This is a genomic window from Actinomyces sp. HMSC065F12, assembly GCF_001814535.1.
Taxonomy (GTDB): Bacteria; Actinomycetota; Actinomycetes; order Actinomycetales; family Actinomycetaceae; genus Pauljensenia; species Pauljensenia radingae_A.
In genome coordinates this window covers 1-57671 of record NZ_KV817042.1, presented here as the reverse complement: position 1 = coordinate 57671, position 57671 = coordinate 1, and the positions used below count along the sequence as shown (strand labels likewise).

The following is a 57671-nucleotide window of genomic DNA, read 5'->3' as shown; positions in this document are numbered from 1 at the left end:
CGAGCGTTCAGCATGTCGCGGGCAACTTCATCGATGACAGGCGCGGTAGATGAGGAGGCGTACTGCGGGTAGGCGGGAATGATGAGGACGCGCTGCACTCCCTGATCACGCAGCTGATCAAGCACGCTGCGGATCGATGGTTCGCCGTAGCGCATGGCCAGGTGCACGTCGGCAACATGGTCGAGGCGCGCAGCCAGTTCGTCGCGCTGACGCAGCGACCAGTACATCAGTGGTGAGGAGTTCGACTCGGTGTGCCAGATCGACTCGTAGAGTTTTGCAGACCGTGCAGGGCGCACCCGCAAGATGATGCCTTCGAGGATCGGTCGCCAGATTGCTGGAGGCATTTCAATGATGCGCCGGTCGGAGAGGAATTCACGCAAGAAGGGGCGCACAGCCCGGGCTGTGGGTGCCTGCGGCGTTCCGAGGTTGGCCAGGATCACTGCGGGTCGTTCGGCTCGAGCGTTTTCTGACACAGCTAAAGATTTCGTCACGATGTGTACTGTACGGGAAAAACTATGTTCAATGCGAACTCACGCGCCCCACAGTAGGCTGACGACCATGACCCCCACAGCCCCGGCTTTTCTCTCACGCTACCGTTCACCCATCGGCACCTGGACACTGGCTTTCATAGGTGGTGACCTCGTCGGACTGTGGTGTGAGGGGGCGAAGCATTTCGGCTCCACCATCGCCGGCATGACGCACACCGATGACATCAGTGAGCTGGAGCCACCCTCGTCAATCAAGACGCAGAACAACCTGACCTGCACAACGCGCTGGCTGGACACCTACTTTGCCGGCCACATTCCCGACGAGGTGCCTGCGCTGCGCCTGGTCGGCACTGATTTCCAGGTCAGTGTGTGGCGCGAGCTCCTCGCAATTCCCTACGGGCAGACGACCACGTACGGTGACCTGGCCGATGCTCTTGCTGATCAGCGAGCCAGCGGGCTGGCACGTCAGGCTGGTCAACTGACCTGTCAGGCTGGCCGGCCGGCACCTCAGGCTGTCGGGCAGGCTGTCGGGCGCAATCCCATCTCCCTCATCGTCCCGTGTCACCGTGTCGTGGCGGCAGATGGTTCGTTGACGGGATACGCTGCGGGAACTGACCGCAAGGCGTGGCTCCTTGAGCTGGAAGACGCTCAAATCGCTTCATGAGCGGCGAGCCAGCGTACGGCCGCATCGGCCAGTCGCTCAGCATGGTCGCGTGATTCCTGGGTCCGCAAGTTAATGATCGAACGCTCGATCTGGCGTGTGCGTGAAAGGTCATCACTGTGAGAATCAAGTTCGTATGTACGCGGGCTGCGCACACCGGGGAAGAGGAGAGGCCGATACCACCTGCCCGGATAGAAGCCCTGTGACTGCAGCGCACTGAACATGTCTTCTGGGTCGATAGGCTGACCGGACCCATCGCGCTGGAGGATCACAGGGAAGCGGATCAGCGGCATCGATGCGGTGACAGAAGCCGGAACCGTTGCGGCGGTGTGGATTGCTGACAATGCACGCAGGTAGTGGCCGGTTCGCTCGGCCAGTTCACGTTCAATGGCATCCACACCCGCGAGTGCTTCGCTCATGTGGTCGAGCACCCAGCGTGAGGGTGCGTACGGTCTTCCGTTGGATCCGCCCTGCCATTGCGTGTCAGCATGGCGGGTAGAAAAGGTGTGCGGCCTGAGCCGCACTCCGCAACCTGCCTGAGAGCGCTGATGGCAGGTGAGAGTAGGCGCGATCTTGCAGACGATAGGTCCGAATTGCCGTGTCGAGAGTGACCCGAGGCTGAGGCAGGTTCGTCAGCGCGCCGACGAGGAGCTGGCGCACAGGTGCATCAACCGTGTCGGGATTGAGCCACAGTGCGGCACCGAATTTCGTGGGCAGGACCTTTTCCGCCCCGAAAGAGTGAATTGAAATATCCGCGAGGGGGCGCCGCGTCTGCGGATCGGTGGCCATGCGTCCGACGCAATGGGCGCTGTCTTCAACAACGAGGGCGTTCGCAGCGTGCGTCTGACCTACGATCGCCTTGGATGCAGCATCGTCCACGATACCGAAGGTGTGCTGGAGGACGATCGCCCCCGTCGAGGGCAGGATCGTCACGGTCTGTGGGTCGATCGAGAGCGTGTCGGGCGAAATATCGGCGTACCGCGGGAGCATCCCCGCGGACACAATCGGGTTAATTGCCGTGACGCACGTGAACGCCTGCGTCACGACGTAGCGGGCGCGCCGCGCCTGCCGGATCGCATCAAAGGCCAGGTGCATGGCGTGGCGTGCGGGCGCACCCGCATGACGCTGGGCAGTACAGTCACGCCGTATGAAGTCAAGCACTGAAGGGGTCAGCAGATTCTCACCGAATTCTCCCCGTGTTTGCACCTGAGATGGGGCTCCGGCCGGCCTCCCTCGTCAATTAAGTGAGGCGCGAATGGCGGTCAGGCGTTTTCGACGTCCTCATCTACCCAATTGAAGGTGCGTGTGACGGCTTTCTTCCACAGGCGGTAGTTGCGGTCGTACTCGTCGCGATCATCGCCTGGTTCCCAGCGCTTTCCTTCCGACCAGTTGTCGATGACGTCCTGCTCGCCGCCCCAGTAGCCCACGGCGATGCCTGCTGCGTATGCGGCGCCTAGCGCTGTTGTCTCCAGGACTTTCGGGCGAACGATCGGCACACCCAGCTGATCGGCCTGGAACTGCATAAGCAAATTGTCATTCGTCATGCCACCGTCGACGCGCAGCTCCTTCAACGCAACACCCGAGTCCGCTTCCATCGCGTCAAAGACTTCGCGGGACTGGAAAGCGGTGGCTTCTTCGACTGCACGGGCCAGGTGTCCCTTGTTGTTGTATCGCGTCAGCCCCACGATCGCGCCACGTGCATCGTCCTTCCAGTACGGTGCGAACAGGCCGGAAAATGCGGGTACGAAGTACACGCCACCATTGTCATCAACTGTTTTCGCCAGGTCTTCAATGTCTCTGGAGTCCTTGATGATTCCCAGATTGTCGCGCATCCATTGAACCAGTGAGCCTGTTACGGCGATCGAGCCTTCCAGGGCGTAGACCGGCTTGTTGTCACCGATCTTGTAGCACACGGTGGTGAGCAGACCGTTTTCTGAAAAGACCGGCTCCTCACCGGTGTTCATGATGACGAAACAGCCCGTACCGTACGTGTTCTTTGCCATGCCTTTGTCGAAGCACGCTTGCCCAAAAGTGGCGGCCTGCTGGTCACCAAGGATTCCAGCGATCGGAGTGTCAATCAGCAGCCCGTTCTTGCGACCGTACCCGTAGATTTCAGAAGAGGAACAGATTTCAGGAAGCATCGACATAGGGATGCCGAAGTCCTCGCACACGTCTTCTCGCCACTGGAGTGTGCGAATATCCATCAGCATGGTGCGCGACGCGTTGGTGACGTCAGTCTTGTGAGCACCTCCGTTGACGCCGCCGGTCAGGTTCCACAGTGTCCAGGTGTCGGTGGTGCCGAACAGGAGGTCACCAGCTTCGGCGCGTTCGCGGACTCCCTCGACGTTGTCGAGGATCCATTTGATCTCAGGGCCTGCGTAGTAGGTCGACAGGTCGAGACCGCAGATGTCGCGGTACTTTGACTTCCCTTCGTCACCTGCAAGCTCACGAATGATTTGCGATGTGCGCGCGTCTTGCCACACGATCGCGTTGTAGACGGGTTCGCCGGTGTTCTTATCCCACACGACAACGGTTTCGCGCTGGTTCGTGATGCCGACGGCTGCGATCGCGTGCCTGTTGATTTCGGCTTTTTGCAGGACGTCCGCGACGCAGATGCGAATGTTGCTCCATATTTCGAGTGGATCGTGTTCAACCCATCCGGGCTTCGGGAAGATCTGCTCGTGTTCCTTCTGACTGACGGCCACGATCTGCCCATCGTGGTTGAAGATAATGGCTCGTGAGGACGTCGTGCCCTGATCGATGGCAAGTACGTAGTGTTCTTCCGCGGTCTTCTCAGTCATTGCGTCTCTTCCTGTCGTCCCTTTCCTATCAGTGACAGCCTCAGGCCTCACTGCCTGCACATACATGATAGAGCGCATCTCGCGTGCGATCAGCCCGTACTGCGACGAGGGAGGCCGCGTCCGGTCAGCTTTGCCGACGAGGGCGGCTGGCCAAAACCGTCTTGCCAACGAGGAACGGGCGCACGCTGAAGCACAGAGTCTTCCAGCGCGCGCCCGTCTGACACGGAGATTCAACAGCTCAGAACTGATGCACCTCCTGAGTTCAGTGGATTCCTCGGCGGCGGTACCAGAGCAAGCCAGCGCCCAGGGTGATCATCAAAATGCTTGCTCCTGCAGCGCCTCCAGCCGCCGCACCCGTGTTCACGATGGTCGGCGGTGACGGTGGTGTACCCGGCGGAGGCGGATTCTTCGAGTTCGTGATGGTGAATCCATCAGTCGCAGTTCCTGTGATGCGGGCACTGAAGCCGTCAACTGGTGTTTCCTTGACTGTATAGACGATGGGCGCGGAGCCGTCTGCATTGAACATTTCAAGGTCGGCAAATGTGCCTGACCAGGAGTTGTCTGCTGAGAGGGTGAGTTTCTGTCCAGTCGGCTCACCGTCAGCCACAAGTTCAACGTCAATGGACTGTGGGATATCGTCACTGAGCGCTGCGCCGTCGTGGTTCACCCATTTCTTCGTCACGGGAACAGCTGTGAGGGCTCTGTTAGTGATCGTGAAGCCGTCCACGGCGTTACCAGCCACTACCGACCGATACCCAGGAACCTCAACCTCACGCACCGAATACTCAACCAAGACGCCACGGTCAAACTTCGGCAAATCCTTAAACACGCCAGACCACGAATTATCCGCCGACAAAGTCAACGTCGTGCCAGTCGGCTCCCCACCAGTCAACAACTCAACCACAACACTGCCAGGACGTTTACCCAACGCATTCTCACCATCAAGCCACGACTTCGACACAGGAACAGACGTGAGCATCCGGTTCGTCAGCGCAACACTGTAGGTCTTCTGCTTGTCATCCGAAGTTTCTGAGACCTTCATGGTGTAACCGTCCGCGCCGCTTTCCTTGAACTCAAGCGGGATGCGTTTACCTGTTGCGGCATCGACTAAGGTCTGAGGATTGGGGAAGTTATCGATAGTTGTTTCCCAGTTATTCGCCTCCGACAGCTCGATACCTTTGACGACCTCTACATCATCAACGAGGACGTCCAGCGTAATTCTGTCTGGGTGCACACCCGGGTCATCGTTGCTCCAAGATTTCTTGATCTTGAGCTTCCAGGCATCTTCACCAAAGAACAATTGTCCGTTGTTGGCAATGCCTCCACCGCTAAATCCCTCGTCAGTGGCGAGGTTATTTTCGATTCTGACAGTGGCAAGACGTTCAGCCAGTCGCTTTGCCTGATCACTCGGAACCGACTTAAAGGCCTTATTCACTGTGTAGAGTTTGTTATTCTCCACTCGCGTGTTGTTGCCGCCTTGCACGTATCGCGGTTCTTGCTTCTCTTGCGGCCAGTTCAAGCGGTGACTGTAAATCGAGCCATCCTGGTACCACATTCTCTCTGCACCGCCAAGCATGCGCTCGCCTATTGTGACAGGTTGGCCTTTCTCCGGCTCAGCCGCGCCAAAAGTATGCACAGCGACGCTTGCAAAATCGTCTCCTGCACCTTTGTATTCCTTATTACGCCCAAAATCTGGGGCAGAATTATCGAAAATCGCGACGCCCTTGGTGATGTTCAAGGTGGTTGTGCCCGTTGCACAGTTCCACACGCCACCGCCCTGCGCACTCGGAGAATGGTTGCCCGCTCCGAGAAGGAAAGCATCTTTAATCGTGTTACCGCGTATGAGCGAATTATGGATTGTGAGAATCGAATCGGAATCGTTGTAGATACCGCCACCGCCCCAAAAGCCCTTCGCAACGTTGTCGTGTACGTAGCCGGCTTTCATCGTTACCTTAGCTTCACCGTAGAACGAGAGTCCGCCTCCAGCTTTCAGGGCCACGTTGTGCGCAAATTCTCCTCCGCTGATCGTGGCTTTGCCACCACCGAGAGCGATTCCTCCTCCGTGACCATTGGCAGTATTGCCTTCGACCGTGCCGCCGGAGATTTCCACATCTTTGACATCGCGGATGTACATGCCGCCGCCCTGACCGTTGTATTCACCGTTGGTGTTTTCCTGGACAGTTCCGCTCGTGAACTTGAAGGTATCTCCATTATCAATCGCGATTCCTCCGCCAATTTCGGTGGTATTTTTTGCGATTGTCGTTCCATCAAGCGTGACGTTGGCAAAACTCGCATACACGCCTCCACCGAATCCTTTATATTTGGGATGAACCGCATCATTGCCGGATATTTGTCCACCGGTCAAGGAAACGGGCACAGGAGCACCTTCAGCTCCCCAAATGCCTATCGCACCACCACGCTGGTAGCCGTGGTTCTCCTGAAGAGTTCCGCCGGCAATGCTGACACCGTCGCCGCCGTAAATCGTAATCGGTGCGTAGAGGCCCTCATTCACCCCTTCAGGCAGGGTGCCGGAAGTATCAGTGACATTGTTCCTCGAAAAGTCAGCGCTCCCAGTCATGTTGAATTCGCCGTCTTTGACGAAGATGACAGGTCCGGTGAGCGATGTGTCGTGGACAGATCCGGCAGTGAAATTCAACGTTCCGCCGTTCACAACGATTCGTGAGTTCGTGAAGGAGGGGCCGGCAAGCGTGAGGCTCCCGCCTTCGGCCACAGTCACTGTGTCGGCGCCCACTCCCGTGACAGTTCCACTGCCCGTTAGAGTCAGTCTCGCACCCTCCGGAACAACGAGCGGTTTGTCTGCTGTCGCACTGACATCACTGTCAATCGCGACTGTGGTCTCAGCACCTGGCGTCGCCTGGGCTGCCTGGGAAACGATTGAGTCCCATGAGGGGGGCTCCTCTGCCCTCGCAATCCCACTGGGTGTCAGTACAACAGCGAGGGAAACAGTAAGGAGACTGGTCACAAGCCTTAAAACACTACGCATGTCGTCATTCCGATCTCAGCGAAAATTCCTCAAACTATTCGATCATCTCACTTTTCAACCTTTCTCGTGTGTGAATTCCTGCATAGCGGTAAATTGCTTGCGTCTGACCCAGCCTGGCTTAACGTCAGAGCAAAAGGACTCCCTCGGGGTATCTACCGACTTCACAGCCCATCCACTCGCCACGGACCCTGGCCACATTTCGAAACAGGCGCACGACAGCCCTCGACATTCCAGCTCGCGACATGTTCGGATACAAGCCGGGCGATGATGTCCTGCTCCTTGCTGACCCCGAACGCGGCATTGCGATTCTGCCGGCCGATCAGATCAACAAGCTCCTTCCCCAGACACCACCACATGTTTCCTAAGCGAGAATCCATGCCCGCCATCGTGTGCACAGACGTTCGACGTACGTTCTTCCCGATTGATGCACTGGAGAAAGGTATCCACAAGTGGTTGAGCGCGTCCCCCTCGTACCACACGGCACAGCTTGTCCACGCGTCCTTTTTCGAGGGCTCATGACCAGTCGCCAGCGTTGCGGTGATCGGTCGCCTCACTGTGATCAGCCTGGGAATCGCGGCACTGGCAATGACACGGGTTTCACCGCGAAGGTCGTCGCGTTGACCCAGGTGCTCCTTACTTCATGGAGCCACCTGTGGGAATCGAACCCACGACCTATTCATTACGAGTGAATCGCTCTGCCGACTGAGCTAAGGTGGCCGCCTTCCCTATCAGCGCTACGCGGCTCCGCCACGCGCATCAATTGATAGGCAACGACGTTTACTGTAGCCGACTACCCACGCCTGCGACAAATGCTCGACAGGTGGAGCGCGTCACGCCCAAAGGTTAGCGCCTAATCCGTGCACTGAAGACCGTCTTGCGGGACGGTGCCATTGAGGAAGAAACCGTCAACCGCGTCGCGCACGCACCGCGACCCGTCGCGCGAATACGCCGTGTGATTCCATCCATCCCAGCTCACCAGTACACCTTTACTGAGCTGGTCGGCAAGCGCCTGCGACATCACATAAGGCGTGGCGGGGTCGTGCGTCGTTCCCACCACAACAATCTCCGGGGTGCCTTCAGCGTGGATCGGTCCGCGTTCGCGCGTAGATTCAATGGGCCAGCCTTCCAAAGCGGCAGAGGAATACCCGGCGAAACGACCCATGAACGGCAGCTCAGCTTTCATCTTCTCCGCTGCAGCAGCCCATTGCTCAATGTCTCCGACCGGAGAATAGTCCAGGGAGTTAATCACGCTGATTGCTTCCATCGAATTATTCTGGTACGTGCCATCAGCGTTGCGTTCCATCAGCAGATCTGCGAGTGCCAGCATCGTTGACCCATCGTCCTGCTTGATTGCCATATCCAGCCCCTGGGTCAACGCATCGTGCAACTGCGTGTCGTACAGCAGGCCGATCACGGCGCTGAAGGCCAGGGAAGACGTCAGCGGTCGGTTAGGATCCTGCGTCTCAAGCGGTTTTTCTTCCAGTTGATCGAAGAACGCGTTCAGAGTCTCCAGTCCTTCGTCAACACTTGACCCCACCGGGCAGTCCGACGATGCGGAGCACACTTTGATCCAGTTTTCGAGGGCGTCCTCGAACCCCTGCATCTGCAGTCGTTCAACGTCGTCAACACTGAGCGACGGGTCAAGTGCACCATCAAGCACCATACGTCCGACCTTGTCGGGGAACAGCTCAGCATACGTCGCTCCCAGGTAGGTACCGTATGAGTACCCCAGATAGGTCAGTTTGTCCTGTCCGAGGGCGGCTCGCGCCATATCAAAATCCTTGGCAGCTGAGATCGTGTCGACATGCTCGGCCAGGGAGCCGCTGTGTTCCTTGCATCCAGCTGCCAGCTTGGCGGATTCAGCCTTTAGATCCTCAACAATTTCCTGCGGCGTGGGCTCTTGAGTACTGTCGGATTGATCGGCCGGATCATCGGACATCGCGGCCGTTTCATCGCGTTCTTTGTCTGTCAGGCAGATGACCGGCGTGGACTGGCCGACTCCGCGCGGATCCAATGCCACGATGTCAAGGCGGTCCGCCAGATCCATCGACAGTCCCTGGCTCGCAATGTAGGGCAGGATCGAAGTTGCCGGACCACCGGGCCCACCGGGGTTATAGAACAATGCACCTTCGGATTGCGGTGCGCGGTGAATGGCCAATGCCAGTGCGATCACATCGCCGTCGAGCTGGTCCCAATCCAACGGTGCGTACAGTGCGCCGCATTCATATCCGTCTGATGACTGCTGCGATCCTTCCATCTGTTTGAGGTCGTCATCAGTGCAATCACGCCAGTTGACTTTCTGCTGGTAGAAGCCCTCAATGGTTGGTTCCGGCAGGCCACCCAAAGTGTCGCTGAACGTTGATCCCGAGGCGATGACCGTGCGACCATCTTCGCTGAGGGCTGACTGCTGGTGAGTGGCAGATCCACCGCTCTTGCGGTCGTGTCCAATGATCAGCACGGCACTGACAGTTGCCAGCGCAACGACGACCAGTATGGCGAGCAGAATTATCACGATGTTGCGTGAACGCGTTTTCATGGGTCAAGACTAACAATGATTCAGTTACCTACCCCCGTATGGAAGAGCGGGGCCTCCTGGTTCACGGGCAGTGTCGATGCGGTCGCGCACCCTCCGGCTGGACGCCACGCGCATCTAACGCAGCGCCACCACCATTGATTCCATTGCGAGCAGTGGATTCGCACCGTTGGTCAGTCTGGTGCGCGCCTGGTCAATCACGTCGATGCGTGCCAGGGTCTGCTCCGGACTGGAGGTGCGGGCGATACGCTCGATCACCTCCGCGACATCGTCATTCATCAGATCCTGATTCGCACCAAGCTGCAGCATGAGGACGTCGCGGTACACACTCATCACGTCCAGCAGGATCCGATCCAGCATGTCGGTCAGTGAGCGTTTCATGCGGCGGGTCTGGTTTTCACGCAGTTGACGCAGTTGTGAGCGCGCATGCGGCGTCATCTTGTCACCCTCGACCATGCCGAGCTGGTAGCGAAACTTGGCTTCTTCTTCCGTGTTGCGCTGCTCGGCAACCGTCTGCGTGTCACTCTTCGCCATCTCAACTAGGTCATGGGCGGCGACAGCGGCTTCACCGACTGAGGCAACGTGAATGGCGGCGCGGATGCGTTGACGGCGCTTGTCGCGTTCCTTGGGGTCACGCGCCAAGGCTTTTGCCCGCCCGATGTGGCACTGCGCTGCCCGCGCCGCCTCGCGCGCCACGTTCATATCCACGCCGAGCTGCCGGACCAGCAGACCAGCCACAGCGTCGACCGATGGGATGCGCAAGGACAATTGTCGGCAGCGTGACCTGACGGTGGTGATCATGTCTTCGGGGCTTGGTGCACACAGCACCCACACGGTGCGCTCGGGAGGCTCCTCGATAGCCTTGAGCAGGATATTCAACGAGAGTTCCTGAATGCGGTCCGCGTCTTCAATAACGATGACGCGCCAGCGGCCCTGCGAGGGCGCCACCTGGGCGCGCATGATGATGTCGCGCACCTGTTCTGCAGTAATAATGCTGGTTTCTGTGGCAACGCTGAGCACGTCAGCGTTGGTTCGAGCCATTGTTGTCACGCATCCTGGGCACGTGCCGCACCCGATTTCACTGCCTGTGCACTGCAGACACGCGGCAAATGCGAGCGCAGCGTTTGATCGCCCGGAGCCCGGCGGCCCTGTCACGAGCCATGCGTGGGTCATGGAGTGGGTGCTGCGATCACTGTTGCCCTCGACAATGCGGCGGGCGGCGCGGGCAGCTTCCTGCAACGTGGCGACGGCCTTTTCCTGACCGACAATGTCATCCCATACGCTCATCGCTCACCTGCCTCACAACGATACCGGCGCACAGGCCTCGTACAGGCGCTGATAGCCCCTGGTGGGCACACCGCTGCAACACGTCGGGCACATCACAGCAGTCCCTCGCTGTCACCTTCCCATAGCGTGCCCTGGGATTCTTTCAGCAAAGCCGCCACCATCGTGCCAGCCTGGTCCTCATCGCTTGTCTGCGATGCTGCATGCTCGGGCGCAGGCGAGTTCGGCTGGGGTGATTCGGTCGCAGACAGCTCGACCTGATCGTGCGCCTCATGATTGACGAGGAGACCCAGTGCGGGTCGAACGCGTTCCTCCAGCACGCCTCTGATTTCGCGGAACACTTCTTCAGGGGTGCCGACCGCGTCGATAACGACAATGCGGTCTGGGTAGCGATCTGCCAGGTGCAGGTATTCGTGGCGCACTCGCTCATGGAAGTCCATTGATTCACGCTCGATACGGTCAGCGGTGTGCGACGCCGTCCCTCGTCTGGCACCCACCTCGGGGGGCAAATCCAACAGCAATGTCAGATCCGGCGACAGGTCCTCCGTCGCCCATTTTGACAAGGCCAGTACCTCATCCACGCCCAGTTCGCGCGCAGCGCCCTGGTAGGCCACTGACGAGTCAATGAATCGGTCAGCCAGCACTACCTGACCGGCCGCAAGCGCGGGTCTGATCACGGTTGCTACATGGTAGGCGCGGTCAGCCGCATACAGCAGGGCTTCAGTACGCGGATCCACGTCTTCGGGTCCGTGCTGAATGAGCTGACGCAGCTGGTTACCCATGTCAGTTCCACCCGGTTCGCGGGTCACAAACGAGACGCATCCAGCCTGATCAAACCACTCTTTGACGTGTTCGATCTGGGTGGTTTTGCCTGCACCGTCACCGCCTTCGAAGGTGATGAACAGGCCGCGCCTGCGCCGCGAATCCCCGCTGGAAGTGCTCATGAGCCTATCTTTGCACGAGGCACCGGCATTTGCGTACATGCACGCTGTTCAGGCCGACGCACTACTGGTCGCCATCCGCAGATGAGGCGTTCTTCTTCGACGCTGAAGCCTTGGACGTGCCCGACGACTTCTTCGCACCAGTCCCGGCGCTCTTACGCGTCGTCTTCGCACTCTTCGTGGAGGCTTTCTTGCGGGTCGTCCTGGTGGTGCTCTTGCGTCCGCGTTTGGGAGCAGGCCCCTTGGCGCGTTTGTCAGCCAGCAGTTCAAAGGCGCGGGCTTCAGTCAGCGACTCGATCGATTCGGATCGCGGCACCGTCACATTGGTCTGACCGTCCGTGATGTACGGTCCGAACCTGCCGTCCTTGACCACCACTTTCTTCTCAGAGATCGGGTCAATACCGAATTCACGCAACGGCGGCCTGGCCGTGCGGCCACGGCGTGTCTTAGGCTGAGCGAACAGTGCCAGCGCCTCATCCAACGTGATCGTCAGCAACTGCTCTTCGCTTTCCAGTGAGCGCGAGTCACTCCCCTTCTTCAGGTACGGCCCATAGCGACCATTCTGAGCGGTGATCACTTCGCCATCTGCCGGATCAGCTCCCACTTCACGGGGCAACGACAACAGCATCAGTGCATCATCCAGTGTGATCGTCGCCAGATCCATCGACTTGAACAGGGAAGCCGTGCGCGGCTTCACCTTCTTCTTACGCGTCGATTTCGCAGCGTCGCCCTCGTCGGCGTCCTCAGGCAGAACTTCGGAAACGTAGGGGCCGAAGCGACCATTTTTCGCGATGAGCATATGCCCGCTGGCCGGGTCGATGCCGAGCTCACGGCCATCATCAGCTGCCTGAGTGAACAGTTCGGCAATCTTCGCCTCATCGAGCTCGTCAGGCGCAACGTCCGGCGGCACGTTGGCGCGCACATCGTCACTGTCGCGCTCCAGATACGGCCCGTAGCGCCCCACGCGCAGCGTCACGCCGTTGCCGTAGTCAATCGAGTTGATCGCCCGCGCATCGATATTGTCGCCCAGCGAGGCAACCTGGGTGCGTAGTCCTTCACGCTTCGACGAGGAAGACCCATCCGCCGCTGCGTCGGCCACTTCGTCACGCGGACCATCGACGCCACTGGCCGTCTCGGCCTCTGTCTGGCCTGCGCTGCTGCCGAGATAAAACTCCGTGAGGAACTGCGTCGAGTCCTCCTGCCCGCCCGCGATGCGGTCCAGGTCGGTTTCCATCGACGCCGTGAAATCGTAATCCACCAGGTCAGAGAGGTTTTCCTCCAGAAGGCGCGTGACGGAAAACGCCAGCCACGTAGGCACCAGGTACTGACCGCGGTGCGTGACGTAGCCGCGGTCTCCGATCGTCTGAATCGTTGCCGCATAGGTGGAGGGGCGGCCAATTCCCAGCTGCTCCATCATTTTCACCAGTGACGCTTCGGTGTAGCGCCCCGGTGGCTGGGTCTGATGGTCTTCGGCTTCAGCGTGGTGAACCGTGACAGTTTCGCCTTCCTCCACGGCAGGCAGCAGGGTTTCCGCTCCGCGCGCACCATCCTGCGAGCCAGACTGAGAACCGGACTGTGAAGCGGATGCTGCGTCAGCGGCGGGCTGTGACAGCGCCTGTTCATCGCGATCCTTGTCGCGGCCTTCCTGATAGGCCAGTCGATACCCGGGGAACGTGATCGTTGTACCAGACACGGACGAGGTCACTTCCCGCGCGCCCGTGCCATCTGGCAGCTCGAGCACATCGGTGAGCTGGCTGAGGACACGGATCGTGGAGGTATGCCCCGTCGCATCCGCCATCTGCGAGGAAATTGTGCGCTTCCAGATCAGGTCATACAGCGCCCACTGCTGGCGGCTCAACACCGAACGCACCTCATCGGGGGTGCGGAAATGGTCACCAGCAGGGCGGATCGCTTCGTGTGCTTCCTGCGCGCCTTTGGATTTCGTGCCGTAGATACGGGGCTTGTCCGGCACGACATCGCTGCCGTACAGTTCAGCTGCCTGGGCGCGCGCCGCACGGATTGCCTGGCTCGACAGCGCGGTCGAATCGGTACGCATATAGGTGATGTAACCGGACTCGTACAGGGACTGCGCCGTGCGCATCGTTGAGGACGCATTCCAGTGCAGCTTGCGGGAAGCTTCCTGCTGCAGGGTTGACGTCGTGAAAGGCGCAGCAGGGCGACGGCGGTACGGCTTCTTCGTGACGGATTCAATCGACGAGGGAGCCTCACGCAGACCGTCCGCCAGGCGGTCGGCTGCAGCCTCATCCAGCGCCACTGTCTGAGCTTTGCGAGCCTTGTCCGACAGCACACCCTCTTCGGAAAAATCAGTGCCAGTGGCTACAGGACGCCCATCGAGCGCGCTCACACGCGCCGTAAAGTCACCCTCGTCAGCCTGAATGAAGGCATCGATGGACCAGTAGTCCGCGCGGATAAACGCCATGCGGTCGCGTTCACGATCCACAATCAGGCGAGTTGCTACCGACTGGACGCGGCCGGCCGACAAAGATGGGCGGATTTTGCGCCACAACAACGGTGAGACTTCATAGCCGTAGAGGCGGTCAAGGATGCGTCGAGTCTCCTGCGCGTCAACCAGGTCGGTGTCAATATCGCGCGTGTTGTCCAGTGCGCGCTCAATAGCCTCGCGGGTGATTTCGTGGAACACCATGCGCTTGACGGGCACCTTCGGTTTGAGCACTTCCAGCAGGTGCCACGCGATGGCTTCACCCTCGCGGTCCTCATCAGTGGCCAGGTAGAGCTCGTCAGCATCCTTAAGGGCGCGCTTGAGTTCAGTGACACGCTTTTTCTTCTCAGGCGTCACCTGATAGTAAGGAGTAAAGCCGTCTTCAACGTTGACGGCGAAACGACCGTACGGGCCCTTCTTCATGGACACGGGCAGTTCGGACGGTTGAGGCAGGTCGCGGATATGACCGACCGAGGCTTCAACACGAAAGTCCGGCCCTAAATAAGATCCAATAGTGGCCGCCTTCGCCGGAGACTCGACGATGACTAACTTCGACGCGCCCATGTCCCTCCGTTCCTTCCTGCCTGTCCGTCATTTCGCCTTCCCGAGGGAAATTCACTTAGCCGCGAAATGTGGTTCGCTGATGACCATACAACGTTTAACCGGCATCTCGCTCACGGCGTGTCCTGTGAGCTGGTGCGCAATATGCCGAACTTGAGGAGGCGGATCACCTCCGGCGACAGGCGATTTCGCAGGTCGCAGGGGTCAAGTTCCATGAGCGCTGCGATCGCGGCAACGATCTGTCCCAGGGGCAGCTCGCCATCTGCAGCGCCCACCAGGCCGGCCAGTTCCGAACTCACCGAGGTTTTCAGTCCGACACCCCCGCCCTGCTGCAGCTCGATCACTTGCGGGTCGGCCTCACCGGGCGCAAAATAACGCACTTGGGTGACATCCGGGCTGCACACGGCGTGCAGGTCCCAGAGGAGGTCGGCGCTTCCGCCATCGGTGTTATCGCCCTCCACGCTGCCGCCATTGTCACCGCTGCCATAGATCTTGCCTCCGCCGGCGCGGGTGGCGACGAGCTGAATGATGTCGAGGCCTCGACGTATATCTCGCCCGGTTGGCACATGTCCGGTCGCCACCGCGTCACATTCCACGTATGCGGGCCGGCGCTGCGTCGCCCGATCCGGCTCATTCCCACTGGCACTGGATGGTGAGGCGGCCACGTCGTCCTCGTCAATCGAACTACCCCCGTCGGCGGAAGGACCCTTCTCAGCGAAATCCGGGCGGCGGCGAGCTGCAATGAGTCCCATGCCGATCGACTGGACGCCGGCCGCGGTGAAGTCAGCCAGCCAGTCGGCGTATCCGCGTTCGAACGTGTCGCGGGCGGTGAGCGTGCCGCCGGAATCTCGCAGCCACATTTCGACGTATTGGGCAGGTTCGAGGGAGTCTCGCTGAATCACCCACGCGTCCACGGGGAGGCCGTCGAACCAGCTTCTGGGGTGATCGGACCATGTGGCGGTGGAGTCAGAGTCGACCTCCCAATTTGCCAGCATCTGAATGGTGCCGCCCTCGGTCAGGTGGTCGGGTGCCTCGCGAATGATCTGCGCAATCAGGTGGTCTCGCTGCGCGCCGCCGTCGCGGTACTGCATCAATCCGGATGCGCGCACCGAATCGGGAGTGATGACGAATGGTGGGTTGGAGACGATCAGGTTGAAGCGCTCGCCGGCGACCGGCTCGAACAGGGATCCGCAGCGCACGTCAATGGCTACCTGATTCAGTGCGGCGTTGAAGCGGGTGATTTCACAGGCGCGTTCAGACAGGTCTGTCGCCACGACTCGGGTGCAGTGCGTGGCCAGGTAGAGTGCCTGAATGCCGCAGCCTGTGCCGACATCCAGTGCGCTGTCAACGGGTGTGCGGTCGGTCAGTGTCAGCAACGTTGTCGTTGCTCCGCCGATGCCGAGCACGTGGTCAGGAGCAAGCGGCCTGCCTGTTGTGGCCTCTCCCAGATCGGAGAGCACCCACCAGTGATGGTCGCCGTCCGGCAGCGTGGCGGCATGTGGGCGCAGGTCAAACAGCGCGCGCATCGGAGCGGCGGCTGACTCGACATCGCTGCTGGTATCACCGGCGTTCCCGGCGGGGTTGCCGGTCTCAGCGGCGTTCGCGTTCGTGTTCGCGTCGGCACCGCTGGTTTCGGCGGCATTCGCGCTCGCGCCGGCAGGTGCGATGAGGCCGAGCGCGCAGGCCCCAGCACTGCCCAGAGCCGGCAATGCCACATCGACGCGGTCATAGTCCACATCCATCCCCAGGATAAACAGCTGCGCCAACGTTGCGGCGGCTGCGGCGTTCCCGGCGGACTCACCATCAATCAGCCGCTGAAGCTCCACCATCGCCGGCACGCGCTGATCACGCATCAACGCATTCTGCGCCTGCTGGCTGAGCAGCGAGTCAACATAATCGACGGTGAAGTGAGCTGCTTCGAGGTCCCGGCGCAATGCCTCGATCAGATTGTCGTCGAGCGCAGGCGGTCGCGGCGACTTCGCAATGTCCGAGGGAGGGTGCGGCGGTTTCGTCGCGCCCGAGGGTGTCTGCGGCGGAATCTGCTGGCTGGCATCCGACACGTCATCTGTTCGCATGCACCTAGCCTACGCGGACGAGCCAACCTGAGGCCGTGAGGACGTCGCAGTTGCACATACCCCTAGATCTGAAGCCGTTTGATGCACATACCCCTAGTTTTAAGGCCGCTCAATGCACATACCCCTAGATAAACCTCGGATGTCATCGTCGGGGACTAGCCCGCGACCTCCTGACCTGCATGTTTAGAAATCGGGTGTTGTGGCGTGACGTTAGATCTAGGGGAATGTGCACACAGGGCCGACTTTCTAGGGGTATGTGCACGTATGGACGCCTCTTTTAGGGGTATGTGCACACGGGCACGAGTTCTTGGGGCATCGTGCACCTGCACTGGGGCGAACCTAAAGGGGAATCAGGGACGGGCAGCCCGTCTCACCATGCGCCTGGCAGGCAACAGTGCTGCCCTAATTAGCTAGGGAGCGATCACCGATCCAAGCCATGAACAGTGGTGTATCGGTCTGCGTGTCCGAAATGATCGCTACGCATGGACGATTGAAGGTGAGCATCGGGGGTGGAGGCGGTGCCGTGTCCCCTGTGGCGTGTTCGGTGACGACCGCGGCAACCGTACCTTCCTCCTTAATGATCAGATGGCCCTGTTGGACGAACTGCTGGAGATTCAACGCAGGTCCAGTATCGGCAGAGGAACCGAATCCGGAGTAATCCCCCTCTGCGAGGCCCTCAGGCGCGCCCATATCCGTCACGACATCCAGCAAGCTGACCGAGGAGGTGAAGTTCACTTTCGGCACTGACACTTCCACTTCGTCAGCGGCGGTTTGACTCAGTGCCTGCAACGCATCATGGACACTGGTGGGGCTGACCGTCGTCCCTTCGTGTGGCATCAGCAGATGCAAAGCCAGGTCCTCCTGAGCTGATGGTGACTGCAAGTCCAGGTCGGTGACATCCGTTTTCCACTGTGACGTGACGGCATCTTTCCACGTGGGGTTGGGCGTGAACTGATCATCAAACACCATGCGCATAGATCGGCCAACCAAGGGGGTATCAGCAACTTTCCCTCCCGCGACCTTCGACACGTCGCCTTTCCATCGATCCCACAGCCCCCACGATGCGGAAAACCGGTTGGCCGCCTCATCGGCACTCATGCCCATCAGTCTTTCGTACTCAGCGCGCGTGTCACCCTGCGCGCCCAGCGCAATCTGGGCCATCGCGGTGGCTGTGCCGACCGGAGATGTCAGCGCGGTTTCTCCAACTGCCGCACCATCTGACGTGGTATCTGCCGAGCTATTCGTCGCATCTGCGCTATTGGCACCGGCACCGCTTTCCGAGCCGTCCGTGCTGCCCGCCTTCATCGCACTGGCGAGGGTGGACAGCCTCATCGCGTACATTGAGGCGCGGGCCTGATCATCAAGCGCGTCAAAAGATCCGGCTGCCAGCGGGCCGACCTCGATGTCCACTGCTATCGGTTCGCCCTAATCCACAACGGTGCCGATGGGAGGCTGCCCATCGTCTGTGTCGACAGGATCTGCTCCGGACTGGCCGGTCCGGCCGGACTGGGTCCCGCCGCCCATCGTGCATCCAGCCACAAGCATCGCACTCCCGATACAACCGCACACAACGCGCCCCAATGGGGACACACCTCAAAACCTTTATCCATATTCCATAGATTATGAGGGGGTGACACATCCCACAACCCTCGTTACATAAATGAATACCCACCGTTGCCAAGACGTGACGTCTTTATCGTCTGCCACGATCATCCAGTACCAAGGCCCCAACGCCTCAGCGCACCTATACCCCATGAGCTGAGCGGTACCACGATACGGTCATCCGCACAGGCTTCGACCTCCCCTCGCAAATTCTCACTTCAGCGGCTATACGTGCCACACTAGGAGCTGACATTTTTCAGGCGGTGCGCTCGCCCTCCAGACAGCCTGCAGCATCGCAGCTTTGGCAGCAAGGAGGCTCATCGTGCGCGCACTTCGCAAAATGGCACAGGCACCAGGTTTGGAGCTGTGCGACATCCCCGAACCGGCAGTCGGCCCGAGTGAAGTCAAAATTAAAGTGCAGCGCGCAGGCCTGTGCGGCACGGATGTTCACCTGTTCAACTGGGATGGCGGAGCCCCCGGATCCCTCACCCCACCGCAGACGCTGGGGCACGAGTTTTTCGGGGAGATCGTCGAAATTGGCGAGGGTGTCGCTGCCGGATTCGGCTGCGACGAGCTACATCCCGGACAGCACGTATCAGTGGAGGGGCACATCGTGTGCGGCAGGTGCCGTAACTGCCGCGCGGGCCGCAAGCAGATGTGTCTGCGCACAGTCGGCATCGGCGTGAACCGCGACGGTGGTTTCGCTGACTACGTGGTGGTGCCGGCGTCAAACGTGTGGGTTCAGCCCGACCTCATCGACCCGGAGCTCGGCGCACTTTTTGATCCGTTTGGGAACGCTGTCCACACCTGTCAGCAGGTGGAAATGACTGGTCAGGATGTACTGATTACGGGTGCAGGCCCTATCGGGATCATGTGCGTGGCGATCGCCCGACACGCGGGTGCGCGCCACGTCGTCATCACCGACGTTCAGGAGGAACGCCTGGACATGGCGCGCTCGGTAGGGGCGGACGCCGTGGTCAACATTACGCGCCGCACGGTTCCAGATGTGATGGCTGAACTGGGCATTCGTGAGGGTTTCGACGTGGGAATCGAGATGTCGGGAGCTCCCGGCGGGCTGACCACGTTGATCGACTGCTGCACCCATGGTGCAACACTGGCACTGCTCGGCTTGCCGAAAGGCGCCTTCCCCGTGGACTGGGGCAAGGTCATCACCCGCATGTTCACCATTAAAGGGGTGTATGGACGCCAGATGTTCGACACGTGGTACCTGGCGACGTTCATGATGGAATCGTCCGAGAAGCTGCGCGAATCTGTTCGTTCCATCATCACGCACCGATTCGCCCCTGAGCAGTGGGAGGATGCGTTCGAAGCCGCAGCCAGCGGCACGGCAGGTAAAGTCATTATCGATTGGGAGAAATAAAGATCCGAAGGGGCATTTCACAATGGACACACTCAGCGAACGGCTGACAGCTCACCTCGATCAGATTCGCCAGCAGGGACTGTATAAGGAGGAGCGCGAAATCCTGGGTCGCCAGGGCTCCCACGTTGACACCAACTCCGGGCAGGCGCTCAACTTCTGTGCCAACAATTACCTGGGACTGGCAGGGGATCAGAGACTTGTCGATGCAGCGAAGGAAGCGCTTGACCGGTGGGGTTTCGGAATGTCATCGGTGCGTTTCATCTGCGGTACTCAGGATCAGCACAGTGCGCTGGAGCGCGAGATCGCTCAGTTTCTCCGCATGGATGACTCCATCCTGTTTTCGTCGTGTTTTGATGCCAACGGCGGAATTTTCGGCGCCCTTCTGGGTCCCGATGACGCCATCGTGTCTGACGAGCTCAACCATGCGTCACTGATTGACGGTATTCGCCTGTGCAAGGCCACCCGCTTCCGCTACCGCAATGCCGACATCGAGGATCTGCGTCGCCAGCTCCAGGCAGCTCGAGACAAGAAGTGCGATCAGGTCCTCATCGTCACTGACGGTGTCTTCTCGATGGACGGCTCGTACGCTCCCCTTGAACAGATCTGCGATCTGGCAGAGGAGTTTCACGCCCTCGTCATGGTGGATGATTCGCACGCGACAGGGTTCGTCGGTCAGCACGGTCGGGGAACTCCTGAGTACTGCGGTGTGGAGGGTCGGGTGGATATTCTGACCGGCACACTCGGCAAGGCGCTGGGTGGCGCTTCGGGTGGGTATGTCGCTGGCCCGCAGGCCATTGTGGACACCCTGCGTCAGCAGGCTCGACCGTACCTGTTCTCCAACACGTTGGCTCCCGTTGTTGTGGCCGGGTCGCGTAAGGCTTTGGAACTGGCCGCCCAGGCTGACGATGCGCGCGCTCACCTGAAGGAGATGTCGGCACTGTTCCGCTCTCTCATGGAGGACGCCGGATTTGATGTCCTGCCCGGTTCGCATCCGATTCATGCCGTGATGTTCCGTGGAGATGATGGAGCGGCGTTGGCCGTCAAAATTGCGGCCCGCATGTTGGAGCTGGGTGTGTATGTCACGGCGTTCAGTTTCCCTGTGGTTCCGCGGGGGCTGGCACGTATTCGCGTGCAGCTGTCGGCCGCGCACAGCGAGGACGATGTACGCGCGTGTGTCAAGGCATTCATTGATGCACGTGAGAGCGTTATTGGGTAGGCAGCTGATGTCGGACTGACAGAGTGGACGAGGGTGACCAGTAATTACCTCATATAAGTCATGCGAAAAGATTCGAAGGCCGATACCCTAAAGAAGAAGCATCTAGGGCTTAAGGCCCGGATGTGTGGCAAATCGCCTCGTCTAGAGCTAAGGAGCTGCCATGCCGACTTATACACTGCCTGATCTTCCGTACGACTACTCCGCGCTGGAACCGCACATTTCCGGCAAGATTATGGAGCTGCACCACGACAAGCATCACAACACATATGTGACCGGCGCTAACACCGCCCTCGAAAAGCTTGCCGAAGCGCAGGAGAAGGGCGACTTCCCCACGATCAACAAGCTGGAGAAGGATCTGGCGTTCAACCTCGGTGGCCACACCAACCACTCGATTTTCTGGAAGAACATGTCTCCGGACGGCGGCGGCGAGCCTGAAGGCGAGCTGGCTGAAGCCATCAAGGAATTCTTCACTTCTTTCGACGCATTCAAGGGACAGTTCACCGCAGCTGCGACCGGTCTGCAGGGTTCCGGCTGGGCAGTGCTCGCATGGGACACAATTGCGGAGCGCCTGGTGACGTTCCAGCTGTTTGATCAGCATCAGAATGTGCCCGTTGCGACGGTCCCGCTGCTCATGCTGGACATGTGGGAACATGCCTTCTACCTAGATTACCTGAACGTCAAGGCTGACTACGTCAAGGCGTGGTGGAATCTGGTGAACTGGCAGGATGTCAGCGAGCGCCTGGAGCGCGCTCGCGGTTTCAAGGGTCTGGTTGTAGCCTGACTTTCCGCTAACTGAATGCTCCGCGACAGCGCGGCGCACCACTGACCAAAGGTGCTCCGAAGTTTCATGCTTCGGAGCACCTTCTTTTTGCGGTTCACAGGCAGTGTGGCTCCTCGCCTGAAAGACGAGGAGCCACACTCTGCAGATCACCTGTGGCGGTGAACCGAATCGTTTACTAACGTCGACGACGCGCCAAGATCATGGTCGACGCACCTGCAAGCAGCGCGAGAGCCGCTGCAGCACCGCTCATCCCAAGATCAGCACCGGTACGTGCCAGTCCCTTCCTGTCGGCAGCGGGCTTGACTGTGATGACCTGGTCAACCTTCGTCAACGTGACCTGGAAGGTATCAAGCACCTTGCCGTCCCTGTCCAGCACAGTCACGGTAATGACATCACCGACGCGCGCACCGGAATTCGGGGTTACGGTGATGTTGCCATTGTCGTTGATAACAGCCGTTCCCGGTCCCTTGACCTGGACAATGGCACCATCGGCGACCGGGCCACCGTGGTTGGGAACAACGACAGGCTTGTCAGCAGGAGTTGTCACATCATCCCAGTTTGGTGCTGCCGGGCATGCAGCAGCGGCGATGTCGAATGTCCATTCGGTCTGGACCGGTTCGCCCGTGGTTTCATCCTTCTTCACGATGTAGAGAACAGGGTCAGCCAATTTAGCCGTCACCTTCATAAACTGGCCTTTTTCGTCCGGCTCACCCTTCGCATTAACGCGGGTCTCCTCGTAATTCCACACCGGATTGTCAGGATCCTCCGCCTTTGGCAGGTTAACGGTCGCTTCTTCACCGCACTTGTCCGGTTGGGTGGTGGTCGGTTTCTCAGGCGCAACTTCCTTCACATTGGACTTGACGTATACAGTCCACCCAGTCAGATCGTCGCCTTCGACCTTTTCAATCTCGTAGCGACCATTTGCGTTCACAACGCCGCCCGTGTCAGCAAACTTCGCATTCAACGCGTAGGTCTTGATGCGACCCGTATAAGGGCTGAAAATGTCGAGATCATTCCCGGAAGCTGCTCTGGTAATGGGCGTCTGAGTACGATCAGCATTGTATTCCGCGCTCGGATGGTGAACTGCGTTGCCCTTGAAGTTGTAGGTATTGACAGTTTTCTGGCGGCTTTTTCCTTTGAAGTTTTCTTCAGTCTTACCTTTATAGGTACGATTCAGTCCGATCTTGACCGATACACCATCCGCATCTTCGGGGTGAATGACGCCTTCAGTCAGAACGAATTCAAAGTCGGTGTTCGCCTGCTGAAAGATCGAAATATCGTCGACGTTGGTGCCAGCCACGGTCGAGTGGGACGTGGCAAGATCACGCGCAAATCCTTCTTCGTCATTCATGACGTGATAACACGCATCGATATGCACATCTACATAATCCGTACCGTCAACGGTGCGAGTTGACGGCGTCTTCACGACATACGACGACTTCTCGCCATACGTCACTTGAACATCTGCCCACTCATAAGCAGGAATTTGCTTCTCAGCCGCATCCGGACTCGTCTTGCCGTAGAGAGTGCAGTACATCCTCATCTTTTTGGAAATACCCGTACGCGATTGGTCGTACGTCCATCCCGGATTGCTGTCATACGTCTTCCATTTGAAGTTCAGCGTATAACTGCTCTCAGGCGGTTCTTCAGCTGCCTGTGCCACACTTGTCATGCCCTGCACACCTGCGACCAGCGCGAAGGCTGCAAGTGCGCTCAGTGATGCCCTCGTTTTCATTCTCACAGTAGCGAGTCCCTTCTCACACCAGATTGATGGTTAGGAGCATTTTACATTCCCAGTCCACAAAACCCAACACTTTGGTAGAAATGGCCCTCTCGCCAGAGCACCGAGGGCCGCTCGAATGGCCGTGTTCGACTAATGAGTGTAGCGGCATCGTTGCGTAGATCGTACGGGGAGGGATGCGCCACGGCCTGGTTCTTCGGGTGATGTGTGCACGTTGCCCTCACTCTTAGGCTCTGTGGTGCACAATCCCCTCAATCTTAGGGCGGCGTGTGCACGAACCCCCTGATCAACAGTGGATGGGGGCGCCCTCGTCAATTGCCATGCGGGGTGCGGGCGTGTACTGACAGACCTGGCCCCTGCCGACTCGCAGGAGAGGGCAGGAGCCAAAGAAGGGTTAATTGCCAAAACGTGGTGCTCCGGTTGAGTGTTTCGGCTTGCCAGGTCGGCGTTTCCTGGTGAACTTATGTTTTTCGGGGTTAAGTCGTGATGATTCTTGATTTCTTGTGTTGATTATGATTGGTGAGGAAATCCCGTCAGACTCGGCTGTGCCCGGTGTGCAGTCAGCCGATAAAGAAGAACTGTAAGACCGCTGCTGGCGGCGTGACACTGTTCGTTTTGTCGTGGCCGCTGTCTCGATTGCCTTGTCGCTGTGTCTGTGTGGCTAGCAGTGAGGGTGTCAGGGGATTCTATCGAAGTCACGACAGCGGCAATCTATCGGGTGATTTTATTTTGGAAGTACCACGTAGGTACCACGCGGGCGATTCTCTGAACCGCCAACCCTGACTTTTCGTTGGTATCTTGCGGTTCTTAATGGCGGTAGCGCTGGGATTCGAACCCAGGGTGGCTTATCACCACACAGCATTTCGAGTGCTGCACCTTCGGCCGCTCGGACACGCTACCTCGGCCAGTCAGATTACACGAAATCCGTCGACCAACGCTACTTCAGCAGCGATCTGGCGGCTAACCGTGGCCAAAAACACGTTGCCGGGTGCCCGTCGTCAGGATCGTTTGCGACCTCGCAGGCGCACTCCTTTCGGGAGCAGATTCTCACCAGGCGATGCGGGCGGCACTGTCGTATCAGGGCCGTTCGGCGTCTTCCTCGTTGATGATGAGCGGGAGGCCGGCGGGAGTGCGGCAGCGGCGGCCGAGTGTGACGTGACTCGTGGGGAGCGACCTTCATGAAGCGCATCTGAGCGCTTCTCGAAGAAGAATCCTTTGAGCTGGACTTCCACTTCCTGGCGCAGAACTCCGCCGATCACTTCCACTGTGCGGTTCAGACGAGCGTCACGCACGACGTCGCGGAGCGAACCGGCAGCTCCGGCCTTGTCGTCCCACGCGCCGAATACCAGGCGGTCGACGCGCGAGTTGACCACCGCTCCGGCGCACATCGTGCAAGGCTCGAGGGTCACAACCAGGGTGCATCCCGCAAGGTTCCATGTGCCCATCGCGAGGCCGGCCTGACGCAGCGCCACAATTTCAGCGTGAGCACTGGGATCGTGGGTCGTTTCCCGCTGGTTCCAGCCTGACCCTATGACCGTGCCGTGCGGGTCCAGGACCACCGCTCCGACAGGGACATCGCCCGCTTCGCGGGCACGGTTCGCCAGAAACAGTGCGCGTCCCATCGCCTGGGACCATGATTCGTCGACCGTCACGAGGTAAGCCTACCGCGCCAGCGGAGAAGGACAACAGTAACGACTCGATCGCCTCAGGCATGTCCGGCGCGGTACGCTTGAACCATGCACCTACATGTCGCTGATCATCCGCTGATTGACCACAAGCTCACTGTTCTTCGAGACAGCCGCACTCCGTCGGCAACATTCCGCCAGCTCGTTGACGAACTCGTCACCCTGCTGGCCTACGAGGCAACACGTCACGTTGCCGTGAAAGATATCGAAATTGAGACTCCCGTGTGTCCCACCGTTGGGGCACGACTGTCCGATCCACGTCCGATTGTCGTTCCCGTCCTACGTGCAGGCCTCGGAATGCTCGACGGGATGACTCGCCTGCTGCCCACCGCCGAGGTTGGGTTCCTGGGTATGAAGCGTGACGAGGATACGCTTCAGGTTGAAACCTATGCGAATCGGCTGCCGGACGACCTGTCGGGCCGTCAGTGCTTTATTCTGGATCCCATGCTCGCCACCGGCCACACGATGGTAGCCGCGACGAACTACCTGCTGGAACGCGGCGCCCGTGATGTGACGTGCGTATGCATTCTGGGGGCGCCAGAAGGCATTCATGAGGTGGAAAAAGCCGTGGGTGATCGCGCTGATGTCACCGTTGTACTCGCCGCCGTTGATGAGGGCTTGAACGAGAAGTCCTACATCGTACCCGGCCTGGGCGATGCCGGCGACCGCCTGTACGGCATCATCGACTAAGGAAAATGTACTGATGGGGGCGGCACACTTCCGTTCGCGAAGGGCGCCGCCCCATCTGTTATGAAGTTTCTCCCTTGAGTGGCAGCTACCGCGTAAAGCAGTGGCTGCCGTTACTATCAGGAGGACAGCCCTATCTGGCACTGCTCAGCACACTGTCTGGAGCAGTGCCAGCAAGCTGCTTAGAACGCGGGAAGGACGGTGCCGTCTGACCAGTTCTCTTCGAAGAAGGTGCGGACCTCGTCGGAGTGCAGCAGCTCGTCAAGCTTCTTCACACCTTCGAGCTTGTCACCAGACAGATCTTTCTTCCACACGAGCAAGTTGGTGTACGGGCTTCCCTTACCCTGCTCGGCAACCAGTGCGTCACCATTGATGGTCAGGCCACCTTCCTGCGCGAAGTTACCGTTGATCACGGCGATGTCAACGTCAGACAGTGAACGTACCAGCTGTGCGCCTTCGGCTTCAAAGAACTCGAAGTTCTTGAGCTTTTCAACAGAGTTGATGTTGGCTGCCTCGTCACCCTCGGCAATCTTGACGAATCCGTTGGCTTCAAGCAGTTCGAGTGCACGACGCTGGTTGGTCACATCAGAGATGATGCCGATCTTGCCGCCATCGGGGAAATCCTTCAGGTCCTTGATCTTCTCGGAGAAGATACCGAGCGGCTCGATGTGGACGCCCTCGCCCTGGTCGAACTCATAGCCGAATTCCTTGACCTGGTCATCCAGGAAGTTCGGGGTCTGGTAGAAGTTCGCATCCAGGTCACCGCTGTTCAGCGCAACGTTCGGCTGATGGTAGTCGGTGTACTCGACGATCTCCAGGTTAATGCCAGCTTCAGCAGCCAGGTTGTCCTGAATAAAGTGCAGGACTTTGGCGTGAGGTGAAGGGCTGGCGCCGACGGTCAGGTTGATGACGTCACCGCTTGCGCCGCCTGCTTCGCCTGATGCTGCTGCGTCAGCCGAGCCGCTGGTGGCTGATTCCGTTGAGTTGCCGCCGCAGCCTGCCAGCGCGAAGGATGCTGCCAGGCCGCACACTGCGAGGGCCTTGAAAGAGCGTGTGTTCAGATGAGATAGACGCATGAGAGTTTCTCCAATCATGTTGCCGGTCTGTCGATGCAAACCGTTTCTATATTCGGAATGGTCAAGTTTTCAGGTTTTTTCAATTGCGCTGAAGCATGTGAGATGAACGAGGGCGACCTTCCCGTTGATGCAATGCACTCCTCATGTTGCAGGCGTATTGCGGATCAGATGCGACGGGTGCCGCGCATGAAATCTGATGCGGGCAGTGCCCGCGGTGTGTGCCGGCTGGTAGTGCCTCAGCGGTGGTCCACCAGCCGGCTGATCATGTCACCCATCATCTGGATCACCTGGACGATGATGATGATCGCAACGACTGCGCACAGCATGACGTCGGGCATGAATTGGTTGTAGCCGTAGTTGATGGCCAGCTTTCCAAGGCCACCGGCACCGACCGCTCCGGCCATTGCCGAGTAGCCGATCAACGTGATCGCCAGGACTGTCACCGACTGGATCAGGGCAGGCAGAGCTTCGCGAACCTGGACACCCCAGTAGATGCGCTGGTTGGATGCGCCCATCATTTGGGCTGCTTCAATCTTGCCGCGTGAAACGGCCAGCACGTTTGTTTCCACCAGTCGTGCAAAGAACGGGATGGCACCAATAATCAGGGACGGCATCGCGGCTTTCCAGCCGAGCGTGGTTCCCACCAGGAACCTGGTCAGCGGCACAATCGCGATCAGCAGGATGATGAATGGGAATGAGCGGCCGACGTTGACGATCACGCCGAGGATCTGGTGCACGATGCGGTTGGGCGTGAGCCCGTGGCGCGACGTGTTGACGACCAGCAGGCCAAGCGGCAAACCGAAGATCACGGTCACCAGTGTGGCGACGCCGGTCATCACGAGTGTTTCCCACACTGCCGGCAGGAACTGCTTGGTCAGTGCCGGGTTGTCACCCCAGGTGGGTTTGTCTGCTGCAATCGACATCATGGCGGACTGAAATTGTGCAACACCGATGTGGGCAGCAAGCAGTACATGATTCATGATCATGCCAGCCTTTCAGTCGCGTAGATACCTTGGTCATGAAGCTGTTGAAGGATCTGCTGAGTGTGGTAGCGCGGCACTGACAGCGCCAGGCGTCCCACCTGTGTTGATCCGATGGACTCGAAAACCCCTGCGGTCACGTCGGCACCCATCGACGCGCTCATGTTGAGCACGCTGGCACCGGTGGGCACACCGGGGCTTGAAGTGAAAATCAGGTCCAGCAGCGCGCGGTCTTCCGGGATCACGGCATCGTCCACGTTCGGCAAGGGGACCAGTTCCTGAGCCAACGGCGAGGACGGATCCTTCATGATCTCTTCGATCGTTCCACTCTGGAGGACGCCGCCGTGGTTGAGCAGTGTCACCGAGTCACAGATTTCGCGTACAACCGCCATTTCATGCGTGATGATCACAATCGTCACACCCAGTGAGTCGCGCAGGTCGCGCAGCAGATCGAGGATCTGGCCGGTTGAGTCCTGATCGAGTGCGGAGGTCGGCTCATCACATAGCAGCACTGCCGGAGTTCCAGCCAGGCCGCGCGCAATGCCGACGCGTTGCCGCTGGCCCCCTGACAGTTGCGACGGATAGGAGCCGCCGCGTCCCTGCAGCCCCACCATGGTCAGGAGTTCTTCAACGCGCTCGTCGATTTCTTTCTTCGGGCGACGCGCAATCTGCAGCGGGTATGCAATGTTTTCTGCCGCCGTGCGCGCATCGAGCAGGTTGGCTGCCTGAAACACCATGCCGAAGTTCCGGCGAGCCTGACGCAGTTTCGCTCCGCGCAGCTGAGTCATGTCAACGTCGTTGACCACGATTTCACCACTGGTTGGGCGTTCGAGGGCGGTCAGACAGCGGATCAGTGTGGATTTTCCGGCCCCCGATTGACCCACGATTCCGTGAATCGAGCCCGCATCGACGTGCAGCGTCACGTCATCAAGTGCGACAACGTCATTCCCGCCGCGCAAGTGATACACCTTGCGTACGTCGTGAAGGTCAATCATGGTTCCTCCATCGGTCCTGGCGGAAGCACCCTCTCCGTGACCGGGGGTTGCTGCAGCGTCATCGAGCCAGGTCTCTTAGCTGCTCTGGATGGTCGATCACTACTTTAAAGTGTCGGCGCGTTTAGAGCAAACGGCGCGGCCCAGTCGTGACCATATTCACCCGCCTGCACTCACCGTGGCCAGAGCAAACATCGCAATCGAAGCAGCAGCCGCCCCCACAATGACAGCCACCACGCATAGCGCCCACACACCGACCAGCAGGCTCGCACCAAGGGCCGTGCGGTGGCTTCGCAGCACTTCACACACATCAACGACGGCGGTGGAAAACGTCGTGAACGCACCGAGGAACCCCACGCCGATCACCGTCCACCAGTGCGGCCATGTCGTCAGAAACGTGAATGCGCCGGCCAGCAGGCATCCGATCACGTTGACCGCCGCGATTCCACATAGTGGACGCAGGAGCTGGGCGCGCGAGCCGGGCACGTGCCGTGTTATTGACGAGGCAGACGTCGGCGCGTTCAGTCGCCGCGTGATTGCTCCCGACAGCAGCCACCGACAGGTGGCCCCACACCCGCCGGCAAGGGCGGTGAGTATCCACATCAGCGCGCTCATGGCCGCGCCTTTTTTCCGAGCCACCAGCCGGCAGTGGCGACACCTACCCCCAGGACAAGCAGGCCGAGGGTAATGGCACTGCCAGCAAGGATTCTGCCCATCGCGCCCGTCGTGGTGTCGAGCGGAGGACTGTGGACGAATGTGACTGCGCCAAGCATCATGGTCGAATATGTAGTCAGCGCCCCGCACATACCGGTGCCGATCAGAAGGTTGACGCGAGCGCTCAGCCACCGGCCCGAGCCTGCGCAAAAACCGAGGATAAGCGCGCCCGCAAGATTGCACGCAATGGTCGACCACGCCAGCACCAGCGCCGATGAGGCGGGATGTGCCGCCGCAATATGGTCAAGACTTGCGCGGACGAGGGTACCGATCATGCCACCGAGGAACACGCACGCAATGTCAGCCAGGCGTGCGCGCGAAAGTGCAGGCGTGCGCCGCGAATGGGACTGGTCATCAGAGGCGGTGTGCGCGGATTCCACACGGTCATCCTAACGCCACGCGTGCCATCATGCCGGCGCGGTAGGGTGAAGTAACCGAGGTAAGGAAGCCAACCATGACACGCGTTTTTTCCAGACGCCAGGTTCGCACCTGGTTCGCAGGGGCCGCATCAGGAGCACTGGCATTCACGCTTGTGGCCTGCTCGCCGGACACGGGCGGCAGCGGCGAAGACTCTGGAGCCTCCAGCCAGTCATCCGCCCCTGCCGCCGAACGATCAGACGGCGCGCAATCCGGTGCGCAATCTGATGAGGCAGATGGGGACTCCCTCGCCAATGAAGCTGAGTTAACGGAAGAGCAGGTGGACGCTGCAGTTGCCGCACCATTGTCTGACGGTCGCACCCTCAAGAACGTTCCCGAGGGTGAGGGCGGTGACGGCGCTGACACCAAGGCGGACCCGACCGGCGCGGCTGAAAGTGATCTGCCACCCGAGGCGATAGAGCCGACTGCGTGCGCGTCGATCCTGTGGCGGCCTCATACTTTCGGAGCTCTGAGCGCCCAATGGCCCCACCGCAGTCTGTATCTTCCGCAGGAAGGCGACGAGCAGGCAGCCGATATGAAGGGGGTTTTCGTTGCTGTCGCACCGTCGGGTGACGAGGCAGCAGAAGCAGTGACTGCCGTTGAGGATCTGGCGGCGCAGTGCTCGCAGTACACGGTCATGATTGGTGGTGGGGCGCCTACGACGCTGGCGTTGTCCAACTGGGATGATGCGGCGATCTCACAGGGATGGGTGCTGGAAACCAGTACGCAGGCTGAGGCGACGGAGCGTGAGGTGACCGTCGGGGCACGCGTTGCCAACGTGCTCATTTCGGTAGGTCCGCAGCCGGCGGATCGTCTCGATGAGGCGAAAGCGCTTGTCAGTCAGATCGCCGGGCAGTTGACGAACCAGTAACGGAGCCTGATGCGTCAGGCTCGGGTCGCCTCGCGCGCGATGCTGTGGATTCGGCTCGTGCCCCGAGTGTGTAGTCGAGGTGAGTTCGCCCCCAATGAAGCCCGCCCTCAATCAAAGGAGAACTATGACTGACATGACGGCAGATTCGACTCCCCTGATGACCGAACGCCTCAGCCTGCGGCCACCACAGGACGCAGACGTTGACGCTGTCTTTAAGATTCACTCGGACCCGCTGACCTACAGACATCGACCGGAGCTCACGATGAAAGACCGTGACGAGGCCGTGGAACTGACGTCCGCGTGGCAACAGGATTGGCGCCAGCACGGCATCGGTTACTTTGTCGTGTTGACTTACGGAGGTGAAACTATCGGTTTCATTGGCGTGCGACATGCGGTCGAGGGTGACGAGACGGTCCTGAATCTCTACTACCGCTTCGCGTCACAGGCGCAGGGCAAGGGGTACGCGACCGAAGCTGCCAGTGCCGCACTCGAATGGGCACGCGACCGCCACCCACAGCTCCCGATCGTGGCGATTATCGACCCCGCAAACACAGCCTCGGCTCGACTTGCTGAAAAGCTCGGACTGCGCCTGGTCCCCGGTGCCGGGGAGGCGGGAGATCATGAAGTCTACCGGCTCCAAGGCTGAGCGAAAGGGACTGTCCCGCAATGAGGGGTCTGACAGCAGGGCCCGATGGCGTTTGAACGATGGCCTGGGACACCGCTGCAGCGCCCGAATGCGCCTATATAGAGGTACGACAACCAGTCCGCCACCCTAGATATAGGGGCGACACGCCGAAGAAACGCAACACGCCTACTAGATATATGGATTGCGCACCACGCTGGGATTCCATCTATCCACAGGCCCGCCCGGAGTTTAAGCTGTCAGATACAGGCCCGCCGATCGCTGTCCACAGCCTGTCCACAGCGCGATGCACACCATCAGTCAGACACAACATGTAGTGGTCACTTGCACTTGGCGCCACAAGGTGTAGTGTTAATACATCAACGGAGCCACTACGGCTCGGGGCATCAAGCAGGCGCGCAGGACGCGCACCGAACCTGACGATCCCCACCACCTCACAGAGCGCATAGAAGAAAAAGGAGCATCCCATGACCATCACCGTGTACTCGAAGCCGATGTGCGTGCAGTGTGATGCGACCTACCGTGCGCTCGGCAAGCAGGGCCTGGAATACACCTCGATCGACGTGACGCAGGATCCCGAAGCACTCGAATACATTAAGGGACTGGGCTACCAGCAGGCACCCGTTGTGATCGCCGGCGAGGACCACTGGAGCGGCTACCGCCCCGACCGCATCAAAGCTGCTGCGGCAATGGCTGCCGAGGCTGCACCGCTGCGGGTCGCCCAAGCCTGATCACCGCGTGAAGCCCGGCCACCTCGCAGGTGTCGGGCTTTTCCCATGCACAGGTCAGACGCGGAAGGCACGACCGACGGTTCACACCATCCACGGCGCATGCCTCCCTCGGCCCGCAGGCTCACACACTTAACCGGCTCTCACGTCCATATAAGGAGATTCCTCAGTCATGGTGGAGATCGTCTACTTTTCGTCGGCGACGGGGAACACGCGCCGTTTCGTCGAAAAACTGGGCTATCCGGCGCACCGCATCCCTCTTCACCCGCATGATGAATTCCTGCACGTTCACACCGACTTCATTCTGATCACCCCTACCTACGGCGGGGGAAATATCAAAGGAGCTGTGCCCAAACAGGTCATCAAGTTCCTCAACGATGCCACCAATCGCTCATATTGCCGGGGAGTGATCTCTTCAGGCAACACCAATTTCGGACCGGCGTACTGCTTGGCGGGCGATATCATCTCTGCAAAGCTACACGTTCCCCATATGTATAAGTTCGAGCTTCTCGGCACGTCCGAGGATGTCTCCCGAGTCCGCGAAGGATTGAAGGAATTTTGGTCGAAAATCTCACCGACACCGGCCCAGAAGAGTTGAGCACTGACCTCGACTACCATGCGCTGAATGCCCAGCTCAACCTGTATGACGAGAACGGCAAGATTCAGTTCGAAGCGGACCGTCAGGCGGCTCGCCAGTACTTTCTCCAGCACGTCAACAAGAACACCGTGTTCTTCCACGACCTCGAAGAAAAACTCGAGTACCTGGTGCGCGAAGGCTACTACGAGGGCGACGTGCTCGAGCAGTACGAGCCTCAGGACATCAAGGACCTGTACAAGCAGGCCTACGCCTACAAGTTCCGCTTTCAAACGTTCCTGGGCGCATTCAAGTACTACACGTCGTACACGCTGAAAACATTCGACGGCAAACGGTACCTGGAACGCTTCGAGGATCGCGTTGTCATCGTGGCAATGTACCTGGCGCGCGGCGACATCGAACTGGCACGCAAGCTCATCGACGAGATCATGTCAGGACGTTTCCAGCCGGCCACACCCACCTTCCTCAACGCGGGTAAGCGTGCGCGCGGCGAACTGGTCTCCTGCTTCCTGATCCGCGTCGAAGACAACATGGAGTCCATCGCCCGAGGCGTGAACTCCGCTTTGCAGCTGTCCAAGCGTGGTGGCGGCGTGGCACTGTCACTGACGAACCTGCGCGAAGCGGGCGCACCGATCAAACGCATCGAGCATCAGTCCAGCGGTGTTGTTCCCGTGATGAAACTGCTGGAAGATTCGTTCTCCTATGCGAACCAGCTGGGTGCGCGCCAGGGCGCGGGAGCCGTCTACCTGCACGCCCATCACCCGGACATCATGTCCTTCCTGGACACGAAGCGTGAGAACGCGGACGAGAAGATCCGTATCAAGACGCTCTCCCTGGGTGTCGTCATCCCGGATATTACGTTCGAACTCGCGCGCGCCAACGAGGATATGTACCTGTTCAGCCCCTACGACGTCGAACGCGTCTACGGCAAGCCGTTCAGCGAAATTTCCGTGACCGAGAAGTACCGCGAAATGGTCGATGACGGGCGTATCCACAAGAAGAAGATCAACGCCCGCCGCTTCTTCCAGACACTGGCTGAAATCCAGTTCGAATCCGGCTACCCGTACATCGTCTTCGAAGACACCGTCAACCGCGCCAACCCGATCAAGGGCCGCATCACGATGTCGAACCTGTGCTCGGAAATCCTGCAGGTCTCCGAAGCCTCCGAGTTCAACGAAGACCTGACGTATTCGCACGTGGGCAAGGATATTTCGTGTAACCTCGGATCCCTGAACATTGCCAAGACGATGGATTCGCCCAACTTCTCGCAAACCATCGAGACGGCGGTTCGTGGCCTGACAGCAGTGTCCGACCTGTCCAATATCCAGTCCGTCCCCTCCATTGCGCGCGGCAACGCCATGAGCCACGCGATCGGTCTGGGACAGATGAACCTGCACGGATACCTCGCGCGCGAACGCGTGCACTACGGCTCCGAAGAAGCACTCGACTTCACGAACATGTACTTTCTGGCCGTGGCGTTTGAGGCGATCAAGGCGTCGTGCATGATTGCGCGCGAACGCGGTGAAAAGTTCGTCGGCTTTGAAGATTCCGACTACGCCAGTGGCACGTACTTCGACAAGTACATCAACGGCACGTGGGAGCCGACAACGGATAAGTGCCGTGAACTGCTCGCCAAATCCTCGATCCACATTCCGACCCAGGAAGACTGGAAGGCACTGGCAGCGGACGTGGCGAAGTACGGCATGTACAACCAGAACCTGCAGGCCGTTCCTCCCACCGGGTCGATCAGCTACATCAACAACGCGACCTCGTCGATCCACCCGATCGTCTCCAAGATCGAGATCCGCAAGGAAGGCAAGATCGGCCGCGTGTACTACCCGGCGCCCTACATGACCAACGACAACGTTGAGTACTACGAGGATGCCTACGAAATCGGCCCTGAAAAGATCATTGACACCTACGCGGTTGCCACGCAGCACGTTGACCAGGGACTGTCGCTGACACTGTTCTACCCGAACACCGTGACCTCACGTGACGTCAACAAGTCCTACATTCGTGCGTGGCGCAAGGGCATCAAGACCATGTACTACATGCGGATCCGTCAACAGGCTCTGGAAGGCACCGAAGTCGAAGGCTGCGTTTCCTGCATGTTGTAGGCATGCGCCAGGCTTTCAGTTCCTCGGCTCTTTGAGGCATCTGCGGTCGCCCTCGTCGATTTTTCACCTTCGACGAGGGCGACCCATGTTTTACAATGATCGTGAGCCTAAGGAGATTTGCCGTGCCGATGTATCAATACGCCACCGATGACAATGACTCGAAACGTTTCGCACCTGATGCTGAGACCGATGAGGCCTCATCCGCTTCACAGTCCCACGCCTCCGATACATCAACTACCCGTCAGACCAACGCCGGCCCATACGAGTCAGCCGGCAGTTCCGGGTCCGGAGACTCAGCAGGATCCGCAACGGCTTCACCGTCATCGTGGCAAAGTTCGGCTCCCCGCTACGGCGCACCGGACACGCATCCGCGATCGGGAGGCACGCCCCAGGGCCAGTACTCACCGTGGACGCCTCAGCAGCAAACTGACGGCCCGCAGGGACCTTACTGGAATGAGCATTCCTCCCAGCAGGTCTACACGGAAATTGAGTCGAATGGGCTGGTGGCGCTGATCCTTTCCATCGTCTCGTTCTTCACGCTGGGCATACTGCTGTCGGTGCCGATGTGGATCTGGAGCCAGTCGATGATCAACAAGGGACGCAGGGCAGGTCTGCCGGTTCAGGCGATGTCACGTGCCCGCATTGCGCGCGGTATCTCAATTGCGGTCACCGTCATCTACATCCTGCTCGGTATCGTCTGCGTGGTGCTGGCCATAGTCGTCGCGATGACGGATCCACAGGTTTAGGCATCGACGAGGGGTCCCATGCGCGGCTGACTTGAGACTGCCGCCAAAGCAGCCGATGGTGACAAACCCGGCGCAGCTGACGTTCGTGTCCGGACGCGTGAAGCCGTAGGCTGGGATCATGACTCCTCGACCCCATACTCCTATCCGACGTCGTTCCGGCACCGATCGAGACATGATTGAACTGCTGCGCCGCCTGGACGGAAAAAGCTACGGCTCCTACAAGTCAGCAACCGGAGACTGGGATTACGGCGACTTTTCCATCGCCATTGACCGCGTCCAGTCCGACCCGTACGCACCGCCATCGGCTGTGCGCGTGATTGCCTCACCACAGACAATGGGGATCCCCGACGACTGCCTGTCCACTCACACCCAACGCGTCGCCAGCGCCGACTTCCTGCTGCGCTCTTTTAGCCACGCGATCCGAAAAATGTCCGGCCAAGGATCCGGAGGGGCCGGTCATGGCTCCCCTGTCCAGGTCGCACGCACCGGGCAGGAAATCCTGGAGCGCTCAGCCTGCACCGTGATGCCTGACCGGGTTGAGCTGCGATTCCAGGTCCACATGCCGGCACGTGGGCGCACCATTCAGGGTCTGACAGCCGCCCGGATCTTTGACCAGGACGTGCCAGACATCGTGGTGGAAACCTTCGACTTTGTCTCTGACCAGGCCGACCGGCACCTCGACGAACTGCATCAACACGTTCACACCTACGAGGATTACCAGGCTCTTCAGCAGGCCCTGGTCGACAACAACTGGGTCACATTCGTGGCTGATCATGCGATTCTCGCGCGCAGATCCGGCGTTTCTGACCTGCCGATGGAGGACGCCGTTCCATTCAGCTCACCGGAATCACTGCGCCGCACAGTGACCTTGCCTCACGCCGGCGAGGTGTCCGGCATGGCGCTCGAGCCGGGCGTGACCGTCATTGTGGGCGGTGGCTATCACGGTAAATCCACCCTGCTCGCCGCGATTCAACGCTCGGTATACGCCCATGTTCCTGCAGATGGCAGGCAATTGGTGGCGACGACGCCCTCGGCAATGAAAGTGCGTGCAGCTGATGGGCGCCCGGTGACGGGCGTAGATGTCTCCGCCTTCATCGCGCATCTGCCGGGCGGTGCGGATACCAGCGACTTTTCCACGCAGAATGCCTCCGGTTCAACCTCCCAGGCCGCAGCCATCGTGGAGGCGGTCGAATTGGGCAGTCCACTGCTCATGCTGGATGAGGACACGTCAGCGACGAACCTGTTGATCCGTGATGCGCGCATGCGTCGCCTTGTTGCGGCCGAACGTGAACCGATCACGCCGCTGGTGGACCGCGTGCGCGCCCTTTTTGATCAGCGCCACGTCTCCACGCTGATGGTCATGGGTGGGTCAGGTGACTACCTCGACATCGCGGACTGCGTGCTGATGATGGACACCTATCAGTGCCGGGATGTCACCGACCAGGCTCGTGCGGTGGTGGCGGAGATGCCGCGCGAACGCACAGATGAGGAGGACTTTCCGGTGGGCAGGCCGCGTGTGCTCATGCGGGATCGAGGCAATTCGGGTCGCGGCAAGCCGAAGACCAAGTCGGCGGGCCTCGATACGATCACACTGGACCGACACACCGTGGACGTGTCCGACGTGGAGCAGATTGTGGATGCGGGCCAGACTGAAGCGATCGCGTGGGCGTTGCGCACCGTGCTGGATGACCTCGCAGACGGTGAGCACTCCATCGATCAGGAGCTGGAGCGCCTCGACGAGATGATCGGTGAGCAAAGCCTGGACGTGTTGACGAAGGATCGAGGCAGGCCGTGGCCGGCGTTCCTGGTGCGGCCGCGTCCCATTGACATCGGTGCTGCCGTCAACCGGTATCGCGCTCTGACCATGCGCTGAGCTGGGCGGGTGGTCAGGTCAGCAGTCAGGGCAGGTCAGGTCTTGTGGGTATTGCAGCGCTTCTCGCCATCACCGTCGCAGGGGTGGTGGCCGGTGCGATCAACACGATCATCGGGTCAGGGTCACTAGTCACCTACCCGGTGATGGTGCTGCTCGGCGTCCCCCCGATCAGCGCCAATGTGGCGAACACGGTCGGTTTGGCACCCGGCGCAGTGGCCGGCGCCTATTCCTACCGCACATTCATGCACGAGGGAGACTCCGCCGCTGCTGTTTCTGCGCCGTCAGCATTTACTCTGTCGCGCGGCCGCATCAGTGGCCTGTCGCTGTGCGCCACTGGCGGGGCGCTCATTGGTGCCGGCCTGCTGCTGCGCGTATCTGCCAGCACGTTTACCCTCATCGTGCCGTTCCTTATTGCCCTGGCGACTGTCCTGGTTGCGTGCCAGCCGCGCCTTGCCCGGATGGTGAGCGCACATGATGACGGCTCGGGGGCGCTGCCCGTGTCCTCTGCGCGACTGGGTGTACTGGCTCTGTTGGTGGTGTGCGGCGCAGTGTATGGCGGGTTCTTTTCCGCTGCTCAGGGGATCATTTTCCTGGCGATTCTGGGAGTTTTCCTGCCCGGCAGCATCCATACGCACAACGCTCTGAAGAATCTGCTGCAAGCGATCGTCAACGTTGTCGCAGCGTTGTTCTTCATTGTCGTCGCCATCGCAGTGGCTGCGGGGGCGCAGGATCCGACGCTATCGGTCACTTCACCCCTGTCCGGCACTCTCGATACTCGCACGTGGATCGCTGCTGCCTGCGTGGCGGTCGGATCGCTCATTGGTTCTCCGCTGGGAGCGTGGATCGGTGTGAGGATTCCGGCGCGAGTGCTGCGAATCAGCGTGGTGATCTTCGGCGCGTGCATGGCCGTTCTTATGGCAGTGCGCGCGTGCACAATCCCCTAAAAAGTCGCAGTTTTTTGCACAATCCCCTAGCTAAACAACGGACGGGACCACCCTCGACAATCCGAACACCCCGCGACCTGCAGCTTTCAAAACGGGGCGGAAATGCGGCGCGTTAGATCTAGGGGATTGTGCATCCTGAAGGGTCAGATTTAGGGGATTGTGCACCTTGGGGGCTTAAATCTAGGGGGTTGTGTACCTTGGGGGCTTAAATCTAGGGCATCGTGCACGCGGATGACACGAGGCTCGGCCCGAGGCAGCACCTCCAGCCCTGGCGCCCGCATCGAACCGGCGCGCTGTCAAGCGTCTACACTGACAGCCATGCACCACTCTTCCGCGCCATCTGACAACAAACAGCACCACGACGCAGGCATCCAGCCGCCGCGAGCGCAGGCTCAGCCACCCGTTCCGCCGCGAGCACAGTCCCGGCCATTGGATCCGCCGCGTTCCTTCCACGGTGATTCCTTCGCAGATCCCTTCCAGTGGTTGCGTTGCGCGGACGACCCTGCAGTCATCGACCTGGTGGAAAAGGAAAACGCGTGGGCCGATCACGTCACGGCTCCGCTGCGCGCGCTGAGCGACACGCTGGTCAGCGAGTTCAAGGCGCACACCGTTGAAACCGATGTCACCGTACCGATCCGCATCGGCCAGTACTGGTATTTCGATCGCACCGAAGAAGGCTCACAGTATGTGTCTCATCAGCGCGTGCCGGTCACCCTCGTCAATGACGAATCGCCAGCGCACGTCGACGCCGCCCCACTTTCTCCGCCCACGATCCACGCCGACCGTCCCGCTCCGGGTGAGGAAACCGTCATTGATGAGAACGCTCAGGCTGCGGGCGAAGAGTTCTTTTCTGTGGGCGAGTGGGCGCCCAGCCCGGACGGTACGCGCGTGGCGTGGCTCAAGGACACGAGTGGAGATGAGCGCTACACGCTGGTGGTCACGGATATTGCCTCCGGGCGCACGGTCGATGAGCAGGTCACGAACGTTGGGTACGGCGTGGCATGGTCAGCTGATTCAGCGTCGGTGCTGTACACGCGGGTCGACGATGCCTGGCGCGCATGCCAGGTGTGGCTGCACGTCGTAGGTGAGGATCCAGCGCACGACCGCCGCCTTCTTGACGAGCCGGATGAGCGTTTCGAAGTCTACTTTGAGCAGGCACGTGACCCGAACTGGGTGGTGATTACGTCGGCTTCGACGTCCACCAGCGAGGTATGGCTGTGGCCGACCCTCCAGCCGCACCACATGCCGGTCAGCGTCACAGGCCGCAGACCGGGCGTCCTGGTCAGCGCAGAACCGGCCGGCGATCACCTCCTGTTGATCCACACCGCCGACAGTCGCGAAGGCAGCCTCGCCATCGCACCGCTTCCGCAGGTCAGGGACGAGGGAGGCGCTGCCGAATCGGTGGATTATTCGACGTGGCACACGCTGATCGAGGGTGACAGCCAGGGACCGCGCCTGCTGGATGTGGAGGCGTATGAGTCGATGTGCGTGATCTCGATGCGTCGCGATGGCCAGACCTGGCTGGAGTACATGACGCGCACCGCTCCCACCACGCCCGAAGCCGCCGCTGCGAGTGCGCGTCAACATCGTCCCGACTACGCGCAAATCTGGTCCGAGCCCCGCGCGGTTCTGCCCGGCGCTCACGATAACGGTGCGGTCCTCACGATGAACACTGTGGGTCAACTGGACTGGCACGACCGGCTGATCCTGGTTGAATGCCAGTCGATCACGCAGCCGCCTCGCACGGTCGCCGTGGATCCTCGTGACGGATCCGCACACGTCCTGCGTGAAAAAGCAGTGCCCGGGTGGGATGCCGAGCAGCGCGCCGGCTATGTGGAAGAGCGCGTGTGGGTCACGGCCCGTGATGGCCACACCCGTATCCCGGTCACACTGGTGCACCGCCGCGACGCTGCGTGCGATGGACGTGCAGCAGGCTGGCTGTACGGCTACGGCTCGTATGAGATTTCCAACGACCCGGAGTTTTCCGTGCTGCGCCTGCCGGCCATTCAGCGAGGCGTCGTGTTCGCCCTCGCTCATATTCGTGGCGGCGGTGAGATGGGGCGCTGGTGGTACGAGGATGGCCGGCGCGAGGTGAAAACCCATACGTTCACCGATTTCATCGACGTGGGGCGCTTCCTTGTCGACGCCGGGTGGGTAGCGCCACACCGCCTGATCGCGGAGGGACGTTCGGCTGGCGGCCTGCTCATGGGTGCGGTGACGAATATGGCACCTGACCTGTTCCGGGTGATCTTGGCCGGCGTGCCGTTCGTTGACGCACTGACCTCGATCCTTGATCCCTCGTTGCCGCTGACTGTCGGTGAATGGGAAGAGTGGGGCAATCCGATTGAAGATCGCGAAATCTACACCGTTATGAAGTCGTATTCGCCGTATGAAAATGTTGCCGACGGCGTGGAGTATCCCGCGATTATGGCCTCCACCAGCATTAACGACACGCGCGTGCTCTTCGGTGAGCCGCTGAAGTGGGTGCAGCGCCTGCGCCAGGCCACTGCGGGCAATACGACAGCGGCGGGCCGTGCATCTGAGCTGGGCAGTGCAGCCGTCACAACCACATTTGCCGGTCAGAGCGACCCGACTGAGCGCCCGATCATCATGCGCACCCAGATGGTTGCCGGACATCGCGGCCCGTCCGGACGTTACGGGCATTGGGCCTCCCGCGCCGAAGAGTTCGCTTTCGCCCTCAGTCAGGTGGGAATCAATGAGTGAATCGTCAGATCCGATCCGCGCTGCCGTCGACGGCTCATCGCTTGGAAATCCAGGACCTGCCGGATGGGCGTGGGTCGTGGACCGTGACCACTGGGATGCCGGTGGCTGGCCGTCAGGAACGAACAACCTGGGCGAGCTGACCGCCGTGTTGGAGCTCCTGCGCGCAACCGACACGGATGAGCTGCGCGGCAGACGCCTGGAAATCCTGGCTGATTCACAGTACGCCATTAACGTCATCACCAAGTGGGCACCGTCGTGGAAGAAGAAGGGGTGGCAGAAAGCCGACAAGAAGCCGATCGCGAACCTCGAGGTCATTCAGGAGATTGACCGGCTCATCGCCTCACGCGATGCACACTTCGCGTGGGTGCGCGGCCACGCCGGACATGACCTCAACGAGCTGGCTGACACTCACGCGCGCGGCGCGGCAGAAGCGTACCGCGATGGTCGAGCCCCCGAGCCGGGCCCAGGTTTCGCATCCGTATCCGGCTCAGGTTTTGAGTCCTCACCAGGTTCTGGTTGTGCATCCCCGATTGACGAGGGTGACCCGCCCACCGTTGACTCCGCAGCGACGATACGGCGTCGGCAAAAGAGTCTGATCCGCGCGTGGGCCAGCCTCAACGTCAAGGAGCTTGGCACGTATGAGGCGGGAGGTGCCCGCATTATTGACCATGAGGGACACGATCGCTTAGAGCTGCGTGATGTGCCGATTCGTCCAGGCGAGTCGTGCCGGGTCAGTCGCATCGAGATCTGTGAGAGCGGCGCGAACATGTGGATCGCTACCTTTACGATTTCAGGCAGCGATGCGACGTGGCCAGGCACAATCCGCATCACTCACGTGTGGGCAGGATCCAGTGCTGACACGGCGCGCGTCATCTGGCAGCAGTTCACGCCCGTGGTCGACGCCGGCTAAGCCAGGCCGGCACGAGCGCGACGGTGCGCCGGCAATCAGCGCTGCGCGTGCTGCTCAGTCAGGTAGGCCAGCACCGCGCGCACCCGACGGTTCTCCTCACCCGGCTCCATGCCGAGTTTGAGGAAGATGTTCGCCACGTGTTTCGACACGGTTGCCGCCGATACGACCAGTTCATCGGCCAGTTCCGCATTCGACAATCCGCGCGCCATGAGCGCGAGAATCTCAATTTCGCGCTCAGTCAGCGTGGACAGCTTCGACGGCTCGTGCCGCATCAGCTCCGCCGCCACCTCCGGGTCGATCACCACGCCGCCAGCAGCGACAATGTCGAGCGATCGGATAAAGTCAGCAACCCGTGCGACACGGTCTTTGAGCAGGTAGCCAAGCCCTCCGGGGGCATCCTCATCCGCATTGCCGGCCGAAGGTGACCCCGCAAACCTGACATCCGAAGCCAGATGGTGGGCGGACTGCGGGTTGAACAGTTCGCGCGCGTAGGCCGGTGCCACATACTGTGACAGCACCACTATTCCCAAACCAGGGTGCTGTCTGCGAATTTCAACAGCTGCGCGCAGGCCGTCATCACTCATTCCCGGCGGCATGCGCACATCGGTGATCACCAGGTCCGCGTCGACCTGTCCAACTGCGTCAATCAGCTCCGGCGCTGTGGCGACGTGCGCGATGACCTCATGGCCGCGTCGCTCCAGCAGGCCGATAATGCCTTCACGGAAAAGCGTGGAGTCATCTGCCACGATGAGTTTCATCATGCCTCCTTATTGGTGAGGGGTGAGCCGGCTTGTGATGTGACGCTGAATTCGCCGCGCGTCAACATGAGCGGAATTCGCCCCGAAATAATGGTCGGGCCACCCTCGGGACTGGACACATCCAGGGAACCGCCGAAGGAGGCCAGTCGTTCACGCATGCCAGCCAGTCCGCCGTCGGCGCGCACGCTTGCTCCTCCAGGACCGTCATCTGTCACTGTGATCTGTAGATTCTCACCGGCGATGACCAGCACGGTGACATGCGCGTGAGGCGCATACTTCGCGGCGTTCGTCAGGCATTCAGCCACCATGAAGTATCCGGCAGCAATCACGCCCTGAGGAATGTCGGGAAGCTGGATGGGTACCTTGACGTCGGCGTCCAGCGGACTGGCGTCCGCCAGGTCTCGCACCGCTGCCTCAAGCCCCAGATCTGACAGCACTTTAGGGTGGATGCCGGCAACTGTGCGACGCAAGGCGGACAGAGCTTTTTCCGTGCGCTGGGCTGCTGATTCGAGGCGTTCGCTGACGCTGCGCATACTCGCGGGATCCACGCTGTCGACCGCTGACAGGTCATCGAGCATCAAAGCCGCTTCCCCGATATCCATTGATGCTGCAACGATGAACTGCTGCGCTCCGTCATGCAGGTCGCGTTCAATGCGGCGGCGCTCAATTTCGAAGGCATTGGCGATGTCTCGCTGCGCGTGCACCACCTCGTCAAAAGCGTCGGGCGCTGCAGGAGCAGTCGAGCGGCGCCTCCACGCCCCGCCGTCGTGGTCCCTGACCATTGTCCACACGTTGAACAGGCAGGCCGCACATACGGCGAGTGCGCACACGACCGCCACACCCAGACCAATCCCGGGATTGCTGAGAAACATCATGGCAAACAGGCATGCAGTCAGAGCGCTGAGACATGCGCCTGCTCCACATAGGAACGCTTTCCATTCATCTCGCATCTGCACACGATCATCCTATAAGCGCCACACGCAGCCCGGAGGATGACGGCGCGCTCCAGTACTGGTCGGTTCAGACAGTAGACCTGGCTCTACCATGAAATATCGCCCCTGCTCACTGTTGAATCAGCACGCAAAAGGATGTACTGGTGACATGGCACAAAGAATGAATTCCGCGTCCGCAACACCTCAGGTGCTCAGCGGCCACGCGTTGACGAAGAATTTCGGTACCGTACCGGCTCTACGAGGCGTTGACATCGAATTCCCGCCCGGGCAGTCAGTGGCGATCATGGGTCCGTCAGGGTCCGGCAAGTCCACACTGCTGCACTGCCTGGCTGGGATTCTGCCACCCACATCGGGAGCCGCGTTCCTGGGGCAGGACAACATTTCAGCACTGTCCGACGCGCGCCGCTCCAAACTGCGCCTGGCCCGATTCGGCTTCGTGTTCCAGGATGGCCAGCTCATCCCCGAACTTCCCGCACGTGAAAACGTGGCCGTGCCGCTGATGCTGACGGGGCAAAGCCGCAAAGCGTCCCTCGCTCAGGCCGATATGTGGCTGGAGCGGCTCGGCCTGGGTACCGAGAAGTCGCGCCGTCCCGGTGAAATGTCAGGCGGGCAGATGCAGCGCGTCGCCATCGCACGCGCCCTGGCAGGCTCTCCCAGCGTGGTTTTTGCCGACGAGCCGACCGGCGCGCTTGATCAGTCAACCGGCCACGAGGTGATGCAGATTCTGACGACAACAACGCAGATGAGTGGCGCAACGCTCATCATCGTCACGCACGATTCACACGTTGCCGACTGGTGTCAACGACTCGTTGAAATCCGTGACGGCGTTGTGCACGCAGATTCGGGTGTGCGCGAGGTTCCTGCTCAGGCCCCCGGTGGTGATCTGCGATGAAGACCCTGCACTTGGCTCCGATGCTCACCATCGGCAGACTGCGCTCCCGTACCGGAGACGCGTGGCTGGACGTCCTGGCCGTCGCATCATTTGCACTGTCCACCGCGATGACACTGACTGTGGCAGGCGGCGTGTGGATGTTCAACACATGGACAAATGATCCTTCCGAGCGCCTCCTGGAAGCGTTCGCACGCCTCGACTGGTATCCATCGGATACAACAGTGTATCTCGTGCTCGCCCTGTTCGCAGTCGTCTTACTTGCCTTCCCCGTGTTCTCTCTCGGGTCCTCAGCGGCACGCCTGGGAGCACAGGGCAGATCCGAACGCCTCGCCTCACTGCGTCTGGTTGGAGCAACAAGTGGGCAGGTCATCTTGATCGCACTGGTGGAAACGGTTATCCAGTGGGTAATCGGCGCAGCCATTGGCGTCATACTGTACGTGGTGACACTGCCTTTGTGGTCGCACGCTCATTTCCTCACTGTCGCCATCGACCCTGCCGAGATGCTCGTGCCTGCATGGATACTGGCGATTGTGCTGGCCGTCCTGCTCGCTATCGCAGTCATCTCAACACTGGTCGGCCTGCAGAAAGTGCGGATCTCACCGCTGGGAGTCGCCAAGCGGCATACACCGAAGGCACTGCGGATGTGGCGCCTGTTCGTCCTGGCAGGAGCAATCGTTCTGTTCTGCACCTTCGCTATCTTCCCGACCGACGACTTCAATACTCACGGAATGCTCGTTGTTGTTGCTCTGCTATCTGTCATCATCATCGCGATCGCGATCGCAGCTCCGTTCATCATTCAACTCCTGGCTGCACCATTCACGCTGAGTCACTTCCCCTCGGTGGTCCTGGCGGCCCGCCGCATCATGGATGACCCGCGCGCTGTGTGGCGCGTAGTCGGAGCGCTGTCCATTCTGTGCTTCATCGGCGGGTTCACCTCCGTGATGGACTTCGCTACGGTGTCCAGCACAAAGCAGGAAATACCGCCAGCGGTAATCGTCTTCATGCACGACGTCCCGCTGGGCGTGACGATCACGCTGGGAATCGGCTTCACCGTGTCAGCCCTGTCCACCCTGATGAACCAGGCGTCAGGGGTCTTCGATCGACTCACACAAACTCAGGCCCTGGACCGCATGGGATTCCCTCGTCACCTGTTCACCCTTGTTCGACTGTTCCAGAGTTTCGTACCCCTGGTTGTGACATCCATCCTGTTCGCCGCTTTGGGTCGTGGCCTGTCGCTGGCGTCAACCGGAGGACGCAGCGCCGCCACGGACGACACGCTGGTCCGCCTGCTCATGATTGGCGGCATCGGACTGGGAATGAGTCTGGTGGCGTTGCTGATCTGCACACCGCTGGAGCGTCACGTCCTGGCTGCTCTGGGGCGCGCCAACGACTGAGGCTCGCCACCCGTAGCTACACTGTGGTGCATGCGCATCGGAAGCTACATTCACCATTCATGCACCGTTCACGACCACACATTCACCGTCCCGCTGGACCACAATGCGCCCGATGCGTATGGCCACGGGACGGTGGATATTTACGCTCGCGAGATTATCCCCCCCGATGGAGACAACCTGCCATACCTGGTGTTCATGCAGGGTGGCCCCGGAGGTGAAGGCCCCCGTCCAGGCGATTTTCGCGACGGATTCATCGGCCGCGTGCTCAAGGACTACCGCGTCGTTCTGCTGGACCAGCGCGGGACGGGCAGATCCCACCGGCTCGACAAGCTCACGCTGAGTTCCCTCGGCAATCAATCCGTCACTGACGAGGGTGACCACGCTCCCACTGCTCAGGAAATTGCTGACTACCTGATGCTGTTCCGACAGGATCAGATTGTGCGCGATGCGGAAGTTGTGCGCCGTGAGCTGGCTGGCGATGAGCCGTGGACGACGCTCGGTCAGAGTTTTGGCGGCTTCATCAACACGTGCTACCTGTCGATTGCACCCGAAGGGCTGCGCGCCGTCTTCAACACCGGCGGTCTGCCCGGTCTGACGGACATTGATTCGATTTACCGGCTGACCTACGAGCGTACCGCAGCACGCAACCGCGCGTACTATGAGCGTTACCCTGACGATGAGCCGATGATTCGCCGCATCGCCGCGCATGTGCGTGACCACGAGGAATGCCTGCCAACCGGTGAGCGCCTCTCCACGGAACGTTTCCGCATGATCGGCATATGTCTGGGTGGGCAACTGCGTTTCGACACACTGCACTACATGCTGGAAGCCCCCTTCGTCACGGTTAACGGGGTCTCACGCCTGTCGCGTCACTTCCTACAACAAGTGGCAGACGAGGTCGCTCAGACCACTCCCATGTATGCGGTGCTGCAGGAAACAATTTACGCTGCGACCACCCCTGCCCTGGCGGGCACTGCAACCCGCTGGTCAGCGGATCGGCTTTCGCGTGAGATCGCGGGGTTTGATCCAGATGCTGACCCGTTGGATACGTCCGAGCCGTACTACCTGACCGGCGAGCACATGATGCGCTCGATTTTCGATGAGGATCCGGAGCTGACCGGACTGGGCGAGGCTGCCGACATCCTGGCCAACCGCACCGACTGGCCAGCGGTGTACGACCCGGAGGTGCTGGCTGAGAACTCGGTACCTGTCGCGTCGGCCGTCTACTTCGATGACATGTTTGTGCCGCGTGAGTTGTCACTGGAAACTGCGAGCGCCATTCGCGGATCGCGTGTGTGGGTGACAAACGAGTACCAGCATGACGGTTTGCGTGTCTCAGGAGGCGCCGTGCTTGACCATCTCTTTGCCCTACAGCGCGACTGACGTGGCAGATTCACAGCACACAGCATCCACCCGGCGGCGCGTTCCCGGCCTTGACGGGCTGCGCGCGCTGGCAGTCGCAGTGGTGCTGATCTACCACCTGATGCGCTCGTGGATGCCGGGCGGCATGGTAGGCGTGGATGTGTTCCTGGTGATTTCGGGATTCCTCATCACGTCCCTGCTGATCCATGAGTTCCGCACGGCCGGTCGCATTGATCTCAAGGGCTTTTGGGTGCGGCGGGTGCGCCGCCTGGTTCCTGCCGTCGCAGTCATGGTGGTGGTGGCCACCGCTGCAGCCGCCATAGTCGGCGGGGATGCGCTGCTGGCTATCCGACGCCAATTCGTCGGCGCGTTGACGTATACCTATAACTGGGTGGAGATTGCTGCCGGATCCAGCTACTTCGACCGCAATCAGCCGCTGCTGCTCACCCACATGTGGTCCCTGGCCATCGAGCAGCAGTTCTACCTGATCTGGCCGCTCATCGTGATCGCCCTTCTGTGGCTGGCGCGCCGCGTTTTCACCCATTCAGAGCGCTGGATCTGGATCGTCGCTGCATGTCTGATGGCGGCATCAGCTCTGTGGGCACTGGCATTGGCAGCGGGAGGTGCTGACCCCTCGCGCATCTACATGGGAACCGATTCGCGTGCCTTCGGCCTGATGGCAGGCAGCGCGCTGGCGTTGGCCTGCGGCGATCCGCTCAGCATCGATGAACCCGCCCCGATCAGTGCGCGCACTGCGACGGCTCGCGCCTCGCTGGGCTACGTGGGCGCCGTCATCATCGTGGTGGTCGCCATCATGTTGCCCATGAACAACAGTCCGCTCGTCCTGGAAATCGTTCTGATCCTTGCAACGCTCGGCGCGGTCGGAGTGATCCAGGCGATGATGCCGGCAGTACTGAGCGGTTCCGTATCGGGACGTTTCCTGTGCCGCATCCTTGATGCACCCTTCATGCGCTGGATTGGTGAACGCTCCTATGGCATCTACCTGTGGCACTGGCCGCTGTGGGTTCTGGGCTACTACCTCGTCGATGGCGACATGCCGCGCCCGATGGCGCTCGCTCTGGCAGCGCTCAGCGTCGTGATCGCAGAGGCCTCGTACCGGTGGGTTGAAACGCCGCTGCGCAAGGGCGGCATCGTTGCCACAGTGCGCTTGTGGATCACGAGCCTGCAGGAGCGTGGCCGCATCATCGTGTTCATAGTCTCGATGCTGATCATCGGGGTGCTCGTGACTGCAGTGGCGCGCCAGCCTGCCATGTCCAGCGCCGAGCAGGCCATTCGCTCCGGCCAGGCCGCCATTTCCGGCTCGCAGTCCGCTGCCGGCGATACCACCCCCGCGTCCGGCCAGAAGGCCGAGGGCGACCCGTCTGCTGCCCAGTCCGCTGCCGCAGGTGCCGTATCCGGAGCGGGACACGACCATTCAGATCAGCCCGCCACACCGATTCCCGGCAATCAGATCACGGTGATCGGGGATTCGGTGACGCTGGCGGCTGCGCCTGCTTTAACTGAGGAGCGTCCGGGTATTGCGATCAATGCCGAAGTGTCGCGTTCGATCTATCAGGTTTCATCCGTCCTCACGCAGGTTGATGCTGAATATGGTGCCCGCCGCTACGTCGTTGTCGCTCTGGCCACTAACGGTGATGTTCCACCCGAGCAGCTCGATGAGGTGCTCAAGCAGCTCGGGCCGGATCGTCGCCTCGTGCTGGTCACCGGGTTTGGCCCGGACGATGACACGTGGATTCGTCCCGCCGCTGACACGATCCGTTCATGGGCGGCAGCGCATAAGGACCGGGTTCGCGTGGCCGACTGGGCCGCCGCGATTGCAGAGCACACCGACCTTCTGGCCTCCGACAACGTTCACCCCGACGAAGAGGGCGCAAAGGTGTGGACGCGGACTGTGCTGGACGCCCTCGACACTGTGCCGAGGTAAGGGCAGGAAGCGCCTACTACAGGGCGCTCACCAGCAAGAACACCAGCGGGAATGTCACGGGAAAGACGGTCAGCGTCATAACGATCGTGGAGGTTGCTCCCTGAGGGTCACCATCCAGGCCGAGCGCAAGGTTGAGCACCGCTGACGCCGAGGGAATGCTCGCCAGGACGATCGCCGTCAGCGCCCACACCGAATGAATATCAATGCCACACGCTGCGATCACGCCCACCACCAGCAGCGGCAACACCACCGTCTTCGTCAGGGCCGCAGCGAGGACCACTGACAATGGGACAAAACGCTGACGCAGGGCCCGCAGGGCCTCAGGGACAGCCAGACCAATCGCGAACAAGGCACAGGGCACCGTGGCTCCGGCAATCAGTGACGTCGTGTGCGTGATTGCCTCCGGGAGGCGGATATGCAGGGCATTGACGCCAAGTGCCAGGGCAAAGGCAATTGTGGGAGGCATGGTGACGGCCTGGATGAGGACTTGGAGCGCTCGCGGCCAGTGGCGGGGGCGGGCAGTATGCGTGGCGTGATCACGGTCGACGTGTTCCTCGTGCGCGGACTGTCCCAGCAGGAGCTGACGCATGATGGGATAGCCCGACAGGAAAACAACGTTGTGGAGCAGTTGAATGACGCCGCCCGCAAGGCCGGCCTGTGGTCCGATCAGGGCCAGTGCGATAGGCACACCCATGTATCCGACGTTGCCGAAGGTCGCGCCCAAAACAATGGGGGACGGGTTGAACGCTCCGCTTGTGCGGGCACGGTCACGGGCGGAGAGATCAGCGTCCGTTTCCTGTCCTTCACGACGTTCCTGACACAGCCGACGCCGCTTAGAGACTGCTCGGAGAGCGAAGCCGAGCAGGAAGTAGAGGAGCACTGCGATGACGGGGCCTGAGAGTGCTTCCACGACCGGGGTAGCTGACGTGTCCAGTGGCGCATTGAGCACGACGGTGAACATGTAGCACGGCAGGGTGACATAGAAGACGAAGTCGTTGATCGGGTTCAGGGCACCGACAAAGTGACGGTTGCGTGCGAAAAGTGTTCCCAGCACTCCCACCGTGATCATGGGTGTGATCGTTGTCAGTACTGTCCCTAGCACCGTTTCCTCATCGTGACATCCAGCGTGCAGCCGGCGTTTTCACGGACCCATGCGGCCCGTGCTCTTTAACAATAGGAGTCAGTCCGAGGATGCGCACAATTGGTCCACCGCACCACCCTCGTCAGTGCAAACTGGCGTCTGCAGGGCCGAGCGTCCATGACGAGAAGGCGATGGACAGTCCGCCCCTGGACGGCGAGCACACGAACGGACCTGCCTCCACCACCGAGCCATCGTCAGGCAGACACGGCAGTACTCGCACCAACCTGAGGCCCTCGCCCACCACGCCGGCACGCAGGATGATCGAATCGTCGTGGCGGCTCACGCGGATCACCACATCTTTGTTGAGCCATTCGTGGACCGGCGACACTGACCAGTCGGACACGCCGCGCGTGACGACCGCGCCGAGCTGCAGCACTCCGTCGGAAAACTCAAGGCCCGCTTTGACCCAGTTTTTTGCACCGGCGCGCACGAAAATGCCAGCCTGGTCGAATTGCTCGGAGAACGCCGCATTGAGCGTCACCTCCATTGCTGTACCGTGGAGAAGTTCCCTGACCAGGGCATTCGCAGTGTTCACACTGAAGCCGTAGTAGGTACGCTCCCACGCATCGGATTTCTCGGTGGCGGTTACCACCAGTTTTCCCGCATCGTCAATGTGGTGATCGGCAGGGTCGTGAAGCCAACGGCCCTCGCTCCAGGCAACGGTCGTGTGAGTGGTCATCTCGCGCTCCTTACGCTCCAGGCAGACTCATCCGGTCATAGAGATACGTGGGGCAGGGCGTCCCGGTCATCAGCATCGACGAGGGCGACGCTGTCCCCTGCTGGTTCCACTGTCTCATATCGGGTCCTCCTGAGGTGAGTAAGTGGAGCACTGCGTGGAAGGAGCGTTCGTCCGGCCTGGCTGCAAATGCACATGCCGCCACGTAGGATTGACAGCACTGGATATATGGGAGGCTTCTGATGACTTGCGATTGCCACGATCACGACCGCTCAACCAGCACGGATGTTGGCGGGAGCTCTGCGTTTGGCCGCATTGAGCAGGCGCTGAGTGATCCGCGCAAACTCGGTTATGTCGCGTTGATGTCAGGCGGCACGCTCGCGTGGTATGCCATGCCGGACTTCGTACGCTCACGACCTGTTCGCGGCGTGTTGAAGGCCGGGCTCCTGGGCGGAATTACAGCCGCATTGGCGTCAATGTTCAGCTGTGAGGATCACCGCGCGTTCGTCGGCAATTGTGACGAGGGGGGCGCGTGCGCCTGCTGCAACGGAGATGCTTCATGCGAGGGCAAGAGCTGCAATTGCGGTGAAAACGATGGATGTGGCTGCGGTAAAGGTCAGGACGGCTGCGCGTGTGGCAAAGGAAAGGGCAAATGTGGCTGCGGATCGGATGAAGGTGCCGCAGCCGCTGGTGAGCGTACCGTTCCGCTGATCGACAAGGATCAGGCTGGCCCACTCGACCCGAATCGGACGTTGGAGCCTGAACCACACAAGGAGTGCGACTGCCAGAGCGACGGATCGTGCGGCTGTACGGGCAATCGACACCACGACGGACAGCATTGCGATCACGACCAGTGCGGCTGCAGCACAGAACATCATCGCCACGGCGATCACCGCAGTGGCCACCACCAAGCATTGGACACCCTTCAAGAAACTCTGCAGGAAAATCCTGCACTTATTGGAGCCGCGGTCGGCATTACTGCTGTGACGACGGCTGCAACAGTGTGGATCGAGAAAACTATCTTTCGGCGCGGCGAGAATCGCAGAGCTGCGGGCAAGAGATGTGCGCACACGGATCTGGCCGCGCTGATGGCAGCCCTCGTTGCTGGAATGGAAACGGCGCACGTGTCCGGTTTGCTGAGCTCAAGACAGGACGCCCACTGCCCACATGATTGCGAGGACTGCGGGCGCTGACCACGACGACGACAGTGACAGGCAATGCGAATGCGGGTGCGAGGTGCACTAGGACACGGCCACATCACATCTGGCGGGCGTGTCTTTTCGACGCTCAGACCAGTAGGCTGGGCTAGTGGCGTGCATGTGCGACACCACCAGGATTGAGGAGGAACAACTGTGGATCCCATTCATGCATCAGAGAATGAGACGATCGAAGCCATTAACTGGAACAAGATCATCGATGAAAAAGACGAAGAGGTATGGGATCGTCTGACTCGTAACTTCTGGCTGCCTGAGAAAATCCCGTTGTCCAACGACATTCAGTCGTGGAAGACGCTCAACGAGGATGAACAGACCATGACGAACCGCGTGTTCACAGGCCTGACCCTGCTGGACACGCTGCAGGGCACCGTCGGTGCCGTCTCCCTGATTCCTGATGCGCGCACCCCCCACGAAGAAGCGGTCTACACAAACATCGCGTTCATGGAGTCAGTTCACGCCAAGTCATACTCGTCGATTTTCTCCACACTGCTGTCCACACAGGAGATCAATGAGTCGTTCCGCTGGTCGCGTGAGAACGAACCGCTGCAGCGCAAGGCACACATCGTGAAGTCGTACTACGACGGTGACGACCCAGAAAAACGCAAAGTGGCGTCCACGATGCTGGAATCCTTCCTGTTCTACTCCGGCTTTTACGCCCCGATGTACTGGTCGGCGCACGCCAAGCTCACCAACACCGCCGACCTGATTCGCCTGATCATTCGTGACGAAGCCGTGCACGGCTACTACATCGGCTACAAGTATCAGCTGGCTGTCAACGAGGCCGATGAGAAGCGCCGTCAGGAACTGAAGGATTACACGTTCTCACTGCTGTTCGAGTTGTATGAAAACGAAGAGCTGTACACCGAGTCGCTGTATGACCCGTTGGGGTTGACCGAGGACGTCAAGAAGTTCCTGCGTTACAACGCGAACAAGGCTCTGATGAACCTGGGGTATGAGGCACTGTTCCCGCATGATGAAACCGATGTGAACCCGGCGATCCTGGCAGCACTGTCACCGAATGCCGACGAAAACCACGACTTCTTCTCCGGTTCCGGCTCTTCCTACGTCATCGGTGAGATCGTCGACACCGAGGACGAAGACTGGGATTTCTGACAACCCCTGACAGACCCAGACGCTGCCTGCCGGTAAACAAGACGGCGCACGCACTGTAAGTGCGCGCGCGGCGCGCACGTGGAATGATACAAGTGGATTCAGGCCGCCCGACTGGTCGGCTCGGGCGCAGCGGGCGCCCATGGCAGTCGCATTGCCAGCCTGCCGAATCGTTGCGTCAATAGATGGGAGACAACATGCTCGCAGTGACGACACCGTCCATCGAAGGTCAGCCGATCACGCGTTACATCGGCCTTGTATCAGGTGAAACTGTTTCATCTTTCCCCGCGAGCGGAATGCTGAAAGCGCTCAACGGCGGACGCAAAAGAGGCGAGGAAAACCTGCAGACCGCTTTTGAAAATGCTGTCAACCAAATGTGCGAGCGTGCCGAACTCCTCGGAGCTGACGCCGTGATCAGTGTTGAGATGCACTACACCTGCATGCAAGGCACTCTGATCTGCACAGCAACCGGCACAGCCGTCACCCTCTGATTTCAGACTGCCTCCTGTCATCCTGCCGTTCCTGTCAGTGGATACACAATTGTCATCACACCGTTCTCACACGCGATCCACGGCAGGCACCGCACGCCCGACCGGCGCGCTCACACCGGTTGAACTTGCTTCATGCGGAGTGCTTGCCGGACTGGCAATCGTGGCATGTGTCGGCGCTACCATCCTGCCGTTCTTCAACAACTTCCTGCAGCTCATCGCTACAATCCCGATCGCCATGATTGCGGTCAGGCTCCGCCCTCGTGCATCACTGACCACCGTGCTGACCACCTGCCTGATCGGAGCCATCCTCGGCGGAGTCAACACCGCACTGACCGCAATCCAGGCGACACTGGCAGGGTGGATCGTCGGAGCACTCCACCGCAAACACATCCGCACCCGATTCGCATTCCTGATCGGCATTATTGTCGGAGTCATCCTCGGAGCACTCACTGACCTGACGCTATGGCTGCTCACCGACCTGCGGGAACTCACGCTTGAATCTGTGCGAGTCTCGGTCAAAGGCTACGCGCGGCTGTTATCCGGATGGAGCCTCACCCGCCCGATGTCCGACCTGTTCCTGACCTTCACCGACTGGATGGTGGCCTACTGGTGGGCATGGCTGCCGGTATCCGTACTTTTCGCATTCGCACTCACATTGACCGTTGCGCACTGGCTGATGGGTCACGTCCTCGCCCGTATTCCGCAGGGCAATGCATTAGATCCACTGCGCGTCGACGAGGATGCCGCCCCGATCCAGCCGTTGCCCACCACGCTCACCGACGTCCACATGCACTATCCGGGCGCCACGCGCGACGCGCTTGACGGCGTGAGCCTCACCATCGACCGCGGCCAGTTCGTCGTCATCGCCGGGCCGAACGGATCTGGAAAGTCGACCCTAGCATCCATTCTTGCCGGTGCGCGCCACAGCGCCGGTTCCGTGAAGCGGCCCGGCCGGATCGGACTGGGTCGACATAGCGGGGTCGCACTGCTGGCTCAACGCACCGAATTGTCATCGCTGGGCGAAACGGTCGAAGAAGACATCCTGTGGGGTATGAGTTCCGACGAGCGCGCCGCGCTCCCCCTCGACATTCTTCTGAATCAGGTCGGTCTGCCTGGCCTGTCCGCGATGCCGGTACGTCACCTGTCGGGCGGCCAACTGCAACGACTCGCACTGGCCGGAGCCTTGGCACGCCAGCCTGCCCTGCTGATCTCGGACGAGTCAACCGCCATGATCGACCAGCAGGGGCGCACCGAACTGATCGCCATCCTCGCTGACCTGCCCCGCACCGGCACAACCGTCGTTCACATCACCCACGACCTCACTGAAGCGGCACGGGCCGACCGGCTGATCACACTCGACAACGGTCACGTCACTTTCGATGGTGCTCCCACCGACCCGACCAGTCCGCTCACCGACAGCACGACCACCGGCGCATCTGGCTCCCTGACCTGCCACCTCACCAGCGGCGCTGCCGATGTCGTGGCCGTCCCCACCGACGATGCTACTGATTCCACAGCCTCTCCCACCCGCCCGCCAGCCAGCAGCGTGCACGACTCCCCCATTGACGAGGGTGACCCATCCGCGGTTCGCACCGCACCAGTCACGCCTCTGATCTCCACCGACGATGAGGCTGACGACATCGTGTCCCACCTCAAACGGTGGGGGGATCACTTCGCCCCGGCGCTGACACTGCACGACGTGTCGCACGCCTACGACGTGAGGACCCCGTGGCACAAGCAGGTCCTCTTTGACATTAATCTGGACGTTGCGCCAGGTGAGAGTGTCCTGATCGCAGGTGAGAACGGGTCGGGCAAATCGACACTGGCACGCATCATGACAGGACTGATGCCTCCCACCTGGGGAGATTGCCTCCTGGGCGACAAGCCCTCCAGCCAGCAAGTCGGATCCATCGGCATGTCGATGCAATTCGCCCGACTTCAGCTCCAACGCCCGTCCGTGCGTCTGGACATTGCCGCGGCCGCCAACATCGACCCTGACGACACAGAGCGGGTCGACGACGTGGTCAGCCGCGCGATGGCGGAAGTGGGACTGGACTGTGAGTTGCAAAGGCGCGGTATTGATGAACTCTCCGGCGGGCAGATGCGACGCGTCGCGTTGGCTGGATTATTCGCAGCGGACCTGAATTTCATTGTGCTTGACGAGCCTCTGGCGGGCCTGGATGCAACATCGCGTGAACTGGTCATCAGCGCGCTGAAACGCCGGCAGGATCGCGGCATGGGAATTATTGTGATTTCGCACGATTTTGAAGGTTTGGATCAGGTGTGCTCCCGGCACCTTTCCCTCGTCGAAGGGAAACTGTCATGAGTACATTCGCACGCAATACGCCATCCAACACAGGTGTTCGCGGATCTGCCGCTACGCACAGGCGCCCTCGCCCATCACCTACGTTGGCACTGCCCCGCCCGCTGCCGTGGGAATCTCCCCTGACGCGCATGTGGGTCGGCACGAAGATCATCTGCCTGGCAATTCTGACGACACTGCTGGTCCTGCTTCCCAAGTGGCCAACTGTCGCGGCGGTCGGCGTGTGTCTCCTGGTTGCGGCTGTTGTCGGACGCGTGCCCATTTCGGCACGGCCGCGCCTGCCGTCCTGGATCTGGGCCGGCTTCATTGGCGGCATGATCGGGGCCGCGATCGGCGGCGGTGCATTGATTTTCGTCCGCGCCTTCCTCGTCATGGTCGAAGTGATCCTCGGATCACTGCTGCTCGTGTGGACCACACCCATTGAACGAATCGCCCCGGCACTTCGAACACTGCTCCACCCCCTCACGTGGTTTCGAGCTCCCGTCGACGAGTGGGTAATGGCGGCAAGTTTTGCGCTTCGAGGTCTGTCGACCGTGCGCGACCAGATGCAGGCAGTGTTCGACGCCGTGCGCCTGCGCTGGACAGATGATGGGCCGATGATGACATTTCGCGGTCAGCTCAAATTGATCGTGGATATGACAACCGCAACGTTATCCGCGTCCTCGAGACGTGCCGATGACACCGGCAGGGCAATGACAATGCGCGGTGGAATCCCGCCAGTTGAGCGCGATCGAGTTCGTTTTCGCTGGCCAGACATCATCGGGCTGGTCCTGGTTCTTGCCGCAACCGTCATCTCCGTCATCTTCCGCTCCGGTGTCCCGTGGCAGTGAATGTGACTGGTCTCAACACCTCTTGTGGTGGATTCGGTTTGACGAAGACACCCTCGGCCTCGTAATCTTCTATAGCAACGCGCGAGTGGCGGAATAGGCAGACGCGCACGGTTCAGGTCCGTGTTCCAGTTGATGGAGTGGGGGTTCAACTCCCCCCTCGCGCACCATGTGATGTGTCGGGACATCGTTGACATTGTGTTGGCGGTGTCCCGATCTTTCTGTATATCGCCGCGTTTCAGTACACTGCCGGCGTTTCCACATCTTGCTGGCCTTTCTGCATTTCACCGCCTTTTTGGGTGTGTCCTGACCGCAGATCCTTCGGGCGGGGATGCCACTGCTGTCCTGCC

At 60.3% G+C, this 57671-nt stretch carries 47 protein-coding genes, 3 tRNA genes and 1 riboswitch (1 of these 51 running past the window's edge); of the genes, 25 read left to right on the top strand and 25 right to left on the bottom strand.

All coding sequences use genetic code 11. The features are described 5' to 3' along the window. Nucleotides 1-494: the 5' end (the start) of a ferrochelatase gene (hemH, locus tag HMPREF2975_RS11370; RefSeq protein ID WP_070728083.1), read on the bottom strand. 538 nt of this gene lie to the left of the window's left edge; only the first 494 of its 1032 coding nucleotides appear in the window; it begins with the start codon at nucleotides 492-494; its stop codon lies off the left edge, out of view. Nucleotides 495-558: 64 nt separating this feature from the next. Between hemH and HMPREF2975_RS11365 the strand changes: the two genes are divergently transcribed. Beyond that, on the top strand, nucleotides 559-1152 hold the full coding sequence (locus HMPREF2975_RS11365; RefSeq protein ID WP_070728081.1) for a methylated-DNA--[protein]-cysteine S-methyltransferase: 594 nt from the start codon (nucleotides 559-561) through the stop codon (nucleotides 1150-1152). Here the strand turns inward: HMPREF2975_RS11365 and HMPREF2975_RS11360 are convergent. The 4 genes from HMPREF2975_RS11360 to HMPREF2975_RS11345 all read right to left on the bottom strand — a co-directional run bounded on the left by HMPREF2975_RS11360 (nucleotide 1137) and on the right by HMPREF2975_RS11345 (nucleotide 6933). After that, on the bottom strand, nucleotides 1137-1568 hold the full coding sequence (locus HMPREF2975_RS11360; protein ID WP_070728078.1) for a hypothetical protein: 432 nt from the start codon (nucleotides 1566-1568) through the stop codon (nucleotides 1137-1139). The two genes, HMPREF2975_RS11365 and HMPREF2975_RS11360, sit on opposite strands and share 16 nt — an antisense overlap. A gap of 64 nt (nucleotides 1569-1632) precedes the next feature. Beyond that, nucleotides 1633-2355: a DegT/DnrJ/EryC1/StrS family aminotransferase gene (locus HMPREF2975_RS11355; RefSeq protein WP_070728074.1), complete on the bottom strand. Its 723-nt coding sequence runs from the start codon at nucleotides 2353-2355 to the stop codon at nucleotides 1633-1635. A 56-nt stretch (nucleotides 2356-2411) separates the two neighbouring features. Beyond that, nucleotides 2412-3950: a glycerol kinase GlpK gene (glpK, locus tag HMPREF2975_RS11350; protein ID WP_070728071.1), complete on the bottom strand. Its 1539-nt coding sequence runs from the start codon at nucleotides 3948-3950 to the stop codon at nucleotides 2412-2414. 262 nt (nucleotides 3951-4212) lie between these two features. Further along, nucleotides 4213-6933, bottom strand: a complete 2721-nt coding sequence (locus HMPREF2975_RS11345; protein WP_070728067.1) for a Cna B-type domain-containing protein — start codon at nucleotides 6931-6933, stop codon at nucleotides 4213-4215. Nucleotides 6934-7196: 263 nt separating this feature from the next. Here HMPREF2975_RS11345 and HMPREF2975_RS12965 point away from each other — a divergent pair, with 263 nt between their 5' ends. After that, entirely contained in the window at nucleotides 7197-7319 is a 123-nt protein-coding gene (locus HMPREF2975_RS12965; protein ID WP_264673896.1) for a hypothetical protein, read from the top strand. A gap of 276 nt (nucleotides 7320-7595) precedes the next feature. Here HMPREF2975_RS12965 and HMPREF2975_RS11335 read toward each other — a convergent pair. The 7 genes from HMPREF2975_RS11335 to HMPREF2975_RS11305 form a co-directional block, all read right to left on the bottom strand. Then, nucleotides 7596-7671 (bottom strand) — tRNA-Thr (locus HMPREF2975_RS11335). Between the two features lie 133 nt (nucleotides 7672-7804). Then, complete coding sequence (locus tag HMPREF2975_RS11330; RefSeq protein WP_070728063.1) at nucleotides 7805-9490, bottom strand: alpha/beta hydrolase; 1686 nt, start codon at nucleotides 9488-9490, stop codon at nucleotides 7805-7807. 114 nt (nucleotides 9491-9604) lie between these two features. Beyond that, nucleotides 9605-10774, bottom strand: a complete 1170-nt coding sequence (locus tag HMPREF2975_RS11325; RefSeq protein ID WP_070728060.1) for a DNA polymerase III subunit delta' — start codon at nucleotides 10772-10774, stop codon at nucleotides 9605-9607. Between the two features lie 92 nt (nucleotides 10775-10866). Continuing rightward, nucleotides 10867-11715 (bottom strand): dTMP kinase, encoded by an 849-nt coding sequence (gene tmk, locus HMPREF2975_RS11320; RefSeq protein WP_070728275.1) that lies wholly within the window; start codon nucleotides 11713-11715, stop codon nucleotides 10867-10869. 61 nt (nucleotides 11716-11776) lie between these two features. Then, nucleotides 11777-14737, bottom strand: coding sequence for a type I DNA topoisomerase (gene topA, locus HMPREF2975_RS11315; RefSeq protein ID WP_070728057.1), 2961 nt, complete (start codon nucleotides 14735-14737; stop codon nucleotides 11777-11779). 110 nt (nucleotides 14738-14847) lie between these two features. Further along, entirely contained in the window at nucleotides 14848-16809 is a 1962-nt protein-coding gene (locus HMPREF2975_RS11310; protein ID WP_070728054.1) for a DUF7059 domain-containing protein, read from the bottom strand. 402 nt (nucleotides 16810-17211) lie between these two features. Then, a complete protein-coding gene (locus tag HMPREF2975_RS11305; protein WP_070728052.1) occupies nucleotides 17212-18219 on the bottom strand; it encodes a serpin family protein in 1008 nt (335 codons plus the stop codon). A 514-nt stretch (nucleotides 18220-18733) separates the two neighbouring features. Here HMPREF2975_RS11305 and tdh point away from each other — a divergent pair. The 3 genes from tdh (at nucleotide 18734) to HMPREF2975_RS11290 (ending at nucleotide 21789) form a co-directional block, all read left to right on the top strand. Beyond that, the gene (tdh, locus tag HMPREF2975_RS11300; protein ID WP_058237684.1) at nucleotides 18734-19792 is read left to right on the top strand and encodes an L-threonine 3-dehydrogenase; all 1059 of its coding nucleotides are present in this window, start codon (nucleotides 18734-18736) and stop codon (nucleotides 19790-19792) included. A 22-nt stretch (nucleotides 19793-19814) separates the two neighbouring features. After that, nucleotides 19815-21008, top strand: a complete 1194-nt coding sequence (locus HMPREF2975_RS11295) for a glycine C-acetyltransferase (protein WP_058237683.1) — start codon at nucleotides 19815-19817, stop codon at nucleotides 21006-21008. Between the two features lie 160 nt (nucleotides 21009-21168). Beyond that, nucleotides 21169-21789, top strand: a complete 621-nt coding sequence (locus tag HMPREF2975_RS11290) for a superoxide dismutase (RefSeq protein ID WP_058237682.1) — start codon at nucleotides 21169-21171, stop codon at nucleotides 21787-21789. 175 nt (nucleotides 21790-21964) lie between these two features. Here the strand turns inward: HMPREF2975_RS11290 and HMPREF2975_RS11285 are convergent, their stop codons facing one another. The 3 genes from HMPREF2975_RS11285 to tadA form a co-directional block, all read right to left on the bottom strand. Next, the gene (locus HMPREF2975_RS11285; protein ID WP_070728049.1) at nucleotides 21965-23524 is read right to left on the bottom strand and encodes an Ig-like domain-containing protein; all 1560 of its coding nucleotides are present in this window, start codon (nucleotides 23522-23524) and stop codon (nucleotides 21965-21967) included. Nucleotides 23525-24341: 817 nt separating this feature from the next. Further along, nucleotides 24342-24430 (bottom strand) — tRNA-Ser (locus HMPREF2975_RS11280). A gap of 98 nt (nucleotides 24431-24528) precedes the next feature. After that, the gene (tadA, locus tag HMPREF2975_RS11275; protein ID WP_227469386.1) at nucleotides 24529-25182 is read right to left on the bottom strand and encodes a tRNA adenosine(34) deaminase TadA; all 654 of its coding nucleotides are present in this window, start codon (nucleotides 25180-25182) and stop codon (nucleotides 24529-24531) included. Nucleotides 25183-25266: 84 nt separating this feature from the next. Here tadA and upp point away from each other — a divergent pair, with 84 nt between their 5' ends. Next, nucleotides 25267-25905, top strand: coding sequence for a uracil phosphoribosyltransferase (gene upp / locus HMPREF2975_RS11270; RefSeq protein WP_070728044.1), 639 nt, complete (start codon nucleotides 25267-25269; stop codon nucleotides 25903-25905). A 179-nt stretch (nucleotides 25906-26084) separates the two neighbouring features. Here the strand turns inward: upp and HMPREF2975_RS11265 are convergent, their stop codons facing one another. The 5 genes from HMPREF2975_RS11265 to HMPREF2975_RS11245 form a co-directional block, all read right to left on the bottom strand. Further along, entirely contained in the window at nucleotides 26085-26978 is an 894-nt protein-coding gene (locus tag HMPREF2975_RS11265) for a MetQ/NlpA family ABC transporter substrate-binding protein (protein ID WP_070728041.1), read from the bottom strand. Nucleotides 26979-27214: 236 nt separating this feature from the next. After that, nucleotides 27215-27958 carry a methionine ABC transporter permease gene (locus HMPREF2975_RS11260; protein ID WP_058237956.1) on the bottom strand — a complete coding sequence of 248 codons (744 nt, stop codon included), beginning with the start codon at nucleotides 27956-27958 and terminating at the stop codon, nucleotides 27215-27217. Between the two features lie 2 nt (nucleotides 27959-27960). Next, a complete protein-coding gene (locus HMPREF2975_RS11255) occupies nucleotides 27961-28953 on the bottom strand; it encodes a methionine ABC transporter ATP-binding protein (RefSeq protein ID WP_070728038.1) in 993 nt (330 codons plus the stop codon). Between the two features lie 4 nt (nucleotides 28954-28957). Continuing rightward, nucleotides 28958-29048: riboswitch (SAM riboswitch) on the bottom strand. A 61-nt stretch (nucleotides 29049-29109) separates the two neighbouring features. Continuing rightward, on the bottom strand, nucleotides 29110-29565 hold the full coding sequence (locus tag HMPREF2975_RS11250; RefSeq protein WP_070728035.1) for a fluoride efflux transporter FluC: 456 nt from the start codon (nucleotides 29563-29565) through the stop codon (nucleotides 29110-29112). Then, complete coding sequence (locus HMPREF2975_RS11245) at nucleotides 29562-30044, bottom strand: fluoride efflux transporter FluC (RefSeq protein WP_070728033.1); 483 nt, start codon at nucleotides 30042-30044, stop codon at nucleotides 29562-29564. Before HMPREF2975_RS11245 ends, HMPREF2975_RS11250 begins: the two co-directional genes overlap by 4 nt. Nucleotides 30045-30118: 74 nt before the next feature. Between HMPREF2975_RS11245 and HMPREF2975_RS11240 the strand changes: the two genes are divergently transcribed. The 10 genes from HMPREF2975_RS11240 (at nucleotide 30119) to HMPREF2975_RS12175 (ending at nucleotide 42232) form a co-directional block, all read left to right on the top strand. Continuing rightward, nucleotides 30119-30952 carry a hypothetical protein gene (locus HMPREF2975_RS11240; RefSeq protein ID WP_070728030.1) on the top strand — a complete coding sequence of 278 codons (834 nt, stop codon included), beginning with the start codon at nucleotides 30119-30121 and terminating at the stop codon, nucleotides 30950-30952. Nucleotides 30953-31076: 124 nt separating this feature from the next. Then, nucleotides 31077-31598 carry a GNAT family N-acetyltransferase gene (locus HMPREF2975_RS11235; RefSeq protein WP_227469385.1) on the top strand — a complete coding sequence of 174 codons (522 nt, stop codon included), beginning with the start codon at nucleotides 31077-31079 and terminating at the stop codon, nucleotides 31596-31598. Nucleotides 31599-32062: 464 nt separating this feature from the next. After that, complete coding sequence (gene nrdH, locus HMPREF2975_RS11230; RefSeq protein ID WP_058237674.1) at nucleotides 32063-32326, top strand: glutaredoxin-like protein NrdH; 264 nt, start codon at nucleotides 32063-32065, stop codon at nucleotides 32324-32326. A gap of 169 nt (nucleotides 32327-32495) precedes the next feature. After that, nucleotides 32496-32921 carry a class Ib ribonucleoside-diphosphate reductase assembly flavoprotein NrdI gene (gene nrdI, locus HMPREF2975_RS11225; protein ID WP_058237673.1) on the top strand — a complete coding sequence of 142 codons (426 nt, stop codon included), beginning with the start codon at nucleotides 32496-32498 and terminating at the stop codon, nucleotides 32919-32921. Beyond that, a complete protein-coding gene (gene nrdE, locus HMPREF2975_RS11220) occupies nucleotides 32882-35035 on the top strand; it encodes a class 1b ribonucleoside-diphosphate reductase subunit alpha (RefSeq protein WP_058237672.1) in 2154 nt (717 codons plus the stop codon). The genes nrdI and nrdE overlap by 40 nt, the downstream gene beginning before the upstream one ends. A gap of 122 nt (nucleotides 35036-35157) precedes the next feature. Further along, entirely contained in the window at nucleotides 35158-35781 is a 624-nt protein-coding gene (locus tag HMPREF2975_RS11215) for a hypothetical protein (protein ID WP_141757426.1), read from the top strand. A 118-nt stretch (nucleotides 35782-35899) separates the two neighbouring features. After that, complete coding sequence (locus HMPREF2975_RS11210; RefSeq protein WP_070728026.1) at nucleotides 35900-37654, top strand: ABC-ATPase domain-containing protein; 1755 nt, start codon at nucleotides 35900-35902, stop codon at nucleotides 37652-37654. A 44-nt stretch (nucleotides 37655-37698) separates the two neighbouring features. Beyond that, a complete protein-coding gene (locus tag HMPREF2975_RS11205) occupies nucleotides 37699-38598 on the top strand; it encodes a sulfite exporter TauE/SafE family protein (RefSeq protein WP_070728023.1) in 900 nt (299 codons plus the stop codon). A 231-nt stretch (nucleotides 38599-38829) separates the two neighbouring features. Then, nucleotides 38830-41322, top strand: coding sequence for a S9 family peptidase (locus HMPREF2975_RS11200; RefSeq protein WP_227469384.1), 2493 nt, complete (start codon nucleotides 38830-38832; stop codon nucleotides 41320-41322). Beyond that, complete coding sequence (locus tag HMPREF2975_RS12175) at nucleotides 41315-42232, top strand: ribonuclease H family protein (RefSeq protein WP_083314564.1); 918 nt, start codon at nucleotides 41315-41317, stop codon at nucleotides 42230-42232. The genes HMPREF2975_RS11200 and HMPREF2975_RS12175 overlap by 8 nt, the downstream gene beginning before the upstream one ends. 35 nt (nucleotides 42233-42267) lie before the next feature. Here HMPREF2975_RS12175 and HMPREF2975_RS11190 read toward each other — a convergent pair whose 3' ends face one another. Then, nucleotides 42268-42990 (bottom strand): response regulator transcription factor, encoded by a 723-nt coding sequence (locus HMPREF2975_RS11190; RefSeq protein WP_070728267.1) that lies wholly within the window; start codon nucleotides 42988-42990, stop codon nucleotides 42268-42270. After that, nucleotides 42990-43940: a sensor histidine kinase gene (locus HMPREF2975_RS11185; RefSeq protein WP_227469389.1), complete on the bottom strand. Its 951-nt coding sequence runs from the start codon at nucleotides 43938-43940 to the stop codon at nucleotides 42990-42992. The genes HMPREF2975_RS11190 and HMPREF2975_RS11185 overlap by 1 nt, the downstream gene beginning before the upstream one ends. Nucleotides 43941-44091: 151 nt before the next feature. Here HMPREF2975_RS11185 and HMPREF2975_RS11180 point away from each other — a divergent pair, with 151 nt between their 5' ends. From HMPREF2975_RS11180 to HMPREF2975_RS11165, 4 genes are read left to right on the top strand one after another with little or no spacing between them, the layout of a single operon-like run. Continuing rightward, nucleotides 44092-44835, top strand: a complete 744-nt coding sequence (locus HMPREF2975_RS11180) for an ABC transporter ATP-binding protein (protein WP_227469383.1) — start codon at nucleotides 44092-44094, stop codon at nucleotides 44833-44835. Further along, nucleotides 44832-46229 (top strand): FtsX-like permease family protein, encoded by a 1398-nt coding sequence (locus tag HMPREF2975_RS11175; RefSeq protein ID WP_070728017.1) that lies wholly within the window; start codon nucleotides 44832-44834, stop codon nucleotides 46227-46229. Before HMPREF2975_RS11180 ends, HMPREF2975_RS11175 begins: the two co-directional genes overlap by 4 nt. Nucleotides 46230-46259: 30 nt before the next feature. Then, nucleotides 46260-47612 (top strand): alpha/beta fold hydrolase, encoded by a 1353-nt coding sequence (locus HMPREF2975_RS11170; protein ID WP_070728014.1) that lies wholly within the window; start codon nucleotides 46260-46262, stop codon nucleotides 47610-47612. Beyond that, complete coding sequence (locus tag HMPREF2975_RS11165) at nucleotides 47581-49536, top strand: acyltransferase family protein (RefSeq protein ID WP_193600056.1); 1956 nt, start codon at nucleotides 47581-47583, stop codon at nucleotides 49534-49536. The genes HMPREF2975_RS11170 and HMPREF2975_RS11165 overlap by 32 nt, the downstream gene beginning before the upstream one ends. Nucleotides 49537-49552: 16 nt before the next feature. Here the strand turns inward: HMPREF2975_RS11165 and HMPREF2975_RS11160 are convergent, their stop codons facing one another. The 3 genes from HMPREF2975_RS11160 to HMPREF2975_RS12655 form a co-directional block, all read right to left on the bottom strand. Further along, a complete protein-coding gene (locus HMPREF2975_RS11160; RefSeq protein WP_070728008.1) occupies nucleotides 49553-50605 on the bottom strand; it encodes an AEC family transporter in 1053 nt (350 codons plus the stop codon). A 154-nt stretch (nucleotides 50606-50759) separates the two neighbouring features. After that, nucleotides 50760-51356 (bottom strand): DUF1349 domain-containing protein, encoded by a 597-nt coding sequence (locus HMPREF2975_RS11155; RefSeq protein WP_070728005.1) that lies wholly within the window; start codon nucleotides 51354-51356, stop codon nucleotides 50760-50762. 554 nt (nucleotides 51357-51910) lie between these two features. Further along, nucleotides 51911-52258, bottom strand: coding sequence for a hypothetical protein (locus HMPREF2975_RS12655; RefSeq protein ID WP_193600055.1), 348 nt, complete (start codon nucleotides 52256-52258; stop codon nucleotides 51911-51913). Nucleotides 52259-52714: 456 nt separating this feature from the next. On the opposite strand from HMPREF2975_RS12655, the gene nrdF reads away from it, so the two are divergent. The 5 genes from nrdF to HMPREF2975_RS11125 all read left to right on the top strand — a co-directional run bounded on the left by nrdF (nucleotide 52715) and on the right by HMPREF2975_RS11125 (nucleotide 57491). Beyond that, on the top strand, nucleotides 52715-53683 hold the full coding sequence (gene nrdF, locus HMPREF2975_RS11145; protein WP_058237952.1) for a class 1b ribonucleoside-diphosphate reductase subunit beta: 969 nt from the start codon (nucleotides 52715-52717) through the stop codon (nucleotides 53681-53683). A gap of 194 nt (nucleotides 53684-53877) precedes the next feature. Beyond that, the gene (locus HMPREF2975_RS11140) at nucleotides 53878-54171 is read left to right on the top strand and encodes a heavy metal-binding domain-containing protein (protein WP_070728262.1); all 294 of its coding nucleotides are present in this window, start codon (nucleotides 53878-53880) and stop codon (nucleotides 54169-54171) included. Nucleotides 54172-54220: 49 nt separating this feature from the next. Next, complete coding sequence (locus tag HMPREF2975_RS11135) at nucleotides 54221-56497, top strand: ABC transporter ATP-binding protein (RefSeq protein WP_058237659.1); 2277 nt, start codon at nucleotides 54221-54223, stop codon at nucleotides 56495-56497. Next, entirely contained in the window at nucleotides 56494-57324 is an 831-nt protein-coding gene (locus HMPREF2975_RS11130; protein WP_083314562.1) for an energy-coupling factor transporter transmembrane component T family protein, read from the top strand. Before HMPREF2975_RS11135 ends, HMPREF2975_RS11130 begins: the two co-directional genes overlap by 4 nt. A 79-nt stretch (nucleotides 57325-57403) precedes the next feature. After that, nucleotides 57404-57491 (top strand) — tRNA-Leu (locus HMPREF2975_RS11125). The last annotated feature ends 180 nt before the right edge of the window (nucleotides 57492-57671 follow it).

What these genes read in the sequence shown, in the direction of transcription:
- HMPREF2975_RS11310 (WP_070728054.1), bottom strand. Translation starts at nt 16,809, where the DNA reads ATGCGAACAGATGACGTGTCGGATGCCAGCCAGCAGATTCCGCCGCAG.
- HMPREF2975_RS11250 (WP_070728035.1), bottom strand. Translation starts at nt 29,565, where the DNA reads ATGAGCGCGCTGATGTGGATACTCACCGCCCTTGCCGGCGGGTGTGGG.
- nrdH (WP_058237674.1), top strand. Translation starts at nt 32,063, where the DNA reads ATGACCATCACCGTGTACTCGAAGCCGATGTGCGTGCAGTGTGATGCG.
- tmk (WP_070728275.1), bottom strand. Translation starts at nt 11,715, where the DNA reads ATGAGCACTTCCAGCGGGGATTCGCGGCGCAGGCGCGGCCTGTTCATC.
- HMPREF2975_RS11295 (WP_058237683.1), top strand. Translation starts at nt 19,815, where the DNA reads ATGGACACACTCAGCGAACGGCTGACAGCTCACCTCGATCAGATTCGC.
- HMPREF2975_RS11260 (WP_058237956.1), bottom strand. Translation starts at nt 27,958, where the DNA reads ATGAATCATGTACTGCTTGCTGCCCACATCGGTGTTGCACAATTTCAG.
- HMPREF2975_RS11265 (WP_070728041.1), bottom strand. Translation starts at nt 26,978, where the DNA reads ATGCGTCTATCTCATCTGAACACACGCTCTTTCAAGGCCCTCGCAGTG.
- HMPREF2975_RS11140 (WP_070728262.1), top strand. Translation starts at nt 53,878, where the DNA reads ATGCTCGCAGTGACGACACCGTCCATCGAAGGTCAGCCGATCACGCGT.
- HMPREF2975_RS11240 (WP_070728030.1), top strand. Translation starts at nt 30,119, where the DNA reads ATGACACGCGTTTTTTCCAGACGCCAGGTTCGCACCTGGTTCGCAGGG.
- upp (WP_070728044.1), top strand. Translation starts at nt 25,267, where the DNA reads ATGCACCTACATGTCGCTGATCATCCGCTGATTGACCACAAGCTCACT.
- HMPREF2975_RS11185 (WP_227469389.1), bottom strand. Translation starts at nt 43,940, where the DNA reads ATGCGAGATGAATGGAAAGCGTTCCTATGTGGAGCAGGCGCATGTCTC.
- HMPREF2975_RS11330 (WP_070728063.1), bottom strand. Translation starts at nt 9,490, where the DNA reads ATGAAAACGCGTTCACGCAACATCGTGATAATTCTGCTCGCCATACTG.
- HMPREF2975_RS11155 (WP_070728005.1), bottom strand. Translation starts at nt 51,356, where the DNA reads ATGACCACTCACACGACCGTTGCCTGGAGCGAGGGCCGTTGGCTTCAC.
- topA (WP_070728057.1), bottom strand. Translation starts at nt 14,737, where the DNA reads ATGGGCGCGTCGAAGTTAGTCATCGTCGAGTCTCCGGCGAAGGCGGCC.
- HMPREF2975_RS11160 (WP_070728008.1), bottom strand. Translation starts at nt 50,605, where the DNA reads ATGATCACGGTGGGAGTGCTGGGAACACTTTTCGCACGCAACCGTCAC.
- HMPREF2975_RS11290 (WP_058237682.1), top strand. Translation starts at nt 21,169, where the DNA reads ATGCCGACTTATACACTGCCTGATCTTCCGTACGACTACTCCGCGCTG.
- HMPREF2975_RS11200 (WP_227469384.1), top strand. Translation starts at nt 38,830, where the DNA reads ATGACACGAGGCTCGGCCCGAGGCAGCACCTCCAGCCCTGGCGCCCGC.
- HMPREF2975_RS11175 (WP_070728017.1), top strand. Translation starts at nt 44,832, where the DNA reads ATGAAGACCCTGCACTTGGCTCCGATGCTCACCATCGGCAGACTGCGC.
- glpK (WP_070728071.1), bottom strand. Translation starts at nt 3,950, where the DNA reads ATGACTGAGAAGACCGCGGAAGAACACTACGTACTTGCCATCGATCAG.
- HMPREF2975_RS12175 (WP_083314564.1), top strand. Translation starts at nt 41,315, where the DNA reads ATGAGTGAATCGTCAGATCCGATCCGCGCTGCCGTCGACGGCTCATCG.
- HMPREF2975_RS11255 (WP_070728038.1), bottom strand. Translation starts at nt 28,953, where the DNA reads ATGATTGACCTTCACGACGTACGCAAGGTGTATCACTTGCGCGGCGGG.
- HMPREF2975_RS11180 (WP_227469383.1), top strand. Translation starts at nt 44,092, where the DNA reads ATGGCACAAAGAATGAATTCCGCGTCCGCAACACCTCAGGTGCTCAGC.
- HMPREF2975_RS12965 (WP_264673896.1), top strand. Translation starts at nt 7,197, where the DNA reads ATGTTCGGATACAAGCCGGGCGATGATGTCCTGCTCCTTGCTGACCCC.
- HMPREF2975_RS11235 (WP_227469385.1), top strand. Translation starts at nt 31,077, where the DNA reads ATGACTGACATGACGGCAGATTCGACTCCCCTGATGACCGAACGCCTC.
- HMPREF2975_RS11210 (WP_070728026.1), top strand. Translation starts at nt 35,900, where the DNA reads ATGACTCCTCGACCCCATACTCCTATCCGACGTCGTTCCGGCACCGAT.
- HMPREF2975_RS11170 (WP_070728014.1), top strand. Translation starts at nt 46,260, where the DNA reads ATGCGCATCGGAAGCTACATTCACCATTCATGCACCGTTCACGACCAC.
- HMPREF2975_RS11190 (WP_070728267.1), bottom strand. Translation starts at nt 42,990, where the DNA reads ATGAAACTCATCGTGGCAGATGACTCCACGCTTTTCCGTGAAGGCATT.
- HMPREF2975_RS11360 (WP_070728078.1), bottom strand. Translation starts at nt 1,568, where the DNA reads ATGAGCGAAGCACTCGCGGGTGTGGATGCCATTGAACGTGAACTGGCC.
- HMPREF2975_RS11285 (WP_070728049.1), bottom strand. Translation starts at nt 23,524, where the DNA reads ATGAAAACGAGGGCATCACTGAGCGCACTTGCAGCCTTCGCGCTGGTC.
- HMPREF2975_RS11130 (WP_083314562.1), top strand. Translation starts at nt 56,494, where the DNA reads ATGAGTACATTCGCACGCAATACGCCATCCAACACAGGTGTTCGCGGA.
- HMPREF2975_RS11325 (WP_070728060.1), bottom strand. Translation starts at nt 10,774, where the DNA reads ATGAGCGTATGGGATGACATTGTCGGTCAGGAAAAGGCCGTCGCCACG.
- nrdI (WP_058237673.1), top strand. Translation starts at nt 32,496, where the DNA reads ATGGTGGAGATCGTCTACTTTTCGTCGGCGACGGGGAACACGCGCCGT.
- HMPREF2975_RS11365 (WP_070728081.1), top strand. Translation starts at nt 559, where the DNA reads ATGACCCCCACAGCCCCGGCTTTTCTCTCACGCTACCGTTCACCCATC.